Below are 57,671 nucleotides of genomic sequence, written 5' to 3'. Positions count from 1 at the left end.
TATCTTCCTGTCACTACCTGGATCTCGCGTAAAGCATCTACGACCTGATTTGATAAAGGCACGATACCAAGAAATTTTAGCAACCGGGTTCCTGACGTCATATTGATGCCTTTCCCACCATCTGTGGGAGATACATACAAAATTGGCTCCGCCATTAGAAATACCCTAATTTAACTGCAACCTGACCATTGGCGTGGAATGTTTGCTGCCTGCACCGTCCTGCCCTGCGCTACACCGCTCGGTAAATTAACAAGTAGCCGATCGCCAATTTTCACATCAGCAACACGGTCAAGCGTGATATTGCGGCCCGATACCGAGCTAATGCGCCCACCCATCTTCCGTCCGGACAGCATACCGTCAGCAATGGCACGCGGGCAACATGAAGAATATTGTCTTGCTCACTTTGACTCTGCCAATGTTTGATACACCCAGAGAACGCTAAAGCGGGAAAGGCAATCGGCGTGGCTCTGAATGATATGTCATGCAAGGTATTACGTGAGCAGATAGGCCGACACTCGAGATATGTGTTTGTCCACACCTCGGCATGGCACCGGGCAGATGGAACAAAAACTGCTGAGGTCAGGAAAATGCGTGTTGATGATAATACAGCATGGAGAACTGGATTGAAGCGATCAGGGATAACAGACTTTCGTTTCCATGATTTGCGGCATACCTGGGCAAGCTGGTTAGTTCAAGCAGGAGTCCCACTATCAGCACTTCAGGAAATGGGCGGATGGGAAAGCATAGAAATGGTACGTCGATATGCCCACTTGTCGCCAAACCATTTAACTGAGCATGCGCGTAAAATTGATGAGGTAATGGGGTTTAATGTCACTAATCTGGCACTTTTGAAAAAGGTAGCTGATAATTAAGGGGGAATTCGAGGGTAACTCATTGATTTTAATGGTACGCCCTACAGGATTCGAACCTGTGACCTACGGCTTAGAAGGCCGTTGCTCTATCCAACTGAGCTAAGGGCGCATTTGATATTTACCGCAGCATAGAACGCTGCTGGCAGTCAGTTGCGGGTTGGATTATACGGGCAGTCGCCTTTGAGTCAATGGCTTTTCGCCTTACGGTTTATCAACTGGCTATTTAATCGTTAATTAATCGTTATTATACGCCTGACAGCACGCCCCGCTTCTGACAAAATAGGCAGATTCCCGCTTTTTTAATTGATGGACCCTTCCACTGATGTCAGCGAAAATTATAGATGGTAAAACGATTGCGCAGCAGGTACGAAACGAAGTAGCTGCGTTGGTACAGAAACGTTTAGCTGCGGGTAAACGTGCCCCTGGCCTTGCTGTTGTGCTAGTAGGTGAAAATCCAGCCTCACAAATTTATGTCGCCAGTAAACGTAAAGCCTGTGAAGAAGTGGGTTTCGTTTCCCGCTCTTATGACCTGCCGATGACCACCACGGAAGCCGAGCTGTTAGCATTGATTGATTCACTGAATGACGATAGTGAAATAGATGGGATTCTAGTACAACTGCCACTGCCCGCGGGTATTGATAATGTCAAAGTCCTGGAACGTATTCACCCGGATAAAGACGTGGATGGCTTCCATCCCTACAATGTTGGCCGCTTGTGTCAGCGGGCGCCTAAACTCCGCCCTTGTACTCCACGCGGCATCGTGACACTGCTAGAGCGTTATGATATCCCGACTTATGGTCTGAATGCTGTCGTGGTAGGGGCATCCAATATTGTCGGCCGCCCGATGAGCCTTGAGCTATTACTGGCGGGTTGCACCACTACCGTCACTCATCGGTTTACCAAAAATTTGCGCCAACATGTCGAAAATGCAGATTTATTAGTCGTTGCTGTCGGTAAACCCGGTTTTATTCCCGGTGAGTGGATAAAACCCGGTGCTATCGTGATTGATGTCGGCATTAACCGCTTGGAAAGTGGTAAAGTAGTCGGTGATGTAGAATTTGATGCCGCCGTTGAGCGTGCGGGTTGGATTACACCGGTTCCCGGTGGCGTCGGGCCGATGACCGTTGCAACACTGATACAAAATACCTTGCAAGCCTGCGAGGAATATCATGACATCAACGAAAATAGAGTGAAAGGACAGTAATGGACATTTTTCATTTGGAAAAACACCCGCACGTCGAACTGTGTGACTTATTAAAGTTGCAAGGTTGGAACGATAGCGGTGCCTCAGCAAAAGCCGCCATCGCTGATGGGCTGGTAAAAGTCGACGGGAATGTGGAAACGCGCAAGCGCTGCAAGATCCTGGCTGACCAGATTGTTGAGTTTCAAGGTATGAAAGTACAGGTTAAAGCCTAATAACCTCAGCAACGGCGAGTTTTAGCTGGTTATTGCGAAAAACTGCCGTTGTAGCAGTTATAATATATGGGCAAAAAAATGCGGTTACTGGTCAACACCAGAACCGCAATTTTTTTAATCTTATACCCGTTATACTTCAAGCTGCATGTGCATTGGCTGCCTTCCTGCAACTCAAATTATTTAGGGTACCGTTAACCAGTTCCGTATTATTTACGACGCCAGGTTGTCCCTTGCGGGCCATCTTCCAACACAATCCCCAGCCCATTCAATTGATCACGGGCAGAATCTGCCAGCGCCCAATCTTTACTACTGCGGGCATCGTTGCGCTGTTTAATAAGAGCTTCGATTTTTGCCACTTCGTCGTCGTCGTCAGTCTGCGCCCCACTTTGCAAAAACAGTTCTGGATCTTGTTCCAATAATCCCAGCACATGCGCCAGTTTACGCAATTCAGCCGCTAACGCATTTGCCGCGGTCATATCTTCAGCTTTGAGGCGGTTTACTTCACGGGCGAGATCAAACAGCACCGAGTAGGCCTCTGGAGTATTGAAATCATCATCCATTGCCGCACGGAAACGCGCTTCAAACTCAGCACCACCAGCCGGCGCTGCATTCACGTCAGTCCCGCGCAGCGCGGTGTATAAGCGCTCTAAAGAAGCACGTGCTTGCTTGAGATTTTCTTCGCTGTAATTAAGCTGGCTACGATAATGGCCGGACATCAGGAAATAACGCACGGTTTCAGCATCGTAATAGGCCAGCACATCGCGGATAGTGAAAAAGTTATTCAGAGATTTCGACATTTTTTCTTTGTCGATCATCACCATACCGGAGTGCATCCAGTAATTCACATAAGGGCCATCATGCGCACAGGTGGATTGTGCAATTTCATTTTCGTGGTGCGGGAACATCAAATCAGAGCCGCCGCCGTGAATATCAAAATGCGCGCCTAACTGCTTGCCGTTCATTGCCGAACATTCAATATGCCAACCAGGGCGGCCCGGCCCCCAAGGTGATTCCCAGCTAGGTTCGCCGGGTTTGGACATTTTCCACAAGACAAAATCCATCGGATTGCGTTTAACATCAGCCACTTCAACTCGCGCGCCCGCTTGCAACTGGTCCAGATCTTGACGAGATAACAAACCATAATCCGGATCACTTTCAACAGAGAACATAACATCTCCATTTGAAGCCACATAAGCATGCTTGCGGGCAATCAAGCGCTCGGTCAGCTCAATAATTTCTGGGATGTGATGGGTAGCGCGCGGTTCTAAATCTGGGCGTTTGAGATTCAATGCATCAAAATCTTTGTGCATTTCAGCCAACATCCGCGTAGTCAGTTGCTCGCAGGTTTCATTGTTTTCAATGGCACGTTTAATAATTTTATCGTCAACGTCGGTGACATTGCGGACATACGTCAAAGAGTAACCTAAATAACGCAAATAACGCGACACAACGTCGAAAGCGACAAAAGTCCGCCCATGCCCAATGTGACACAGGTCATAGATGGTGATCCCGCATACATACATACCTATTTTACCGGCATGAATAGGCTTGAATTCCTCTTTTTGGCGACTCAGTGTATTAAAAATCTTTAGCATTGGGACATTCCGTGGTTTTTGTTTTTGCGAAACGCATGGTTTAAAAAGATATCATCAGATTATGCGGTAAATCAGCTCCCGATACAGCACTTTTTCGCACATCTTGGCGGCGTTTCGAGTGCTGACTCAATCTCGCAGATATGATATAAGAGCCATCTAAAGAGTTACGACTCATTTGTGAATACACTTATTACACTAGCAGGAACATTATTATGGTCACTTTTCATACTAATCACGGCGATATCGTCATCAACACCTTCGCAGATAAAGCGCCGGCTACTGTTGAAAACTTCCTGAACTACTGCCGTAAAGGTTTCTATGATAACACTATTTTCCACCGTGTTATTGATGGTTTCATGATTCAGGGCGGTGGTTTTGAGCCGGGCATGAACCAGAAAACAACTGATGCCCCTATCAAGAACGAAGCCAACAACGGTCTGAAAAATACCCGTGGCACTTTGGCAATGGCGCGTACCAACGATCCACACTCTGCCACTGCTCAGTTCTTTATTAACGTTGCAGACAATGACTTCCTAAACTTCCGTTCAGAGCGCCCAGATGGTTGGGGTTACTGCGTGTTTGCTGAAGTGACTGAAGGTCTGGACGTGGTTGATAAAATCAAAAACGTCGCGACTGGCCGCAGCGGTATGCATCAAGATGTGCCAAAAGAAGATGTGATCATTCAAAGCGTTACTGTTAGCGAGTAATAACGGCTTAATGAGCACGCTTTTTATTGCAGATTTGCATCTTAGCGTTCAGGAACCGGCAATCACTGCCGGTTTCCTGCATTTTATACAGCGTGATGCTATTCATGCTGATGCATTATATATCCTGGGCGATTTATTCGAATCCTGGATTGGCGACGATGACCCCGAGCCTCTGTATCGGCAAGTTGCTGCCGCGTTGAAATCACTCCAACAACAGGGCGTGCCCTGCTACTTTATCCACGGTAACCGCGATTTTCTGCTGGGTAAACGCTTTGCACTTGAAAGTGGCATGACCTTGCTGCCGGAAGAGAAAGTTGTTGAGTTGTATGGCCGTAAAATCGTTATTTTACATGGCGATACCCTGTGCACTGATGATGCCGACTATCAGCATTTTCGCCGCCGAGTACACAATCCCCTGATCCAGAAGCTCTTTCTGTGGCTACCGCTGCGTTTTCGCTTACGCATTGCGGCTTATATGCGCAATCAAAGCCAACAAAATAATAGCGGTAAATCGCAGCTGATTATGGATGTCAATCCACAGGCGGTGGTTGAAACTTTCGAGCGAAATAATGTCAGTTGGATGATTCATGGGCATACCCACCGCCCTGCGGTTCATACCGTCGAATTAGCGGCGGCAACGGCACACCGTGTGGTTTTAGGTGCCTGGCATGTTGAAGGTTCAATGGTTAAAGTCACGGCTGATAGTGTTGAATTGATTAAATTCCCGTTTTAACCTTCAGGTTTTACCTCATCAACTACGATCAAAAAACTAATAAAACCCACTAAAAGCCGCTACGCAACCGTTTTCCTCGCCTTTGGCTCATGATATGCTCTACGCCCTCTTCACCAGTCATGATTTAAAATAAGATCATTCTGGCCGACGCTTGCGCAATCACAGGAGCTTTACACTCATGGGAGCTAACCTCGATTCGGCTTACCCAGCCGGGGTTAAAATCGCTATCGTAATGGGGTCCAAGAGTGACTGGGCCACCATGCAGTTCGCCGCCGACGTGCTCACCACGCTCAATGTCCCCTTTCATGTCGAAGTTGTTTCTGCCCATCGCACCCCCGACAAACTGTTCAGTTTTGCTGAGCAAGCCGATGCTAATGGCTTACATGTCATTATTGCAGGCGCGGGCGGTGCTGCTCACCTGCCGGGTATGCTAGCGGCCAAAACATTGGTGCCGGTCTTAGGTGTGCCGGTACAAAGTGCGGCATTAAGCGGTGTCGATAGCTTGTATTCCATCGTGCAGATGCCACGTGGCATTCCGGTGGGAACACTGGCCATTGGTAAAGCCGGGGCGGCGAATGCAGCATTGCTGGCGGCTCAAATACTGGCGCTGCATGATGTTGAATTAGCAGCACGTTTAGCAGATTGGCGTAAAAATCAAACTGACGAAGTGTTGGACAATCCCGATCCGAGGGATGAAGCATGAAACCCGTTTGCGTATTAGGTAATGGTCAATTGGGGCGCATGCTGCGTCAAGCCGGTGAGCCGCTAGGCATTGCTGTTTATCCAGTAGGTTTAGATGCCGAGCCAGAAGCCGTGCCTTATCAGCACAGTGTGATTACTGCCGAGATTGAGCGCTGGCCGGAAACCGCGTTAACCCGCGAACTCGCCACCCACACCGCTTTCGTTAACCGCGATATTTTCCCTCGTCTGGCTGACCGTCTGACTCAAAAACAGTTGCTCGACAGCTTGAATTTGGCGACCGCACCATGGCAATTATTGGCCAGCAATAGTGAGTGGCCGCAGGTCTTTGCCACACTGGGTGAATTAGCCATCGTGAAACGTCGGGTCGGCGGTTATGACGGACGGGGTCAATGGCGTTTACGCGCCGGTGAACAAGAAAGTTTGCCCGCCGATGCTTACGGCGAATGTATTGTCGAGCAAGGTATTAACTTTTCCGGCGAAGTTTCATTGGTCGGTGCGCGCAGTCATCAAGGTCAATCAGTCTTTTATCCACTGACCCATAATCTTCATGAAGAAGGTATTTTGCGCATGAGCGTGGCATTACCACAGCCCAATAGCAAACTACAGCAGCAAGCAGAGAAAATGCTGTCCGCAATTATGGATGAGCTGAATTATGTTGGTGTAATGGCGATGGAGTGCTTTATCGTCGACGACAGTTTACTAATTAATGAGCTGGCACCGCGAGTACATAACAGTGGTCACTGGACACAAAATGGTGCTTCTATCAGCCAGTTCGAGCTGCACCTGCGCGCTATTTTGGACTTACCGCTGCCCAAACCGGTGGTGAATACTCCCTCCGCGATGGTCAATCTGATTGGCACGCCAGTGAATATAGAGTGGCTATCACTGCCCTTGGTGCATCTGCATTGGTATGAAAAAGAAGTGCGCGAAGGCCGTAAAGTGGGCCATTTGAATTTAAATGACCCCGATGGCGCGCAATTAAGTGCGGCCCTGGCGGCATTAGCACCTTTGCTACCTGCGGAATACCAAAACGCCCTGCGCTGGGCGCAAGCTAAGTTATAACTGAAGCGCGGGCAGTTTATGCCGCCCGCGTTATTTCACTAATCCGTGTAATGACGGAATAACGCCCGCCCCTGCAACAATCTGGCCCCTAACCAACCGCCACAGAGTGACAGCAACAGCGCCGCCGCCAATGGCAATAACCACCACATGATCCAGTTAGGTTGCCACGGGAAATCAAACACTAAGCGCTGTAATGCCCAAAGTGCCGCTTCTGCTCCGATAGCTGCCGCCATACCGGCTACTAGCCCCAGCAACGCAAATTCCCACCACAATGTACCTCGCAGTAAGCGTTTACTTGCGCCGAGTGTCCGGTAAACCACCAATTCCTGACGGCGCTGGCGCATGCCAACCTGTACCTGTGCTAATAGCAGCAAAGTGCCACAAATAATCACCAATACCACCATCACTTCCAGTGCGCGGCTGACCTGTTGCAGCACCTGCCCAACCTGTTTCAGCATCGCGCCAATATCCAGTAAACTGAGAGTCGGGAACTGGCGATTCAATTGCGTCAGAACCTCGCCGTCACCGTGATAGCGGAAGCTGGTCAGCCAGGTTTGGGGTTGCCCATCCAGTACAGCCGGTGGGAAAATAAAGTAAAAATTAGGGCGCAGGCTTTCCCAATCCACCTGACGAATACTGCTCACAGTCGCACCAAATGACTGCGTATCGCCACTGAATGTCAGTTTATCGCCGATTTTAATTCCCACTCGATCAGCAATGCCTTTCTCAATCGACACTTCATCCGCCTTAGGCGGCCACTGCCCGGCGGTCAAAATATTGTGCTCGGGCAAATCCTGCTGCCAGGTCAGATTCAGCTCGCGATTAACGGCCTCCCCGCCAGGCGCATCTTCCGCAACCCGTTCGGTCGCCAATTGTTGATTAATTTCAGTCAGCCGTGCGCGAATAATCGGATAAAAAGTCGACGGCGTTATCTGATGCTGCGTGAGGAATTCCGTGACTTGCGGTACCTGCTGCGGCGTAATATTCAGTAGGAAATAATTCGGGCTATCCGGCGGCAATTGCTGTTGCCAGCGGTCCAATAAATCACCGCGTAATACCAATAATAAAGCCAACAACATAAATGACAGTGAGAATGCCGCCAGCTGCGTTAGCGTCATCCACGGTTGGCGCAACAAGCGGTTAATCGCCAGCCGTAATGACAAGCGAGTCACCGTCAGGCGGCGCAACAGCAATAACCCCCCCCAGCCGATAATGCCCAGCAATAACGCCAGCACCACCATGCCGCCGAGAATGGCCCACAGCAGCGAATTCCCGCCCATCAGTAAGGCCAGCAAGCCGACCACCACCGCTATCATCACCGGAATAAAGTAGCGCAGCGGCCAAACATTGGCTGAAACATCGCGGCGCAATACTCGCAGCGGTTGAGTTGCCAACAGTTGCCGATAAGGGCGAATACCCACCAGCAATGAAATCAATATCAGCGATCCCATTGACCATATCCATGGCCAAGCACCTGCGGCCGGTAATGTAGCCGGCAATACTGGGGACAATAAACGGATTAACACTTTCTCGAACAATAAGCCAATGACACTGCCGCACAAACCCGCCAGCACCAACACCGAGACCCACTGGCCGATAATTAGCCGCCGTAGCGCACTGCGCCCGGCCCCTAATGTTTTCAATACCGCCACCAAATCATAGCGGCTGCGGCAATAATGCCCCATTGCCACGGCCACTGCGGCAATGGACAGTAATAACGTCAATAACGCCGATAACAGTAAGAATTGCTGGGCGCGTTGCAAGGATTTCCCCAGCGCACCGCCAGATTCTTGCAAACCATACCAGCGCTGTTCCGGCTTCAATTGTGGAGTCAGCCAGTCACTGAATTTAGCAATTGCCTCCGGTGGCCCGGCAAACATATAGAGATAATTCAATCGGCTACCCGGTTGTATTGCGCCGGTTTTCTCTACATCCGCCAAATTAATTAAAATCCGCGGCGCAGTTTGGAAGGGGTTAAAACCTGAATCCGGCTCCTGAAGCACTTCGCCAATAATCTTTAGCGAAGTATCACCGACATCCAGTGTATCGCCGACTTTAACCCCGAGCAGCGCCAGCAATCGCGGGGCCGCCAGCGCGGTTCCCGGTTCAAGTTTGACATCCGCCGGTAAGGTTTCTAGCTTGCCATACAGCGGATAAGCTAAGTCCGTGGCTTTCACATCCGCCAGTTGCGGGCGATCACCGGCAAACGTCATGGTCATGAATGAAAGCTGGCGACTGATAGACAGCCCCTGCTGTTTTGCTTCCAGCAACCAGCTCTCCGGCACCGGATGAGCCGTTTTTAACACGCGGTCGCCAGCCAAAAAATCACGGCTCTGTTGGCTAAGCCCTTGCTCCATCCGGTCACTAATACTGCCCAGCGCCAGCACACAAGCTACCGCCAGTGTTAATGCCAGCCAGACAATTAATAGTGAGGGTGAGCGCCACTCACGCCAAAACCAGCGCCAAATCATGCTTCCTCCCACAATTTACCGTCTTGGAGCCGCAGCCGCCGCTGGCAACGGCCAGCCAATTGCACATCATGAGTAACCAAAATTAATGTGGTGCCGTAGTCCCGGTTAAGGGAAAACAACAAATCGGCTATCTTGTCGCCCGTGTGCCGATCAAGATTACCCGTTGGTTCATCGGCAAATAACACTTTTGGCCGCCCGCTAAAAGCCCGCGCGAGCGCCACCCGCTGCTGCTCGCCGCCCGAAAGCTGGGCCGGCAGGTGGTGCAACCGCTTCTCCAGCCCGACCAATTTTAATAACTCAATGGCATGGGTTTTACTTTCGCGCTCGCTTTCCCCGCGCAATAGCGCCGGAAGCTGGACGTTTTCCAATGTATTGAGAGTCGGTACCAACATAAATGATTGAAAAACAAAACCAATATTTTTTGCCCGCAGTTGCGCACGCCCCTCTTCATCCATGGCAGTCAAAGACTGCCCGAGTAAACTGACTTCGCCGCTGCTGCCATCATCAAGCCCGGCTAAAATGCCCAGTAAAGTTGATTTACCTGAACCCGACTCACCAATCAGCGCAATTGTCTGCGCGGGTTTGACAACCAGCTCAACTCCGGTAAGGATGGAGAGCTGTTGCTCACCCTGACCGACGTGTTTATTAAGATGATGAACTTCAAGAACGTTTTCCGCTGGCATCTTCCCTTCCTATTACTGTTGGGATTATTCAGTTTGCGTGCCGCCGCAACCGATACACTTTTGATTCTCGGCGACAGTTTAAGCGCCGGTTACCGCCTACCGATTGCCGAAGCCTGGCCTTCGCGGTTGGATAAAACATGGCAAGCTACACCGTCATTACCGAAGGTGGTTAACGCCAGTATCAGTGGTGATACTGCTGCACAGGGGTTAGCCCGCCTACCTGCCCTACTGAAACAACATCAGCCCCGTTGGGTGCTGATTGAATTGGGTGCTAATGACGGCCTACGCGGTTTCCCACCACAAGATATTCAACGGGATTTAACACAAGTTATCAATCAGATAAAGGAGGCCAAGGCCCAGCCATTATTGATGCAAATCCGTATTCCGCCTAACTATGGCCGCCGTTATACTGATGCTTTCGCCGCTATGTACCCACAGCTGGCGCAGCAATTCGGCATTCCATTGGTGCCTTTCTTTATGGAACAAGTTGCCGTAAAGCCCGAGTGGATGCAGGATGATGGTTTACACCCTAACGCCGAGGCGCAACCTTTCATAGCAGATTGGATGGCGCAACAACTCAAACCGTTAGTAACCAATAAGAAGTTATAAGCTTTAGTTAACCACTTGTTTAGATAAATAGAACCATTCACTAGGTAAAGTTATGCAAAAAGCAGTATTAATTACCGGTTGTTCCAGCGGTATTGGCCTGATTGCGGCACAAGACTTGAAAAACCGAGGTTATCGCGTGCTGGCGGCCTGCCGTAAACCCGATGATGTCACCAGGATGACTCAGTTGGGTCTGGAAGGTATTGAACTGGATTTGGATGACAGCGCCAGTGTCGAACGCGCCGCCGCGCAGGTTATCGCGCTGACCGCTGGGCGTTTATATGCCTTGTTTAACAACGGCGGTTTTGGGTTATATGGCCCATTGCAGACGATTTCACGCCAGCAGTTGGAAAAACAATTTTCCACCAACCTGTTTGGTACCCACCAACTGACGCAACTTTTGCTGCCCGCCATGCTGCCTCACGGCGAAGGGCGCATTATTCAAACCAGCTCAGTGATGGGGTTGGTTTCAACTGCCGGGCGCGGTGCCTATGCCGCCAGTAAATATGCGCTGGAAGCTTGGTCAGATGCACTGCGCATGGAGCTGCATGACAGCGGAATTCATGTCAGTTTGATTGAGCCGGGGCCAATAAGCACCCATTTCACGCAAAATGTAAATCAGGCTCAGGTTGATAAGCCGGTGAATAATCCTGGTATTGCCAAGCGCTTTACACTGCCGCCAGAAGCTATTTTACCGAAATTGCGCCATGCATTGGAAAGCCCGCGCCCGCAATTGCGCTATCCGGTCACTTTAGTCGCCCATGCGCTGACGATATTGCGCCGCATCTTGCCGGGCCGCCTGTTAGACAAGGTCCTGCGTGGCAATTCCTAAGCTTGAGGTTGAAGCGACATAATCTGCCCCCATCTACTGTTAAAACGGATGAGAGAAATAATTCATGCTAGCACCTACTACGATTGATATTACTGAAGCGAACCTACATCAGGTTTTAGAACAATCCATGGCTGTGCCTGTGCTGTTCTATTTTTGGTCTGAACGCAGCCAGCACTGTCTGCAACTGACCCCAGTGCTGGATAAACTGGTCGCAGAATATGCGGGCCAATTCATTCTGGCGCGTGTTGATTGCGATGCACAACAGATGGTGGCGTCACAGTTTGGTTTGCGCTCCATTCCGGCTGTTTATCTCTTTAAGGACGGTCAGCCAGTTGATGGATTCCAAGGGCCACAGCCAGAGGAAGTTATCCGCGAACTACTGCAACGAGTGTTACCGAAACCTGAAGAGTTGAAAGCTGCCGAAGCTGCACAGTTGATGAGTGAGGGTAAAGTGCAGGAAGCATTGCCATTGCTGAAAGACGCCTGGCAGTTGATGCAACAAAGCAATAACCCGCAAACCAGTGACATTGCGCTGCAACTGGCGGAAGCACAAATTCAGTTAAACCGCAGTGAAGATGCTGAAAGCGTATTGGCAACCATCCCACTGCAAGACCGTGATAGCCGATATCAGGGGCTGATTGCACAAATTGAGTTACTTAAACAAGCCGCTGACACCCCCGAAATCCAGTTGTTACAACAACAAGTGGCTGAGCAGCCGGATAATGCTGAACTGGCGGTACAATTAGCCCTGCAACTGCATCAGGTCGGCCGTAACGAAGAAGCACTTGAGCTACTGCTAGGCCACTTGAAGAAAGACTTAGCTGCGGCAAATGGCACCGCGCGTAAGACATTAATGGATATTTTGGCCGCACTAGGTACTGGCGATGCGCTGGCCGCCAAATATCGCCGTCAACTTTACTCCTTACTCTACTGACCGGCACGTTTAGCGGCTATTCGCCGTGATAAGGTTGCCATTATTTGCTACGGCGCGGGGCCATCCCGCGCTGTTTTATTCTGCTCCGGCCCCACATTCTCTCATTTACACGCTTTTACCTGCCTTTCATTAGGCGTTTAGCGCCCTGTCACGTAATATTAAGAAACAAAAATCATTGCTGACAGGAAGTTAAATATGTTTACAGTTATCCCTGTACTTATCGTCGTCGCCCTGATTGTGGTCTTTTCCTCAATCAAAATCGTCCCGCAAGGTTTTCAATGGACTGTTGAGCGTTTTGGTCGTTATACCAAAACATTGATGCCAGGCCTGAATATCGTTGTGCCATTTATGGATCGTGTTGGTCGCAAAATCAATATGATGGAACAAGTTCTGGATATCCCATCCCAAGAAATTATTTCCCGTGATAATGCCAACGTGGCGATTGATGCCGTTTGCTTTATCCAAGTTATTGATCCCGTGAAAGCAGCTTATGAAGTCAGCAATTTGGAATCGGCCATTATCAATTTGACCATGACCAACTTCCGTACTGTTTTGGGTTCTATGGAGCTGGATGAAATGTTGTCCCAACGTGACAACATCAACGGCCGCCTGCTGCACATTGTTGATGAAGCAACCAACCCGTGGGGCATCAAAGTGACCCGAATTGAAGTCCGCGACGTGCGCCCACCAGCTGAACTGATTTCTGCGATGAATGCTCAGATGAAAGCTGAACGTACCAAACGTGCGGATATTCTGGAAGCTGAAGGGGTTCGTCAGGCGGCTATTTTGCGTGCCGAAGGTGAGAAACAATCACAAATTCTGAAAGCTGAAGGTGAGCGTCAATCCGCATTCTTGCAAGCGGAAGCTCGTGAACGTGGCGCTGAAGCTGAAGCCCAAGCGACCAGAATGGTTTCTGAAGCTATTGCTGCTGGTGATATTCAAGCCATTAACTATTTTGTGGCACAGAAATATACCGATGCCCTGCAACACATTGGTTCGGCCAATAACAGTAAAGTCATTATGATGCCGCTAGAAGCCAGTAGCTTAATGGGCGCTATCGGTGGTATTGCAGAACTGATTGGTGAGAGTAAAAACAGCCGAGGTAAATAACCATGCTGGAAGCAATTGCAGCAAATCCAAGTTGGTTTTGGCTATCACTCGGTGGGCTACTACTGGCCGCTGAGATGCTGGGTGCCAGTGGTTATATGCTGTGGAGCGGCGTTGCTGCCGTGGTTGTCGGTGCTCTGGTCTGGCTATTTCCCTTTAGCTGGGAGATGCAAGGCGTGTTGTTCGCCGTTCTGACGGTGGTTTCTGCATTTCTATGGTGGTATTGGCTGAGTAAACGCACCAAACCACAGCCTGCTATGCTGAACCAGCGCAGCCATCAATTGTTGGGAACGCGGGCAACACTGACGGAACCGACAGTTGACGGTTTTGGCCGTATGAGGGTCGGCGACAGCAGTTGGCGCATTTATAGCGCGAATGAGCTAGCTGCTGGTACCGAAGTTGAAGTGATATTAGTGGAAGGCAACACCTTGCACGTTAGAGCTATTAATCACTAATATATTGATATAAAGGCGTATTTATCTGAATGCGTCTTTAAACATATACTAAATCAATGCCTCATCACCCAACTTCTTGCTTTTGGCCTCTTGCTTCTCACTTGCATGACAACACCCCGTCAGGTTATTGATAATCGGGCATTCTGCGCCGTCATCCCCTGGGCATTCGTCCGCTAAAGCCAATAAACGCAATCGCATCTGTTTAAGATCATGAATATGGTGTTCAATTTCTGCGACTTTTTGTAAGGTCGCGGCTTTTACATCCGCACTGTGGCGAGCGGGATTATGAAACAATGCCAGTAACTCGCGGCATTCATCTAGGGTAAAACCCACCTGCCGCGCCTGGCGCAACAAAGTTAACTCTTCAATATGTTTGGCGCTGTAGCTGCGATAGCCATTGTCCGTGCGGATAGGCGGTGTCACCAGTTTCTTCTCTTCGTAAAAACGGATGGCTTTGCTGGTTAAGCCGGTTTTTTTTGCCACATCACTAATATTCATTCGCCCCCCTTGACCTTACCCTTGCTGGAAGGTTTAACCTCTATAATTAGTGAAAGGACGGATGTCAGTCAAGCGGAATAAAATCTGTGCATATTAAGGTTTATCATTGCCCTGAATAAAGGCTATGACTGAGAATACCGACTAAACTTATCCCTACAAAATTTATGGATAGGGTGCTACTCGATAAGGAGTCAACTATGTTGCAAACCACGGTGCTGGCCTTACACGGCCTTTCCTGTATGAATTGTGCCAAACGTGTAAAAACGGCATTAGAAAGCCGGGAAGATATTCATCATGCGGAAGTAAATGTTCACTATGCCAAGGTGACGGGCGAAGCCGAAATCACAACCTTGATTGATACCGTCAAGCAAGCCGGCTATCAGGCCGAAGAAGCGCACCGCCCTGATATTGAGTTACAACTTTCCGGTCTGAGTTGCGGACATTGTACCGAATCTACCCGTAAAGCACTGGAAGCCGTTCCCGGCGTTATTGCGGCGGACGTGGCACTTGAGAGCGCCAAAGTGTATGGCAAAGTCGATGCACAAACTCTGATTGATGCCGTAGAGCAAGCGGGCTATCACGCCACATTAACAGGCGCGCACTCCCCAAAAACTGAGCCGCTGACTCACTCAGCCCCATCTTCGCCGGAATATCTGGCAGCGGCCTCTTCCTCTATTCCGGTAGCAACAAATAATGTTAAAAAAAGCGAAACCAACCAAGCAGCAGAGCCAACCACCCGTGATAGTGACAGTGTTCAGTTATTGCTGACCGGCATGAGCTGCGCCAGTTGCGTATCCAAAGTACAGAATGCACTGGAAAATGTTGATGGTGTCGAGGTTGCGCGCGTCAATTTAGCGGAGCGCAGTGCATTAGTGACCGGCCACCCAAGCAATGAGGCATTGATCGCGGCAGTCAAGAATGCCGGTTATGGTGCTGAAATTATTGAAGATGAAGGCGAGCGACGCGAACGTCAGCAACAAATGTCGCACGCCAGTATGAAGCGCTTCCAGTGGCAAGCGGCCCTCGGCCTGTTATTGGGTATCCCATTAATGGGATGGGGATTATTTGGCGGCAGCATGACGCTCACCCCCGAAACTCAAACGCCCTGGTTGATTATCGGGATAATCACCTTACTGGTAATGATATTTGCTGGTGGGCATTTTTATCGTAATGCTTGGGTCAGTCTGAAGAATGGCAGCGCGACCATGGATACTTTGGTCGCACTGGGGACTGGCGCGGCCTGGATTTACTCCATCACAGTGAATATCTGGCCGGATGTGTTCCCGATGGAAGCTCGCCATCTCTATTACGAAGCCAGTGCCATGATTATCGGGTTAATTAATCTTGGTCATGCTATGGAACAACGCGCCAGACAGCGCTCCTCTAATGCATTGGAGCGCTTGTTGGATTTAGCGCCGCCGACGGCGCGGGTAGTGACGGACGACGGCGAGAAACTCATCCCGCTGGCGGAGGTGCAACTGGGCATGACTTTGCGCCTCACCACGGGTGACCGTGTGCCGGTTGATGGGGAAATTGTGCAGGGCGAAGTATGGATGGACGAAGCCATGTTGACTGGCGAGCCTATCCCACAACAAAAGTCAGCCGGTGATGTCGTTCATGCCGGGACACAAGTGCAGGATGGGTCGGTGTTGTTCCGCGCCAATGCTATCGGCAGCCAGACAACATTAGCGCGAATCATCAAGCTGGTGCGTCAGGCCCAAAGCAGTAAACCAGAAATTGGTAAGCTGGCCGATAGAATCTCCGCAGTCTTTGTGCCGACCGTGGTCGCGATTGCCGTTATTGCCGGGCTAATTTGGTATTTCTTCGGCCCACAACCGCAGTTGGTTTATACCCTGGTGGTCGCCACCACGGTGCTGATTATTGCTTGCCCTTGTGCGCTTGGGCTGGCAACGCCGATGTCGATTATCTCCGGTGTGGGGCGGGCAGCTGAATTCGGAGTATTAGTGCGAGATGCCGATGCCTTGCAGCAGGCCAGTAACCTCGACACATTGGTGTTCGACAAAACCGGCACCCTGACCGAAGGGCACCCGCAAGTGGTGGCAATTCATACCTTTAATGGGGTCAGTGAGCAGCAAGCGCTGGAGTGGGCAGCCGCGCTGGAAACCGGCTCTAATCACCCGCTGGCGCGCGCTATTTTACAACGAGCGGAGGGGCTGACACTGGCGACGGTCAACCAATTCCGCACCCTGCGCGGTTTGGGGGTCAGTGGCGAGGTCGACGGCATTCCACTGTTACTGGGCAATAATCGCCTGTTGGAAGAGCAACAGATTGATACCCGCGAGTTGCAATCATTAATGCAGCAAGAAGCTGAAAGTGGTGCGACGCCAGTGATTCTGACGGCGCAAGGGAAACCGGCAGCACTGCTGTCCATCCGCGACCCACTGCGCAGTGACAGTATCAGCGCGCTGCAACGTTTGCATCAGAGGGGATACAACTTGGTGATGTTAACCGGCGATAATCCTATAACTGCGAATGCTATTGCCAAAGAAGCCGGGATTGGAAGGGTAATCGCCGGTGTCTTGCCGGATGGTAAAGCCGAAGCAATCAAACAACTGCAAGCCGCGGGGTATAAAGTGGCGATGATTGGCGACGGCATCAATGATGCGCCCGCACTGGCACAAGCCGATGTCGGGATTGCCATGGGCGGAGGCAGTGATATTGCGATTGAAACGGCGGCTATTACCCTGATGCGCCATAGCCTACACGGGGTTGCAGACGCGGTTGAGCTTTCCAAAGCAACATTGCGCAATATGAAGCAAAACCTGTTGGGAGCCTTTTTCTACAATGCACTGGGTATTCCGATTGCGGCGGGTATTTTATTCCCTTTCACCGGCACATTACTCAGCCCGGTCGTCGCGGGAGCAGCAATGGCACTGTCATCCATTACCGTGGTCAGCAACGCCAACCGCTTATTGCGCTTTAAACCTAAACAGTAACCGCCCTGTGTGCTCAAAGTCATTGGAGATGCAGGTACGCGGTAAGCCAGCTTGGCCCATGGACGGGCCGAGTGACGAAGGAAGCCAACGCACATGCAACTTGAAGCTAGACGGATATAACCTAATGGTGCACAACACTTTCTTGTGCGCCATTTAGCGTTTAGGATACAGAAAACGCTAAAAAGGGAATCAACCGGCATGGGCCCATTATTTCATCGCATCGCAAAATTTTTAGGAATTGCCACAGCAACGACCTATTCCTATCCCGCGTTGGATGTCACCTTACCCGGTGAGCGCCACCTTCATTTGGTCGGCAGCATCCATATGGGAACCGAAGGTATGTTTCCCCTCCCCCACGAATTGCTGAATAAATTGAATCAAGCGGATGCACTTATTGTGGAAGCTGATATCACTGAAGCGGCCTCACCATTTAGTAACGAAAATCTGGCCGAGCCGCTAATTGACAGATTATCTGAAGAACACTATCAACAGTTGCTACAGCGCTGCGAAGAACTGAACAATGACCCACTGTCCATGGCCTTTTTGCCCGCGTGGCAAGTCGCCTTGATGCTTCAGGCGCGCCAGGCGCAACGTCTAGGATTACGCGGTGAATACGGTATCGACTATCAATTACTGAAAGCGGCCGCAGCACAGAAGAAAACCGTCATTGAGCTGGAGGGCGCACAAATGCAGCTTGATTTGCTGGAGACATTACCCGATAACGGCATGTCTTTACTGCTCGATACCTTGGCCCATTGGCACACTAATGCCCGCCTGTTGCAAACCATGATGAGCTGGTGGCTGGAGCATCACCCGATAAATGACCTGTCCACATTGGCCCCGACCTTTAGCCAAGGTCTGTATGACGTGCTGATGATTCAACGCAACAAACGCTGGCAGCAGCAGCTTGAACAGCTACCTGCCGGGCGCTATGTGGTGGCGGTTGGCGCATTGCATTTATATGGCGAGGGTAATCTTCCCGAACTATTGAAACCTAACTTACAGTAAAAAACACAAAAAAATGGCCAATATTGCTATCGGCCAGTCAAAGAGGAACTTTCATTATTTTAGTTATTCAGCTCTCATATTCCTTGCGGATAATATAAGCAGCAAGTACAGGGTAACAACCAGACGATTAGATTAGCAACAGACATTCGCCCTGTATCATTCCAAAATGGATCATTATGCTGATTTTGCTAGATTAATTTTTAAACCTACAACAATGATTGCGTGTAGGATATTCCACTTGAATAAATTTTCATTTTAATTGGACGTTTATTATGACACCTGCAGTCGTTTTGTTGGAAAAACAAAAAGTTCCTTTCACATTGCACCCTTACCATCATGATGCAGCAGACACTAACTTCGGTGATGAAGCGGTTAAAAAACTGGGACTTAATGCGGACCAAGTTTATAAAACTCTACTGGTTGCGTTAAATGGCGATGCCAAAAATCTGGCAGTGGCAGTCACGCCTGTCGCTACCCAGCTTGACCTAAAAAAAGTCGCGCGCGCATTGGGGGCCAAAAAAGCTGAGATGGCCGACCCACAATTGGCACAGCGCAGCACCGGCTATTTAGTCGGCGGTATCAGCCCACTGGGGCAGAAAAAGCGCTTACCCACGGTGATTGATAGCCCAGCTCAAGAATATGCCACTATATTTGTTTCCGGCGGCAAACGCGGTTTAGATATTGAATTAGCTGCAACAGATTTATGCCGTTTACTGCAAGGCACATTCGCGGATATCGCCAAGCGAGATTGATACTAAAAGTTGTGACCAGAAGCCTCCAATCTCTGTCTGAAGGCTTCTGTATTTACAGGTTACTTATAAACAATTTCACCTTTCGGCTGATACTGATTAGCATCTAGCGGAGAGTGCTTTTCAATATACTGCTTCAGAACTTCTGCATCGATAAAGCCGGTATTCACATAGCCCGGTAAGGTATCAATCTTCGGATAGCCATCACCGCCTAACGCGTTGAAATTCAAGGTCGCCAGACGATAAGTTTTATTCGGGTCTAACGGCTTGCCCTGTATTTTCACGTCGCTGACACCCTTGCCATCAGCCACTAAGCTAACATTGGCAAATTGCGCATAAGCTCCTGAATCTACTTTTTTATTGGCCACGACCGCCAGATATTTCTCGACTTCGCTGCCTTTCATATCGGCATAAACCAAGGTATTACCGAATGGCTGAACTTTGAGAACATCTTTATAAGTGATATCGCCGGCATCGATAGAGTCACGAACCCCACCGCCACTCATTACTGCAAAGTCAGCACCCGCACGTTCCATTTGTGCCGCCAATAACATACGTGCCAGATTAGTTTGCTCGAAACGGACTTTACTGCGATCCCCCTCCAGCTTGCCATTCACACTGCCGACTTTAACATCCAGTTGCGCCTTACCTTGCTCTTCAAATGGCGTCAGCAGCTTCAGCATTGCTGGGTCTTGGGCAATTTCTTGGGTATAAAACACGCGCTCACTGGTGCCATCAGCTTTCTCAACTTTTTTCTTTAAATTGATCGGAATTAACTGATAGCTCACTAACTTCAACTCGCCATTACGGAATTTGAAGTCTGCCCGACCCACATATTTACCCCATTCATGCGCCTGCACGATCCAAGTGCCATTCTGCCGATCAGGAGCACAAGGGGTGCCTGGCACATAATCAGCCTGCTTATGGTTTTCACTGGCCATACAGACCGGATCTTGCGAATGCCCGCCCACAATCATATCCAGGTAACCCGCCGGTAGGCTGCGCGCCATCTCGACATCACCCGGGGCATTAGATCCATGCTGGCCATCATCGTAATGCCCCATATGAGTCGCCGCGATAATAATGTCAGGCTTTTCTGTTTTTCTCAGTTGCTCGACAACTTGCTTGGCTTCTGCTGCGGGTGCATGGAATTCGATATCAGTGAAATACTCGGGATTCCCGATCTTAGCGGTGTCATCGGTGGTTAAACCAATCACCGCAATTTTCACACCTTGCTTATCAAACAGTGCATAAGGTTTGAATAATCGCTGCTGAGTGCTTTTCTGATAAATATTGGCGGATAATAATGGGAAAGTCGCCCATTTCTCCTGCTGACGCAACACACTCAGAGGGTTATCAAACTCATGGTTACCAATGGCCATAGCATCATAACCGACCAAATTCATACCACGGAAATCCGGTTCGGCATCTTGCAAATCAGATTCCGGTACGCCGGTATTAATATCGCCGCCAGAAAGCAGCAATAGGCTTCCTCCCTCTGCGGCGACTTGTTTGCGGATATCATCAACTAAGGTTTTCTGTGCAGCCAACCCATACTCACCGTGATCATTTTGCCAGAAGTGCCCATGGTGGTCGTTGGTGTGCAATATGGTGATATCGTAAGTTTTATCTTTTTCCCAGGCAGCTGCCCATCCCGGTGTAAACGCCAGCGACACAGCCAAAGCACATGCTGTGGTCGATAATGAAAAACGCATGGCAAATCTCCATGTTGTCGTTAAAACCGGCCCATTCAGTGCCAGTTTAATCAGTGAAAATGGGGTGACGCATATCAATATCATGAAAAATCAAGGTGATACTTTGATAAAGCCAGCATTGTAATGTAATAATGCATGCTGAATTTCAGGATATTGGAATATATATCAAGTTTTATCTGCTGTAGTAAAAATCATTCGATCTGAATAATATGTATTAATTACCAAGATACTATTAACAGTGAAAATTATTAGGCGAATACTCACTATGACCGATCGTTCTGAGACTGGCCCCCAGCCCTCCATCAATACCCAGACCATCGATAAGACCAAGGTAAAACGCACGTCTTTCTCTATTTTGGGTGCTATCAGCGTATCTCACTTGCTCAACGATATGATCCAATCGCTGATTCTGGCAATTTATCCTCTATTACAAGCCGAATTTTCACTGAGTTTTGCACAAATTGGATTAATTACCCTCACCTACCAATTGACTGCCTCACTATTACAGCCGCTTATTGGCCTCTATACCGATAAGCATCCAAAACCCTATTCACTGCCAATTGGTATGGGTTTTACTCTGTCGGGCATCTTGCTGCTTGCAGTCGCTACCACCTTCCCCGTGGTTTTATTGGCGGCGGCATTGGTCGGTACCGGTTCTTCGGTCTTCCATCCAGAATCCTCGCGGGTAGCCCGCATGGCCTCTGGTGGTCGTCATGGTATGGCTCAGTCCATTTTTCAAGTGGGGGGCAACTTCGGTAGTGCCCTTGGCCCGTTATTAGCCGCAATCCTTATTGCACCTTATGGCAAAGGCAATGTGGGCTGGTTTTCCCTCGCTGCATTGCTGGCAATTGTGGTGCTATTACAGGTCAGTAAATGGTATCAGCAACAACAAAGAGCCACACATGGCAAAATACTAAAAGCCTCATCAGTAGAAATGCTGCCTAAAAAGACTGTTATTAGGGCGTTAGCAATCCTGATGGTGTTGATATTCTCTAAATACTTCTACTTGACAAGTATTAGCAGCTATTACACCTTTTATCTGATGCATAGGTTTGGTGTTTCGATACAAAATGCCCAAATACATTTATTTGTATTCTTATTCGCAGTTGCCGCTGGCACCATCATTGGCGGGCCTCTTGGTGATCGGATAGGTCGTAAATATGTTATTTGGGGGTCAATACTGGGTGTAGCACCGTTTACCCTTGTTTTACCCCACGCATCTTTGTACTGGACAGGGGTTTTAACCGTGATCATTGGGGTTATCCTCGCCTCGGCCTTCTCGCCAATACTGGTATATGCGCAGGAGCTTATTCCAGGAAAAGTCGGGATGGTATCCGGTCTATTCTTCGGTTTTGCTTTCGGTATGGGGGGTTTAGGTGCGGCTGTACTAGGGTATGTTGCTGATTTGAGCAGTATTGAACTGGTTTATCAAATCTGTGCATTCTTACCATTACTGGGGATAATAACGGTCTTCCTGCCTAATATAGAAGATAAGTAATAGTAATAACCTTATAATCCCGATTGAAATATGTGTTTCAGTCGGGATGATTCCCTGTGTAATAGAGATAGAAATAGCAAATCCACCATAAACAACCACTTCAAACAATTTCCATGCCAAAGCAGACTTTTATCGATAAAAAATGAATTTTTATCGCGCATTGATCGCATAAATGCAATAAACTGATGTTATTGCTGTGAAATGCTTGCCGCCCTGCCGAACTAGAAGGAGTCTGGATGCACCACTCAACACCCTTAATTACCACGATCGTCGGAGGCCTTGTTCTCGCCTTCCTCTTGGGCACCTTGGCTCACCGCCTGCGCATCTCACCACTGGTGGGGTATCTTGCAGCAGGGGTGCTAGCCGGGCCATTCACGCCAGGTTTTGTTGCTGATACCTCATTAGCACCAGAATTGGCTGAAATTGGTGTTATTTTGTTGATGTTTGGTGTTGGACTTCACTTCTCGCTTAAAGACCTCCTCGCAGTAAAAGCTATCGCCATACCCGGTGCCGTTGCACAAATTGCTGTCGCCACCTTACTCGGGATGGGATTATCTCATTTATTAGGCTGGGATTTGATGACTGGGTTTGTCTTCGGTCTTTGCCTATCAACAGCGAGTACAGTGGTATTACTGCGGGCATTAGAAGAACGGCAACTCATTGATAGCCAACGAGGGCAAATTGCCATTGGCTGGTTAATTGTTGAAGATTTGGCGATGGTGCTCACATTGGTGCTATTACCGGCCTTTGCTGGCGTGATGGGGAACGAAACCACCAGTCTGAGCCAATTATTCACGGAATTGGCGATTACCATCGGTAAGGTAATTGCATTCATTACTCTGATGATTGTTGTTGGCCGCCGCCTGGTCCCTTGGATACTGGCTAAAACCGCCAGTACCGGCTCCCGTGAGCTATTTACCCTGGCGGTGCTGGTATTAGCACTCGGGATTGCATACGGTGCTGTAGGGCTGTTCGATGTATCCTTTGCTCTCGGTGCATTCTTCGCCGGAATGGTATTGAATGAATCTGAGCTCAGCCATCGTGCCGCGCAAGATACTCTGCCATTACGTGATGCATTCGCCGTCCTGTTTTTCGTTTCGGTCGGGATGTTGTTCGACCCCATGATTTTGCTACATGAGCCTTTAGCCGTGCTGGCCTCACTGGCTATCATCATCTTCGGCAAATCAGCTATCGCATTCATATTAGTGCGGATGTTTGGCCACTCAAAACGCACCGCACTCACTATTTCGGTCAGCTTGGCACAAATCGGTGAATTCGCCTTTATTCTGGCAGGGCTTGGGATTTCTCTCGGTTTAATGTCAGAACACGGCCGCAATCTGGTCCTGGCAGGGGCGATTCTGTCCATCATGCTTAATCCGTTACTTTTCACACTGTTAGATCGCTATTTAGCCAAGAACGAGACCATGGAAGATCTGATTCTGGAAGAAGCCGTAGAAGAAGAAAAGCAGATCCCTGTCGATTTATGCAATCATGCATTATTAGTGGGTTATGGTCGGGTTGGCAGCTTATTAGGTGCCAAACTGCATGCGGAAGGTATTCCATTAGTAGTTATCGAGAACTCTCGGCCAAGAGTGGAAGCACTGCGTGAACAAGGTATTAATGCGGTATTAGGCAATGCTGCCAGCGCAGATATTATGTCGCTGGCTCGTTTAGATTGCGCACGTTGGTTATTACTGACAATTCCGAATGGCTACGAAGCCGGGGAGATTGTCGCTTCAGCCAGAATTAAACGACCAGATCTTGAGATTATTGCGCGCGCACATTATGACGATGAAGTCGTTTATATCTCGGATCGTGGTGCGAATCAGGTTGTTATGGGCGAACGTGAAATTGCCAACAGTATGCTTAATATGCTGAAGATCGAAACGCTGACGGAAGAAGATAAGCGCCCACTTTGCCCGATTTAAAAGTATTACTGTGTTAGCACATCAACTATAAATAGGGCCAGCATATGCTGGCCCTATTTATAGTTGATGTGCTCTATCCAATAGATTTCAAGGTGCAGGAAGGCGGCGAGTAAGAGACAAATTGGTTGTAAACCATTTTGAACAGCGCTTGCGCTGGCCCTTAGGGTGAGCCTCTAATGAGGCTCATAATCCCGATGAGCTTACACCGCTAAGTTATTCGGGTGACAAATCTGCCGGGAGCAGATTTGAACGCTGCTCTCAGCGGCCTCGTAGAGGCGAGGCCTATGGATGGGCCAAGTAACGAGAGCAGCCAACACACCTGCAATTTGAAAGATGACGGATATCTTATCTTTCCCAGTACGACTCTTCCAAACTGTCTTCTCGCTCAGGCAAACCACGAGTTAAACGTGGTGAATGTTGATTCAACACCTGATAACTGACCCGATTGGCATATTTACATACTTGTGCCAATGAAGAGTAACTAAGGCAACTACGAACATGTTTACTTGAGTTAGGAACATTATTACGATGAAAGCCATTAGCAGCTATATCATGCAGCACGGCGGATAATGCGCCATCCCCTGCCCCATTAGTATTCATTATTTTCTCTGGCCCCCCCATATAAGGGGCAATATGAGAATAAATACGCAATGGATTTTCGCAATGCTCTTTGCGCATAACTCGGCTAAATTCATACAGATTAAATTCCGCAATAGCGCCAGGCAATAATGGATGCTGAGTTTGGCGCTTATTAGCCTCTTCTGTATATCCCGCCATATAAAGCCCATTAGGGCCTGCGGTACACAGCACTAAATCAACCCAGCTCAACGCCATATCTGAAGCCATTAATGGGTCATTCAGGCCAGTCAGCTCATAAGCTTCATCTTCATTCATTGCAACGATAGAAACATGCTCTTTAAGAAAGTCACGCCACCACTGCGGATTATCTGCAATGACATATTTGGTTCCAAGTGTCATCACCACAGGAACATTATATTTCTTCGCATAATTGATTGCCTGCATGGTCGCCTCAGGCATTGGCTCACCCGGTTTGCAACGCACCAGATAAGCTGTAAGAACCAATGCTGAAGCGCCAGCGATAATATCTTCAGGAATACTTTCCGGCCGCAGTTGATTCATTTGGCCTGGGCTGATCGCAAATGTCCGCTCACCATTATCTGTAATTAAAGTGAAACAGCGGCCAATGGCACCATCAACAGCCTGTAGATAGTTTAAATCCGTACGGCTCGAGGTATTGCATAAGTAACGATAGGCATAACTGCCGATTTTGATATTGCTACACATCGTCCCTAGCAAAATAGAACGGTCATCGGCCAGCACAGAATAATTATGCAATGTATTACCAATGGTACCACCGGCAAACTCATGAGTTATCAACCCATTAGTCGTTAATTCCTGATAAAGCTGCTCAGCGACATCATCCTCGATAACCAAAGAATGCCCTTGGCTAAGACCATAACGCGTAATAAAGTCCTCATCGACCTTCGCTTCAATATCAACCAGCGTCTGATCAATGCCGACGATATAAGATGTACTCACCTCATTTTCTGTTTGCGCCGGTTGCAGTAAAGGATCTCGGGCATTAACAGGAAAATAGTGTTTAGATTTGCGTTTACCAGGAAATTTCATTGTTGTTTGTTACAAATTGAGGAATGAAGAGATAAAGAATTTTAGCACAAATACCCAATACTCAGCGAACATAGCCATTAGGATTAGATTGCTGCCAGTTCCAAGCGTCTTTTAACATATCTGTTAAAGTTCTTTTGGCTTTCCATTCTAATTCTTTCAAGGCAAGTTCTGCACTCGCCCAACATTCTGCAATATCTCCAGAACGACGAGCAACAATTTCATAAGGAATTTTTTTACCTGATATACGTTCAAATTCCGCGATCATCTGTAACACTGAATACCCAACACCCGAACCAAGATTATAAACCTTAAATCCTGGAGTTAGCTTATTAAGCGCACAAATATGCCCTTCAGCGAGATCCATGACATGAATATAATCTCGTACACCGGAACCATCTGCCGTGGGATAATCATTACCATAAACAGCTAATTTAGGGAGTTTACCAATCGCAACCTGAGTAATAAAAGGCAACAAGTTATTAGGTTTACCATTTGGATCCTCACCTATTAGGCCTGAAATATGGGCACCAACAGGATTAAAGTACCGCAGCGTTCTTATAGAAAAATCAGGATGAGCCAAAGAGAAGTCTTTCAATATTTGCTCAACCATGACCTTTGATGAGCCATAAGGGTTGGTGGTACCTCCAACACGAGCATCTTCAGTCAGAGGAACAAATTCAGGATCACCATACACAGTAGCAGAAGAGCTAAATATTAATTTTTTGACACCAGCAATCACCATTTCTTCAAGTAAGACAATCGAACCGGTAACATTATTTTGGTAATATTCAATTGGCTTAACGACAGACTCACTGACTGATTTCAAACCCGCAAAATGAATAACTGCATCAATTTTATGCTCAGAAAATATCTGTTTAAGACAATCGCTATCTAATACATCACCTTGATAAAACGTCGCCATACGGCCTGTGATTTGAGATACACGCAACAATGACTCAGCAGAAGCGTTAGATAAATTATCTAATACAACAACATCCTTGCCATTTTCTAAGAGTGTTAACAGGGTGTGTGAACCAATATACCCTGCACCACCAGTCACTAAAATAGTCATAGCTTACCTATTGAATTTAAGGAATCGAAATAGACTTCATCGCCCAAGAATAATTTCCCTACATTTATCTTTAACATTGTTTATATCAAATTTATTTTTCTGTTTTTGCGCGGCTTTATAGAATGAAGTATAATTTGAAAATACTCTATTAAGAGCAGAATCTAATTCTTCCGTTGTATTTCCAATTAAAATACCATTCTGGTCAACAACTTCACTACAACCGCCTACATTACTCAAAATAACGGGTAAACTGGCACTAGTCGCTTCAATTGCTGCCATTGGTAAACCTTCGCTTTCTGATGTTAATACAAATACATCATACTCATTAAATTTATCGAACCCTTTAATCTCACCATAGAAATGAATATTGTCATAACTACCATATTCATTTTTAAGATCTTGGTAATATTCACCATCACCAACAATATCGAGATCAAATTTAGGATTAGCAGCAACAACTTTTAAGATCAAGTCAGGGCGTTTTGGATAAGCTAACCGGCAAACATAAATAATTTTATTTTCACACGGGCGGTCTGGGCGCTCAGCTAAGGGTGTTATAGCATTAAGCTGTGTCACTATCTTCTCAGGCTTAATACCAATAATTTTAATTGCTTTATCTGCATCACTTTGGGACACACACCATATAACATCAGTAATATGGGACAATAGTTTTTCAATATAGCAAAATATAAACTTCAGTACATTACCATTGTAAATACATGACCATCCATGAGAAACATATACACCGCGGAAACGTAGGAATAAGCGGGCTAATCGACTATAAAACCCCGCGTTGGCGGAGCTGGATACAACAATATCAACTTTATTTTCTTTAAGTGCTTTATATAAACTGTAAATAGCCTTAATGCTGGCCATTTTTCTGATCTCTGGAATAATAACGATTTTATCACAGACAATCGTTTCGGTTAACCAACCAGGCTCAGAGGTTATCAAAATAATATTACAATCATCTTTAAGTAGCTTAACTTGCTCTAAAACCCAACCTTGGGCACCACCAATGATTGATTTAGTAATTACGAATGCAACAGTCTTCATATAATTTCCGTAAAAAATAAAATGAAAATATGATTAGAGAGCGTTCTCAAAACCATCAATGAGCAATAGTATTTTTTGCATTTTCATTGTGATTTTTTTGCCAAACGATATCACAGATACCGTCTGTTGGTTGAAATCCGGCGGGCGCTTCTACTAATAAAGAACGAATACATTCATAATCAAAGTCATTACAAGCAGTTTCAATTTTGTTTAGTAAAGTATTCAAATTATCCCATTCAAGCATGACTTCAGTTGCGGTCATAATTCTAGGATGATGGGTATTCTGTACAGATTCACCAATTAATAACTCTTCATATAACTTTTCACCTGGCCGCAAACCCAAAATCTCTATCGCGATATCACCATCGGGGTTTTCTTCGCTCTTAATTGAAAGACCTGAAAGATTAATCATCCTTTTGGCCAAATCAATGATCTTAACAGGATCGCCCATATCTAATACGAAGACATCGCCACCCTGCCCCATAGCACCGGCTTGAATAACAAGTTGAGCAGCTTCAGGAATAGTCATAAAGTAACGAATAATATCTTTATGCGTGAGAGTTACTGGGCCTCCCTCTGCGATTTGTTTCTTAAAGAGAGGGACAACAGAACCGGAAGACCCCAAAACATTACCAAAACGAACCATGCAAAACTTTGTATTATTTTGTTCTTTCGATAATGCTTGCAACACAAGCTCAGCCATTCTCTTGGTTGCTCCCATGGTATTGGTTGGCCTTACGGCTTTATCTGTAGAAATTAAAACAAATTTCTCCACACCTGATTTTATTGCCGCTTTTGCACAATAAAGCGTACCAAATATATTGTTCTTCACCCCCTCAATCACGTTATTTTCAACAAGGGGTACATGCTTATAGGCTGCAGCATGATAAACAGTATTAACCTGAAAACTAGACATTATCTGAACTAGCCTGGTTTCACTTTGTACCGAGCCAAGTAATGCAACAAACTCTGTATCAATTTTATTATTTTTACATATTGCAGCTATTTCATTCTCAATGGAATAAAGTGAAAACTCAGATATATCGAAAAGAATTAATAACTTTGGTTTTTCCACAATAATTTGGCGACATAGCTCAGAGCCGATTGAACCGCCCGCCCCTGTCACCATCACAACTTTCCCTGTAATATTTTTAGCTAATAATTTCTTATCTGGCTCTACAGGATCTCTTCCAAGTAATTCCTCGATTGAGACTTTCTTTAAGCTACTAATTTGTGCCCTACCTTCAACTAAGTCGGACATACCTGGAATAGATAAAACTTCACAAGAAAGATTCTCAAGTTTAGCGACAACAGCTCTACGCTGACTTTGGCTAACACTTGGCATCGCCAGTAACACTTTTTTAATGCCATAGCGTTCGATTAAATATTCAAGTTTCTCTGAAGGGTAAACTGTAACGCCATGTATAACAGCTTTATTTAACTTTGGATTATCATCAATAAATGCAATTGGAAAATATTCGCTAGCTTGCATAAGTGCAGGTAATAATTGTCGACCAGAAGCGCCCGCACCATATATAACCACCGGGGTTTTCCCTCTAACACCATAGTTTAATAGCATTCTAAAGAACAATCGAGAACCACAAATAAACACTAATGAAAAAACAAAGAACATAACAGCGACTGTTCTTGGTAAATATATTCCCAGGAAGTAGGAACCCAGCACCAGCAATCCAGAGGATAATACAACACCAATCATTACAGTAGTGACAATCTTAGCACTAACATAGCGTAATACTGTCCGATACAAACCCAGACGAATATAAACTAAAAGGGTCGGAGGTATAATGACAGCCAAAGCAACCCATTGTTCAATACTGGTAAAAGGACTATCTACATCCAGCCGTACCCAGAACGCGCCCCAGTATGCTAAAACAATTAGAATTGTGTCTAACCATAGCATAATGATTCGTTTAATAGGTCTTGGTAGAGACAACAGAAACACGAGAAACATGATACCAACCCCAAGATGGAAAACGCCATTTTACGTGACGCGAATTAAATTCATTAATTTACTATAAATTTAAATAGGTTAATTATTATCAATTCCGGCATTAACTTTATAGTCAATATATAAAAGAGGGACATAGGCAATAACGAGAGCGATTATTGGATTAACAATATCAAGCCCTACAAATAATGCTATAGGGAATAGCCAAATAATATTTATAGCAATAGCAGATAAAGTCACAGGCAAATGACGTTTAAATCTTCTGGATAAAATTTGATAACCATGACTTCGATGGGCCTCATAAACTTTAAAACCACCCAGAACCCTACGCGCCAGAGTCCATGTCGCATCAACAATAAATAAACCCAATAAAATCAGCCAACAGAAGAAGAATTTTGTTTCTATCCAGCCCGCACTAATTGCTAAAGAGCCGATAATCAGCCCCAGAAACCCACTCCCTGCATCACCCATGAATATTTTAGCTGGTGGGAAATTCCACACTAGAAATCCTAAAACAGTACTTGCGAGTAACCAAAGAACCAGATAACTGTCTAATTCGATATGATCGCCACTGATAAAATAAATCGCAATCGCGCCAATGCTGGTTGTAATCGCCTGTGCGCTGGCTAAACCATCTATGCCATCCATAAAATTATAGAGATTTAACATCCACACTAAAAATAGCAAGCCAAATAAGCTTCCTAAGATTCCGAGATTGATAACAACCCCAGAAATAGTTAATACCGGAAAACCACCTAAGCAAAATAATAAAAATGCTGCTGCAGAAAAATGAGCTAAAAGACGCCAACGGGCAGCAATATGCCCATGATCATCCCAGAAACCAACCAATGCGATTATTCCACCAGATACCACTAACCCAATAACAGTTAAAGGCGGTAGATAGCCTTGAAAGTAGAATAAGGCTATCCCACAGAGGAAACTAAAAACTATAGCTACACCGCCCCCCCGTGGGGTTGGGACGACATGTGAGCTACGTGAATTAGGTTTATCTATAATATTATTCTTAATAGAATATTGACGTAATAAATACGTTAACCCTACTGAAATCAGAAAGAATACTAATAGTGATAATATTAAAATTGGCATTTTAACCCCAAGTTTATTTCATAGCTATGATAACTATAAAAACATCAAATTTTATAATAAGCACAAGTTAAGATGGAATATAATTAATAATATTGAGTATAAATAGACATCCAGCGCTCGATTATTTTCTCGATAGAATTCGTCTGTTTAATTCTCTCTCTCACCTTATTACCTAGTATTTCTTTTTGTTCATCCGATAAATTTATCATTTTATTTATTTCTTGGGATAAACGAGCAGGATCTTTTACTGGGACAACAGAGCCACAATCGCCTAGCGCTTCAGTTATACCGCCAGCATCTGTAGCTACAATCAATTTCTTACATGCCATGGCTTCAGTAATGACTAGTGGAAAACCTTCCCATTCGGATGACAGGATAAAAATATCAGCCGCGCACATTAATTGTCGTATATCATTTCGTTGTCCAAGGAATGTCACATAGTTTTCAATTCCAAACTCTTTAGACATACTTTTGAGCTGACCTTCAAGATGACCTGTTCCGACAATAAATAGTCGAGGAAAACTTTGAAATTTATTGTTTTTAATAAGTAAAGAATAGGCAGTCAGCAAATTAGGATAATCTTTTGCTTCTGTTAATCTTCCTACACTGAGAAGCATAGGCGTATCATCAAAAATACCTAACTCTGATCTCTTTTTTTTTCTATCGTCCATTGAAAAATCGAACTGAGAGGTATCAATACCATTTGAAACAACAATCATTCTGGCCGCAGTTGAAGCTCCTTTTTGAATAAAGGAATCAACTGCATCTTGGCTCACATTGGTTGAAAGAGAAGCAAGTTTATCTGTATATTTATACGCTAACATCCGTAGAGAACTGCCTTCATTAGTATTATGTGCTGTACATATTAAAACAGGTATCTTCGTGAAGGTTCGCAGAAGTCTGGCAAATAAATTGGCATGAAACATATGACTATGAACAATGTCTGGTTTGAATTTTTTTATTATTTTTCTAACTTTAAATAATCCTTTAAATAAACTAAATGGTGTTTTTTCTAATTTTAGTTCATTCAACTGAACACCATCAGTCGGTTTAACCAATGTATCGCCAGTTAGGGAAATAATCATAACATTATGACCAGCCTCATGCATCTTATTGGCGATCAAGACAGTTTGTTTTTCGGCCCCCCCCATCCCAAGCCCGGTAATAATATACAATAAATTCACTGTTCCCCTCTTATTATTTCTATTGCTATAAAGTAAAGATTAAATTAATAATATTTACGTTAAGTTTAACTATTGGCTTTATATTTTATCTATCTTAATTAGATGTGTAAGCTATAAAGTAAATATCAAATACAATCTCATTTTATTAAAATATTCTGTATCAGATTCTTCCATTTATTGCCTATAGTGACATCTATTTTATATTTCTCTGCATTTTCTAGTGACTTTAATGACATAGCTTCCCTTAAGTCTTCATCATTCATTAGAAAAAGCAATTTTTCAATAAATGCATTGCTATCAGCAAAGGGTACAAGGTAGCCATCTTCATTATCCATGATCAACTCTGAAGGGCCAGTATCACAATCATATGCGATGATAGGCAATCCACTGGCCTTTGCTTCAAGCAACACCATGGGAAAACCTTCAAATCGAGATGTCATTGCATAAAGGCTAGACTGATTATATAAATCGCTCACATGGGGGGTAGAGGGAAGTAATTCTACATTTTTTAGACTTAATTTTTTGATCTTATCCAATAATAATATTTTATCTTCACCATCACCAGCAATAATAAGCACCCAGCTATTGTTAGCCTCTTCAATCTTTGCCCAAATATCTAATAAAAGATCAAAACCTTTTTGATAAGTAAGTCGACCTAAAGCTAAAACCTTTTTTGCGTGTTTTTTAGTTAATTTACTTTGTGGTTCAAAAGGTAATGGATTGGGTATTGCTATTATCTTTTCAGGGTATTTGTTTTCTTCCAGCCAATACTCACGATCTTTTTCTGTTAGAGTGACGACTGCATCAGCATATTTAGCAGCTACTCTTCTGGCAAGTTTTCGTGATTTTATTGTTAAGTTACTTTTATAATTAAAGTGCTCCCACGATATATGCTTTATCTTGGTACCTAATAAAGCAGTAGAGCTAAATAGTGCTAACATCGTATCAACATCAATCAGGACATCAATTGATTCATCTATTAGGATACGACGTAATCTAAAAACAACAGAAAAGTAGGCAAGCGAAAAGCGTCTTTTTTCATCAAAGAGTGAGACTAATTTTATACTCTCATCGACAGGAAATTTAGGTGGTGCATTACCACTTAAACTGATAATAATAACCTGATAGCCATGTTTAACAAGATAGTTAGCAAGCGCTATACTGACTCTTTCAGTCCCACCTGTATGGCTTATATCACCACCAAAGAAAGCAATTTTTTTCATAAAATCCCTTATTGTTTTTTAATTTTATGAATAATTAAACCCGGTAAAATAACAATTCTCACTAAAATAGAGGTTTTATTATGATCAATATATTTATCATCCATCATAGCTAAAGCTTGGTTAATCCGCAGGATGGATTTTATAAAATCTAATGGGCGATATAACCATAACTTTAGCGGCACATTTTCTAATAGCGCTTTACGAGAAATATAATGGCCTACAGCATGTTTTTTTATAGATGACTTACTTAACCGATTAATTGATTCGGAATTAAAAAAAATACGAACAGGTATTGAGCTATAGTAAAAATAATACTCTTTGGCTACAGTACTATAAAACCAAATTTCAGGAATGAAGTTTATACCTGATGCCACTGGATAAAGATATTTTTTTAGTAATTCAGTTTTAAAAAAATCAATTCTTTCACCACGAATTCCTGAACGAAACTCATCAAACCATGAGCTCTTTTTATCTTCGTTAGATAAATAATAGTTATTAGGTTTTAACGTTTCTGAACTCACTGAAGTTGCTCTAATTCCGATAATTTCTTTATCGTCAAAAACAGAATTCATTGAAAGTAACTTATTGATAGAACCGGCAATGAATGCATCATCAGAATCTAAGCCGATAAAATACTCTCCACTCGCATTCTCAACAGCTTCATTCCATGCTGCTTGTTTCCCACTATTATTTTGATATATATATTTTATATTTAATTTATTTTCTATTTTAAATGAGTCTACGACCTCTGCTGTATTATCCGTAGAACCATCATCAATTATTAACCATTCAATATCATCTCTATCTTGTTCTAGAATAGAAAGATAGCAGCGTTTTAATACATGTGCTCTATTGAATGTGGGTGTAAACACAGTGACTGATATCATTTTACTTCCTCACTTCTTTCTCAACTGATGATACCAGTCTATAAAATAATTTATATTTAACTATATAATATAAAATAGGTTTTAACTTCCTCGAATGGAGCATAGGTTTCAATGAAACGATAGTATAAGATTTATTGTAACTGTCTAATGCCCTAGCTTTATTAAAATGATAAGTCCTGGCGCATTTTGAAACATGAGAAAGAAAAACGCTTGCTAAGACTACAGCCCAATATCTACTTTTATGTTTTGAGTATTGGTGTCTAAATCTTACAAGTCCGAATTCACTGTCATCGAGGTCTGATACATTCAAATTCTTAGTAATGCTACTCGATATCTGTCTATATTTAACAATTAGATCTTTGCATTCAAATATTGTTTTACATTTATCAATCAGTATAGGTAATAATAATTGATCTTCAAATCGCCGGCCAATATCAAAAGCCATACCATTAAAAATACGTCTTTTAAAAATACAGCGCCAGACATAAAACATCTCACTTTCAACTATTTTTAATTTAACGGCGTCAATATCATCGATAGTGAATTTATTTTCTTTTATTAACTCAAATATATTTTCTTTATTATCGATGATTTCAGAATAATTAAAAATAATGCCATCGGGTAAATTATCTAAAATAATTTTCTTAATAGTTAGATAAATACCATCAAACCACAGATCATCGGAATCTAAGAAAGTGATATATTCCCCTGTGGAAACAGAAATTCCCGTATTCCTAACGACAGAGATACCTGTATTTTCTTGTGTTATATAAACAAAATCATATTTCTTACTGTATCTTTTTATTATATCGGCAGATTGATCCGTTGAACCATCATTAATAATTATGACTTCTAATGTATTATCCCATTGGGTAAATACAGAGTTTAGACATGAATCAAGATATTGTTCTGCATTAAACACCGGTATAATCAATGAGAGTAGTTTTTTATTATCCATTTTTATTTCTCGAAAGAATTTCAAACAATAGGTTCTTTCTCTTAAGAATGACAATCAAGCATATAAATGATAAAGTCTCAATAGCAATAATTGAAAACACTCCGCCCCATGCGCCATACTTTGATGCCAGATATGCGCAGAGAGGAATATGAATTATTGCCGAAATCATGGGTAAAATGGTGTAGGATTTCTTATGCCCATGAGGTAACAAAATATAATTACCCAGTACAGTTGACTGTATGACTAATAAATAGACGGGAGAGAATAAGATCAGTAAGGTAGATACTTCTGAGTATTCATGCCCAAACATAATTCTAGTAATTAGTTTAGAAAAGATAATAACAAATAGAGTGATGACTATGCATAATGCACCTTGCCAATAAAAAATCTTTCTAATTAAAGCATAGGCTTCTTCTTTTTTATTGACTAATAATGAATTTATTCTCGGATAAAATGCATTTCCTAAGACCAGAAAAACACCAAGGATAGCACCTTTTACTCTATCTGCTGCCGTGAATATACTAACTTCATAGACATTACTGAATATGCCAATGATAATTGTAGTACTCATAGTATAAAGGCTGATCGAAAGTGTCGCACAAAATATTGGAAATGAGTCTTTTAGCGTATGTGCAATTTTTAGACTGGAAAAATTAACTTTCCTGACTAATTTTTTTCGATATATATATACTATCGCTATAATACCAGCTAGTAAATTCATCGATGATTGAATCATTACGGCATACTTAACATCCGCATCACTATGTACAAATATAAAGAACAGCGGCAACATTGATAACTTTGCAACTATCATTAAATTTGTCACAACAGACAGCTTTTCTATTCCCTGGAAAAACCACACTGGCATCAGTGTCGTCCCAATCAACATAAGTCCTGTATAAATTAACTCTCGTTGGATCACTGCATGCGGATTTGTAGCAAGAAGTAAAACCACAATAACAATTGAAACTAAACATAATAGTGATTTTGAAAATAGTGTTTCAAAGAAAACCTTAGAGATATAGCTTGAATCATCTTGGCGTTCAGCTATTTTTTTTGATGCTGATAAATTAAATCCAAAATCAATTAAAATAACAAAATACTGAGCTAATGAAAGTGTAAGACTATAGACCCCAAATCCCTCTACCCCTAATACACGAGTCAGATAAGGTAATGTTAAAAGAGGAATAATATAATTACTCCCTTGCAGCAAAAGTAAAGAAAAAATATTTCTTCGTAAGACTGACATTTAAATTTCCAGCTATTGGATTAAATTATTTCTTCATGATTCTTGAGTATATTAATTAGCTCATATCCTCATAACATAAAATCTATTTTGGGCAGAAATTTGTAAATAGTTAGTCTAAAATCAGGACACGCTACCGCCCTTGGCTTACAGCTACCAATGCACTATTCTCAAACTCATTATGCCGTTAAACTTAAAAAACAATAATAACAAACGGTTACATAATATGCTGACATGCCTTTTTTATAAATACTTAATTCTTATACATCTAAACAGGCATTACAAGCAAAAGGGTTGGGGGAAAACAGGTGATGATGTGCTAATCAATGCATAAAAAATCATGAATGCCAAGGTAGTTAACCCATCTCTTGTTTTACCAACTGCTCTAACAGATCAATATGCTTTTCATCATCGTTCAGCGCGGGAATATATTCAAACTTCTCACCACCAGCATGTAAGAAAATTTCTCGGTTCTGCTCTTTAATCTCTTCCAGAGTTTCCAGACAGTCTGCAGAAAAACCGGGGCAAATGAGCTGAATATGCTTAATACCTTGGGAAGGTAGGCTTTTTAATGTCTCGTCAGTATAAGGCGTGAGCCAAGGCTCGCGGCCAAATCGAGACTGATAAGTCATCATAATTTGCTCCGCAGGTAATTCTAGCTCAGCCCGTAATGCACGGCTGGTATCTTCACAACGTTGCGGATAGTCATCCCCTAATTGTGCATAGCGTTTAGGAATCCCATGAAAAGACAGCACTAACCTGTCTGGTTTACCATGTTGAACAAAAGCGTGCTCAACACTTTGTTTCAAAGCGGAGATATAAGCGGGATGCTCGGCATAATCCCGGATAAAAGAAACCGATGGTAAACGGCGATAGCCTTTCAAAATTCGCGCCACTGCATCCCATACTGCCGCACTTGTCGAACAAGAATATTGTGGATAAAGCGGTAATACCACCAGCTTAGTGACACCTTGCGCGAGTAATTTATCAATGGCATCCGGTAGATTTGGCGAACCATAGCTCATACCTAATTCAACAGGGACATCAGGCATACGCGCCGCTAATGCTTTTTGCTGCCGACGGCTATAGACCAATAAAGGCGAGCCTTCATCCATCCAGACAGATTGATATAATTTGGCCACACGCGGTGATCGAATGGGCAAGATAATACCGCGCAACAATGGCCACCAAAGTAATCGCGATGTATCTACCACCCGGCGGTCACTCAGGAACTCGGCCAGATAACGTTTGACCGCTTGTGGTGTAGGGGCATCCGGTGTTCCCAGATTAACCATCAGTACGCCAAGCTTACTTTCCATCATGCAGGAGTCCTTTTGTGTTTTACGCCGTTTATTCGAACAGAAAAATATCTGACAACGTTATTTGGAGCCGGTCATGTAAAATAATAAAGGCGACCCTAGGCCGCCTTAGCTATCTTACCATTCAGAATTAACCGAGAATAGTCGCCAGTTCTGCACTGACTTCTGCTACTTTGCGGGTTCCGTCCAGTTTAAAATATTGCGTATTACCTGCATCAGCTTCTTTACGATAGTAAGACACCAATGGTGCAGTTTGCTGATGATATTCGATCAAACGTTTACGAACAGTGGCTTCTTGATCATCTTTACGGATGGTCAGTTCTTCGCCGGTTACATCATCTTTATCTTCAACTTTAGGCGGGTTGAATTTAATGTGGTAAACACGACCTGAAGCAGCATGTACCCGACGCCCGACAATGCGATCAACAATCAGATCGTCCGGAACGTCAAATTCCAGCACATAATCAACCTTGATACCGGCTTCTTTCATGGCATCAGCTTGAGGAATAGTACGTGGGAACCCATCTAGCAGGAAACCGTCACGGCAATCGTCCTGTGTAATGCGCTCTTTAACCAATGCAATGACCAGCTCATCAGTGACCAGCTTGCCGGCATCCATAATTTCTTTCGCTTTCAGACCTAACTCAGAACCTGCTTTTACAGCGGCGCGCAACATATCACCAGTAGAGATTTGCGGAATACCGTATTTCTCCATGATGAATTGAGCCTGAGTACCCTTACCAGCGCCCGGAGCGCCCAGCAGAATGATACGCATTGCGTAAATCCCCTTGCTATGTAGTTTTTCTATGTGTTTTTACTTAAATAAATCGAAAATGCGGAAAACAAGCAACCTTACCATTTTCAGGGGGGTTGGCTCAAGGCGCGCGAGCCGAAGCCGTGGGATTGGATCAGGAAAAGCCTAGCGAAATATAACTATAATAGTTTGAAATTAAATAAAAAAAACGCCCCGAGCACATTATCTGCTCGAGGCGTTCTAATACTAAATTAAGCAGTTAGTAGCTGGTTCATACGGCGAATGAACTGGTTAGGATCCTCTAAGGTCCCTCGTTCAGCCAAGAGCGCTTGATCCAGTAATAACTCAACCCATTCAGCAAATTGAGTGTCATCCGCAACATCAGCGGCGCGTTTGACTAAACCGTGCTCTGGGTTCAATTCAAAGATGTATTTCACTTCCGGTGCTTGTTGGCCAGCAGCTGCGAACAATTTCGCCATCTGCGTGCTCATTTCATCCGCATCCGTGGTGACAATCGCCGGTGTATCCGTTAGGCGGTGTGTTAGGCGGACATCTTTAACTCGCTCACCCAGCAGGGTTTTCACACGCTCAACAAAAGGCTCCAGCGCTTTATCTGCTTCTTGCTGCTCTGGGCGCTCTTCATCAGCCAGTTTGTTCAGTGAATCATCCGCTTTACTGACTGACTGGAAGACTTTACCATCGAACTCAGTCAGGTAACTCATCATCCACTCGTCAATGCGATCGGATAACAGTAAGACTTCAATACCTTTTTTACGGAACAGTTCCAGATGTGGGCTGCTCTTAGCCGCAGCATAGCTATCAGCCGTGATGTAATAAATCTTCTCCTGCCCTTCGGCCATACGGCTGACATAATCTTCTAATGACACAGTCTGCGCGGAGCTGTCTGTATGGGTTGAAGCAAAGCGCAGCAACTTGGCAATAATCTCTTTGTTGCTACTATCTTCAGCTGGCCCCTCTTTTAGTGCCATACCGAACTGTTGCCAGAACTGCTGATATTTCTCAGCATCATCTTTAGCCAGTTTTTCCAACATTTGCAGCACACGTTTGGTCAGCGCGCTGCGCAGGTTCTGAGTCACGCGGTTGTCTTGCAAGATCTCACGCGAAACGTTCAGCGGCAGGTCATTGGAATCAATCAGGCCACGGACAAACCGCAGATAATTTGGCATAAACTGCTCTGCGTCATCCATGATAAACACGCGCTGGACGTACAGTTTCAAGCCGTGTTTGTGGTCACGATTCCACATATCCCAAGGCGCTTGCGCCGGGATGTACAGCAGGCTGGTGTACTCTTGCTTACCTTCTACGCGGTTATGACTCCAAATCAGTGGGTCAGTGAAGTCATGGGCAATATGCTTGTAGAATGCGTTGTATTCGTCGTCAGTTATTTCCGCTTTACCGCGCGTCCACAATGCCTGGGCTTTGTTAATTTTCTCCCAGGTTACCGTGCCATCTTCTTCATTTTTACTTTGGATTTCGACTGGCAGTGCAATATGGTCTGAATATTTGCTGATAACAGAGCGCAAACGCCAGTCATCAAGATATTCATCTTCACCTTCGCGCAGGTGCAATGTGATTTCTGTACCGCGATCTTCTTTGGTGATATCCGCGATGGTGTAATCGCCCTCACCTGCTGATTCCCAGAACACGCCAGCATCTACTGGTGCGCCAGCTGCGCGGGTACGAACAGTCACTTTATCTGCCACGATGAAAGCAGAATAGAAGCCCACACCAAACTGGCCGATTAATTGACTATCTTTAGCTTGATCTGAACCAATAGATTCAAGGAATGCTTTAGTCCCTGACTTCGCGATAGTACCAAGATTATCAATGACTTCTTCACGGCTCATGCCAATGCCGTTATCACTTAGGGTCAAAGTACGCTTTTCTTTATCAAAAGATAAACGCACACGCAACTCACCATCACCTTCAAATAACTCTGGCTGAGATAGCGCGCGGAAACGGAGTTTATCTGCCGCATCAGAGGCGTTGGAGATAAGCTCGCGCAAGAAAATTTCTTTATTGGAATAAAGCGAGTGAATCATCAAATGGAGAAGCTGTTTAACTTCTGACTGAAATCCACGGGTTTCTTGACCTTTCATACTCATTAATTACCTCAATCCAAATTACCGACAGATTTACCCTATAGATCTCAAAAATACAGGACGGCGACAAACCCGTAAGCCCGATGAGCTGATTCCAGTCAGTCATTCGGGTGAACGAGTGCAGCCAACACACCTGCAATTTGAAAGACGATGGGTATAGATAAAACCGAACAATGAGGATCAGATGGGGTCAATCGCGGGGGCTTTCAAGTCTACATACTGAAAAAACAGAGAATCGGGGGCGATTTACTGAACATCACGAATGAGATTATTCATATGATAATCAATAACAAAACAATCGCCCACCAGATTTAAGGGGATCGTGACTCAATGAAATTAAAACTTAATCGGATTTCGCCCGGCTAACGAGTGGGATAAGGTGGTGCCATCAACCATTTCCAACTCGCCCCCCACCGGCACGCCATGCGCAATACGGCTGGCTAATACCCCATATTGGCCGCACATTTGGCCGATATAGTTGGCGGTAGCATCCCCTTCAACTGTCGGGTTAGTCGCCAAAATGACTTCGGTGATAGTTTCAGTTTCAAGCCGTTTTTCCAGCAAATCTAACCCAATATCACCGGGGCCAATACCATCCATGGGGGATAAATGCCCCATCAGCACAAAATAACGCCCACCAAACTGGCCGGTTTGCTCGATAGCATGGATATCTGCCGGGCTTTCGACCACACAGATTTGGCCATTTTGCTGCCGTCGTGGGTTAGAACATATCGTGCAATGGTCTTGCTCGGTAAATGTACGGCAATCAGCACAGTGGCCGATTTCGGACATTGCCCGAGTCAAAGACTGCGCCAGACGCATTCCGCCACTACGGTCACGTTGTAGCAATTGGAATGCCATCCGCTGCGCTGATTTCGGGCCTACACCCGGCAAGCAGCGCAACGCCTCCATTAATGACTCAAGGAGTGGACTGGTTTGCATCAGAACGGCATCTTAAAGCCTGGTGGTAATTGCATACCACTGGATACAGAAGCCATTTTCTCTTTTTGCGTTTCATCGATACGGCGAGCAGCGTCGTTCAATGCAGCAGCAATCAAATCTTCCAGCATTTCTTTATCTTCTTCAACCAACAAGCTTGGGTCGATTTCAACCCGGCGGCAGTTATGCGCCCCATTGATGGTTACTTTTACCAAGCCCGCGCCAGATTCACCGGTCACTTCCAATTTGGCGACTTCTTCCTGCATCTGCTGCATTTTTTCCTGCATCTGCTGGGCTTGCTTCATTAAATTGCCAATACCGCCTTTACCAAACATAGTCATCTCTCATAGCAAGGGGCCGCGTCAGTGCACCATGCACTTATCGCAGCGGTTAAACCGGTCGGATACTGTCTTCATCCAGTTCGGCGTCGAAGAAACGACGCAGTGTCTGAATATTATTATCCGCAATAATTGACTGGCGTGCTTGTGCCAGCTTTTCTTCATATATGGCCTGCCGCCATTCCAACGGAGTACGCTGCGCCAGATTATCATCTTCGATAACGCTAAGTGTGACAGCATTCCCGTGTAATTCGCTCAATGCCTCTGCCAGTGCCTTTTGCGCCGAAGGCGAGTTCAAATGGCGCTGGGCAGAACGCAAGTGAAGGCAAATATTACCCGGTTCTATTTCTTCTTTAAATGCATTCAGCGCAAGTTGCTGCACTAATTTAGGCATTTGTAGCTTACCTATCTCTGCTGCCCATGGATCTCGCGCCATCGCCTCTTGAGCCAATTTAGCAGAAAGTTCGGGCGTTTTTTCATGCTCCAACGCAGAGCGCAATGCTTTTGGTGTAGCAACAGGCTCAGCCGATACCTCCGGTTGATTCTGCGCCGTCCAACGATAAGCTTCTTTCTTCGCTGGCTTTTTTTCTTCCGTAGATTTAGCCGCCAGGCGCTGCTGGCTACGCTCAGTCACCGAAGCTAAGCGCTCCAATGCTGAGTTTGCCGGCCGCGCTTTTCCTGGCGCCGCCGGCTCATTCTTTTTTGGTGTGGTCGTCCCCGATTGCCGCAATAACTGCGTGCGCGCTTGAAGTAATTGCGCCGTGGAATCTGGGAGCACGGTATTGACCGGTACAACGGCACCTAATGGCGGAGCCTCATGCTGCGGCACCTGTTGAGCATAGTTCGGCGCTTCTATAGGGCGCGGCTGCGTATTATCGGCCTGGGCCGCAGGAGCACTGACTGGCACCATTTGCCGCTCGGTAATCTGCGGCTCGGCAATTATCGCTTTAGGGTGAAACGCCAATGCGCGCAATAGGGTCATTTCAACCCCCATGCGGCGATCCGGGGCATATGCCAACTCTTTTCGCCCCACCAGCAATGTCTGGTAGTACAGCTGAATATCAGTCGGCGGCAGTGTTCGCGCCAACTCGCGTAGTCGAGGTTCAATGGTGGCGTAGTGATTATCCAGCATGGATGGCAATAACTGCACCATCGCAATGCGGTGCAGTAAACTCAAGGTTTCGACTAATAGGTTTTCCCAGTCAACACCCCGTGACGCCGCTTGCTCCAACTGAGCCATCACTCGCGCGCCATCCGCAGTCACCAGCGCTTCAATAATGGCCAATGGCTGTTCATCATCCAATGTTCCCAGCATTTGGCTGACGGTAGCGGTCGTGACATGACCATCTCCCATCGCAATAGCTTGATCGGCCAAACTGAGTGCATCTCGCATACTGCCATCAGCGGCTCGTGCTAGTAATTGCAATGCGCGAGCATCACTACTGATTTGCTCGGCTAACAGTATTTTTTCGAGCTGGACACGAATCACCTCAACATCAATGACCTTAAGGTGAAACTGCAAACAACGAGACAGTATGGTGACGGGCAGCTTCTGTGGATCTGTCGTCGCCAGCAGGAATTTCACATGGGCTGGCGGCTCTTCGAGAGTCTTCAGTAATGCATTGAAACTGTGCCGTGACAGCATATGAACTTCGTCGATCAAATAGACCTTGAAGCGGCCACGGGCTGGCGCATATTGAACATTATCCAGCAGTTCTCGGGTATCTTCGACTTTAGTCCGAGAGGCTGCATCAATTTCGATCAAGTCAACAAAACGGCCTTGCTCGATTTCCTGGCAGTTCGCACAGGTGCCACAAGGGGTAGCAGTAATACCCGTTTCGCAATTAAGCCCTTTGGCCAACAGCCGGGCTATAGAAGTCTTACCTACCCCGCGGGTGCCAGAGAACAAATAGGCGTGATGAATTCGCCCTAATGAAAGGCCATTAGCCAACGCCGTCAGGACATGTTCCTGACCAACGACGTCTGCAAACGTTTTGGGGCGCCACTTACGGGCAAGGACCTGATAGCTCATTAATACCGGAGAAGTTGAATAATATAGAGGGTCATGCTAACACAGCCTCACTATTGACAGCGAGGCTGATATTTTCAGTACAATCAATGGCCGTCGAATTCAACCAGACTGTAGCAAGTAATGCCTTGGTCATTCAGGCGATTTTCACCACCCAGATCGTGTAAATTAATCACAAACGCAGCATCAGTCACTTCACCACCCAGTCGACGAATGAGCTTAGCCGTCGCTTCAATCGTCCCGCCAGTAGCCAGTAAATCATCAATAACCAGGACTTTGTCGCCCGGTTGAATGCTGTCAGTATGAATTTCAAGCTTGTCAGTACCGTATTCTAACTCATAGCTTTCGCTGATGGTTGCACGTGGTAATTTGCCGGGCTTACGAACTGGCACAAAACCAACCCCAAGAGACAAAGCTACTGGCGCACCAAACAAAAAACCACGGGCTTCAGTACCCACGACTTTAGTCACGCCCTTATCCAGAAAGCGTTCAGTCAGCAGCTCAATGCTGGCGGCGTAGGCTAATGGATCTTCCAGCAAGCTGGTCACATCACGGAACAGTATTCCCGTTTTTGGATAATCGGGGATAGTTTTGATACTGTTTTTAATATATTCAAGCTGTTGTGCTGTATTAGGTGCAGTAGCGGTCATAATTTGTGCCTGGTAAAACTGCTGTACATACTAAAGCGCGGTCAATCGATGTTAAAATGGCATCAATTGAGTAACTCATTTTATCTACTCGCCGCACGTCGACAGAGTAAATGCCTGCCCCCTTAACGCTAAGGGCGCAGCGAGGGAAGATCCCGCGCACGAAAACGCTCAAATCTATGCAAACTGGCATAAAAATGCAACTGATGTGAACGACTCAGTGCCTTTTTTGTTGCGATAGGTCAATAACTGGCATCCGCAACATAAATATCAATAATAGCGTTAATATCACCAACAATAAGCTTCTGACCCACCAAATGTTCACCAGCCAAAGTGAAACGGCAAAAGTAAGGATGGTGACCAATATTGCTTTCCATTTAACGCCGGGAGGCAAAGCTCGATGTTGTTGCCAGGTGCGTATATAACCACCAAACCATGAACGATGGAGCAGCCAATGATGAAAACGGGGAGAGGAACGCGCAAAACACCATGCAGCCAGTAGCAAAAACGGCGTAGTGGGTAAAAGAGGAAGCACGATACCTAAGGTGGCCAAAACCACGGCGAGCCAACCTAAAGTTATCAACAACCAACGAGACATAAACGCCCTTTATTATACATTCATTAATGTGCCTTTATCATTAACGCATGCTCTCATTAGCATCAATAGGTATTCTTAGCATTATTCGTTCAAAATACCGTTTTAACCATCACCTTGCTTGTAACCACTGGCATTCAAAGGCAAGCTGGCGGAAAGATCTTCGGGAGAAGCGCCATGAGTACAGAAAAGCTATTGCAGGTGCTTGAAAGCCAAATAGAGGCATTGTCGGCACAAGTTGGCCCACAAGCCAATACTCCGTCTCAGCAAGCGCGTTTTGACCTGAATTTATTTGGTAATCATGGTAACCGTTTTCGCGATTATTTACTGGAAGTGCATAAAAACATGGCCCAGCTGAAACAGGTCGTTGCAGACAATCGCACGCAGCAGGTCGCTTTCTTGGCTGAGAAATTGGTTGCACAAATCTCAGCCTTACAAAGAGAGTTAGCGACACAGAAGCTAAGAAAATCCAATCCTGAGCCCAAGTATAATAAGCTAGATCCTTACCATAAGCTGGCTGAACATCAAGATTATGAGCGGCGAATACTGTCCATGATTCAGGACAGAGAGAACCAACTGGGTAAGCAAAATTTATTAACTGAGCAGCAAAAAATACAGAAAGAACTTGCCGCACTAGAGGGACGTTTAATGCGTTGCCGGCAGGCGCTGATAAAAATAGAGCGCAGTATTGAGAAGAAAGAGAACGGTTTTTGAATATTTATCACATTTTTTGAATCATTAGGGTTTCGATAGCGAATACTTTTCTATAATGTTTTATATCTACCGACTATCAAGTTGCAGGTGTGCTGACTGGACTCAATCTCCCAAGTCCCTTGCTTATATGAGCTTATCGGGTTCTTTCACTTGCCGCCGTTGTACTGCTTAAAATCTATTAGGTAGATGGATTGAAATCAAGTCAGGTGAATACCGGCAGCAAGGTATCCTCACCCGACTTTTCTAACTCACTGAAAATCAAATATTGGCCAGATTATGTCAGTTGAAAAAGCATCACCAGAACTGCAACTGGCAGTAGATCTTATCTACTTGCTGGAATGCAATGAGATAGCGCCGGAAACGGCATTGGCAGCATTGGCTATCGTGCAACTTGATTATCAGCGCAAGCTGCATAATAAAGTGCCTGATTAACCAGCTTGTTTTGATGTGCAGCCAAGGCGATACGAGCACATATCGCCTTGCTGTGAATCATTGCAAGGTGAGTTATTGAGTTTATCAATCTCACCCCGTGAGATAACCTTAAGCAAGTGGCTTATTGATATCCGGCAAATCAGGTTTGGTATCCCCCATCGCAGACTTTTCAGATGGTACGGAAGGTAAACCTTGGGCATCAAACGGTCGACTTACTTCCTGAATTTCAGTGCCGTCGGGCTTGTGTAAATACACATCTAACTGATTGAATGCAATATTAATATTATTCTCACGACATAACTTATCAATCGTGCTATTCAATTCATCCACTGTATAACTACGGTCCCGTAATTCACGTACATACACACGCAACTCATGATCAAGAGTGCTAGCACCAAAATTAAGGAAGAACACATGAGGTTCAGGGTCCGTCATGACCCGAGGATTTTCATGGGCTGCTTTTAGCAATATTTCTTTTACTTTTGCTAAATCAGAGCCGTACGCAACCCCGACTTTAATAATAATTCGGGTAACGGTATCGGATAGAGACCAGTTGATCAGCCGCTCGGTTACAAAGGCCTTATTCGGAATAATGACTTCTTTACGGTCAAAATCAGTGATCGTCGTGGCACGGATGCGTATTTTGTTAACATTACCCGAGAAAGTACCGATAGTAATGGTATCGCCGATACGCACAGGCCGTTCGAACAAAATGATCAAACCCGATACAAAGTTGGCAAAAATCTCTTGTAAGCCGAACCCCAAACCAACCGATAGAGCCGCAACCAACCACTGTAGTTTATCCCACGAAACCCCAAGTGAGCTAAGCGCCGTTATCCCACCAATGGCGGTGATCAGATAAGTCAAAATGGTGGTAATGGCGTAAGAAGTCCCCTGACGCAGTTGTAACCGCGATAAAATCACCACTTCAAGCAAACCTGGCAGGTTGCGCGTCAGAATATAAGCCACCACCAATGCCATCAAAGCCACTAACATATTCCCCAAGGTGACAGACTGCACGACACTCGCCCCCGCCACGGTGGTGGTGTAATGCCACAAAGAGATACTGTCCAGATAGGAGATAACTGTTATCAAATCAGCCCAGATTGCATAGAAACAGGTGGCAAAAATCAGGAACAAGACCATAGTCGTCAAACGTAATGATTGCTGGTTAATTTGTTCTAATGCCAATGGGGGTTCTTCTACCGGCTCCCCTCCCTCTGCGCCCTCTTTCACCAGATTTTGTCGCCGGGCGATGGCACGCCGGTAAGCCAAACGCCGCGCTGCAACCCCTAATCCACGAATGGCTGTCAGATAAACGATATTCCACAAAAATAATAAATAGAGACTATCAATCCAGCGGCCAGCCAGTTGCAGTGTGGTGTAGAAATATCCGGCAATCATTAGCCCAATCAATATGATCGGTGTTCCCGCTATTGCCGTCACTATCACTAGTCGTACCGCATGGGAATCTTTCTCACGCCAGCTATCACGGCAGAATGGATAGACGAACAAGGCCAATAGTGCCAATGCAATGACAATAACAACTTGCCCGAGAACATCATCTACCAATCGAAGTGGGCTTTTTTCTCCCAGAGCAGACCAGAAGATAACGGGCAGCAATGCAACGCCCAAACGCACCATTTGACGCCGATAATGCGCACATCGGTCAGCCGCTATCATAAAGTGCCGCTCAGTGATACCACCTGGTGAGAGCATACGATATGTCAGGTCAAACACCAGCCAGAACAGGGCCAAGCGTTGGGAGAAGATCCAGAATAAATCGCTGAGATTGAAGTCTGAACGTAAACACCAATAGCCTACCCCCAAAATAACCAAAGCACCGGGCAGCACTTTCAGCAAAGTGAGTAAAATGGCTTTAGGTGTGTGCATTTGGCTATCATGCTTTAATTGCCCGACGTCAGAGGCCAATCTATCTAAATATTTATTAATCATGTTGTAGCGTGAGCGGATTACACCCACCACAATCAGCATGGGTATCAGGAATACCAACGACTTAGTTAAACCGGCTAATACGTCATCCCATGATAGGGTAAAGTTAAAACTGCTCAGTTCAGTTTTTAATGCACTCGGCAATGCTTTCAGCCAAGACCAATCCATGGGTTTATTGCTGCTGACCCAAAATATTTGCTGTGTCAGCGTGTGTTGCAGTGACTCATTGACACTCAATAATTGCTGCTGATTAATTTGCAGATTAATCGCCAGTGTCAGTTGGTTACCCAGTTGTTTATTTAACTGGTCCAGTAGTTCACGTCGGATATCGACTATCTGCCCCAACGCGTCTTCTACATCAGGGCTGACTTTCTCTTTACTGTCAGTCATTAGGGCTTGAATATAGTCATCCCCTTGAAATAGCTGGTCACGCTGCTGATTAATTTCAAATTGTTCGAGGCGCAAATCGGCAATACGCGGCCCCATATTGGTAATCAAACCGGACGTCGGCAAATTGAGCTGCTGCTGGTAGAGAATACGAGAAAGCAGCAAACTGCCGCGTAAAACGGTAATTTGTTCCTTTAAATTGCGTTCAGATTGCAGAGCACGATCCAGCCAGTTTTTAACTCTGATATTCTGTTGTACCAGTGTGTTGCCTTCTTTAGTGGCATTAATCAACTGCTGGCTCAACTCTTTATTAATCGCCAATTCACGGCTGACTAATGGGTCATTTTGAATATCAGTAGCATCATCGGGGACTTGCGCTTCTTTGGCTGTTTTCTCTGAAATAATTAACCGTTTTCCGCTTACTACCTCTTGCAGTATTTGGACATTACGCTCCAGTTGGTTAATGTGCGCAGTCGTGTAATCTCGTTGTTTTTGCAGCAAATCTTGTAACGTCGTATTAGCTTCCAGATTTTTACGCTGCAAATCTAGCTGCGCGTTTAGCATGACTTGCTCAGTCAATAGCGCTTGTTGTTGGGTCGGCCGCAAAACTTCTTGCTTCGGAGCCAATCCATTGAGTTGATTGCGAATCTGCATTAAACGCATCGATGCGTTATACATCGCACTTTGCACGCGTTCTGGCTGAGTTTGCAGGGAAATTAGCTGGCTGTTATAAGCTGAGAGGTCTTCTTGGGCAGATTGTAAATCATCCAGTGTTTCATTTAGACGTGATTCCAACTGGCGCAATGAATAGTTTGCCAGGGACTCTAGAGTCAGAGTATCCGCTGAATTATTTTTAAGCGCATCCAGTCCGTCAGTCGCTTGCCGTAGTTTCGCCGGGGCCTGTGCTAATTGTTGTCTAAGTTGACTGGCTTCCTGCTTGGTACGCTCAATAGTATCAAGGTATTCCAGCGTTTTTGTCAGATCCTGTTGCGATAACTTTTCAGCTGGCGACAGTATTTTTTGCTTTGATAATGCATCCAGTTGGCTCAGCACTTCATTGCGCGTCGGCACATCTATATTCATTCCAGCAGCGAAAAGTGACGGCGAAAATAGCAATGCAATTATAAGCAAGATAATCATTGTCCGCAGACGTAGTAAAAACGCGCCTGTTGGCAAAGAAACCGACAAAGAAAATGGTAAAAAATATGGATTGTGAAATCTGCTGCTCATATTTGAACTTCATTTCAACAGAGAGGCTGAAATCCTATCACGTTCAGTCTCGAGTCATAATAAGAAAAGTCTTTCAGAGCGTGAATAGCTGTAATAATGCGGGCAGTTACGCACTTACGACGGAATCAAATGTAACAGCCCGAAATAATGGTTTATTAGAGCATTCAATAGGCATTTTTCTTTTACTGCTCAAAACGTCAGAACTTTCTCGGCCGCCAGTGTCCATTGAGCCAGTTCAACCAAAGTCCCAATCTCTACACCATCAACCAAGACTAATTCACTAATACCACGGGCATCCGCACAGGTTTTACATAGTTTAACCGGGACATTTTGTGCCGTAAGGATTTCCAACATCTGTTGTAAGTTATAACCCTCTCGGGGCTGCTGCCCATTAAGACCGGCAATAACGGCATCAGACATTAAAAATAGGCGCAAATCGAGGTTTGTCTGCTGTTCTTTCAATGCAATAGATAAACGCAGCGCGTTAAATAGCGACTCCTGGCCATATGCAGCACCATTGGCAATAACAACCAGTGAACTCGTTTTATCGCTCATATAAACATCTCCAGTTAGTCCTATATCTTTTTTAGCAATGAAACCCCATGGCTTAACATCTCCAGATAAGCATCAATTAATACCGGTGCCTCTTGTTTTATATCAAAACTTTCTGGCATAAAAAGCCAGTTTTCCATCAAACCTGTAATATAGGCTCTCATGATAATCGCAGCACGGCGGGTATCAAGATTGACGGGCAGCTGATTAGCATCAATACAGCCTTGCAAAACCGACTCAATTCGCTCATAACTAGCTAAATCAAGGACTTTACGTGCATCGTGGAAAGAGGTCATCTCTCCGACAAATTCGCATTTATGGAACACAATTTCCATCAATGCGCGTCGCCGACAATCCTCTCGCGTAGAAACAAGCACATAAATGAGTATTTCACGCAGAATACGGAGTGGATTATCAGGATATTTTGCCTGATACTCTAATTCGAGCAGATCAACTTTAGACTCTGATAACTCCCAGACTTCGTTAAACAGGTCTACCTTATTCTTGAAGTGCCAGTAAATTGCGCCTCGGGTGACACCTGCGGCGACAGCAATATCAGTAAGTGAAGTACCGGAAACACCGTGCGCAGAAAATTCCCGCACTGCGGCATCTAGAATGTGTTGCCGGGTCTCTTCGGCTTGCTGTTTGGTTTTTCGTGCCATAGCGTTGTTTTTTCGAGGGGGTGCGATTTACATACATTCACGAATGTATGTACCATAGCACGCACATATAATTTACGCAGCAATGGGTTTTAAAGCTTGTGATCCATTGAATGAAATTAAAAATCGGACACTTGAGGTTTATCTATGAGCAAAAACAGAGGGGTAATGCCTCTGGCTGCAATTCTGGTACTTTCAGGCAGCTTAGTACTTATAGGATGTAATGATAAAGATGCGGTGCAAGCCCATGCTCAACAGGCACCTGAAGTCGGCATTGTGACATTGAAAGCAGCGCCACTGAATATCACAACTGAATTGCCTGGCCGTACGTCCGCATTCCGTGTTGCAGAAGTTCGCCCGCAAGTTAGCGGTATTATTCTTAAACGTAACTATGTTGAAGGCAGTGATGTCACCGCCGGAACATCACTTTATCAAATTGATCCAGCAACTTATCAGGCCGCTTATGACAGCGCAAAAGGTGACTTGGCTAAAGCACAAGCTGCCGCTGAAATCGCTCGTCTGACCGTTAATCGTTACAAACCATTGCTCGGCACCAACTACATCAGTAAGCAAGAGTATGACCAAGCGGTGTCTAACTCTATGCAAGCCAATGCTTCCGTTCTGGCAGCAAAAGCAGCGGTAGAAAGTGCCCGTATTAACCTGGCTTATACTCATGTGACCTCGCCAATCAGTGGTCGTACCGGTAAATCTTCAGTGACTGAAGGTGCATTGGTGACCAGTGGCCAGGCAACCGCGTTGACAACAGTCCAACAACTTGACCCGATGTACGTTGATGTTACTCAGTCAAGTGATGAGTTCCTGCGTCTGAAAAAAGAGCTGGCTGATGGCACGCTCAAACAAGAAAACGGTAAAGCTAAAGTTCGCTTGTTACTGGAAAACGGCGCTGAATATGCAGAAACCGGTACGTTGGAATTCTCTGGTGTGACTGTGGATGAAACCACCGGTTCTATCACTATCCGCGCTATCTTCCCTAACCCGAATGAAACGCTGTTACCAGGGATGTTTGTCCGTGCCCGTCTGGATGAAGGTGTCCGCCCTGATGCACTATTAGTGCCTCAACAAGGTGTAACACGTAACCCTCGCGGCGAAGCAACGGCGATGGTCGTTGGAGCTGATGACAAAGTTGAATTGCGTACACTGGTTGCTAATCAAGCCATTGGTAATAAATGGTTGGTGACTGACGGATTGAAAGCAGGCGATCGTCTTATTGTTTCCGGCTTGCAAAAAATCAGACCGGGTGTGCAGGTAAGAGTGCAGGAAGTTACTGACCCGGCGCAAAAAGCAGCCCCGGCTGATACAGAGAAGAAGTCTTAAAAGGAGCCGGTAATTCATGGCTAAGTTCTTTATAGATCGCCCTATTTTCGCTTGGGTTATCGCTATCATAATCATGTTAGCCGGTACCCTTGCGATAATGAAATTACCTGTTGCGCAATATCCGACCATTGCGCCGCCGGCAATTACAATCTCCGCCAACTATCCTGGCGCCGATGCGACGACTGTGCAGAATACAGTTACGCAGGTTATCGAACAGAACATGAACGGTATCGATAACCTGTTGTACATGTCTTCCAGCAGTGACTCCTCCGGTAACGTTCAGTTGACGTTGACCTTTAACTCCGGCACTGATCCCGATATCGCGCAGGTTCAGGTCCAGAACAAACTGCAATTAGCCATGCCATTACTGCCGCAAGAAGTGCAGCAGCAAGGTGTGAGCGTTGAAAAGTCCAGTAGTAGCTTCCTGATGGTTGCCGGCTTTATTTCAGAAGACGGCACCATGCTGCAAGAAGATATTGCTGACTATGTCGGTTCTAACGTTAAAGACCCGATCAGCCGTACCACGGGGGTAGGTGATGTTCAGTTATTCGGTTCCCAATACGCGATGCGTATCTGGATGGACCCGCATAAACTGAATAACTACGGTTTGACGCCGGTTGATGTTATCAACGCGATCAAAGTACAGAATAACCAGGTTGCCGCAGGGCAATTAGGTGGTACGCCACCAGTGCCGGGTCAAGAACTGAACTCCTCTATTATTGCTCAGACCCGTCTGACCAATGCGGAAGAATTCAGCCAGATCATGCTGAAAGTCAATACTGATGGCTCACAGGTTCGCCTGAAAGATGTGGCTATCGTTCAATTGGGTGCTGAAAGCTATAACATTATTGCTCGTTATAATGGTAAGCCAGCGGCAGGTATCGGTATTAAGCTGGCGACAGGGGCTAACGCCCTGAACACCTCTGCTGCGGTAAAAGCTGAACTGGCAAAATTACAGCCGTTCTTCCCCGCAGGGCTGAAAGTGGTTTACCCGTACGACACCACACCGTTCGTTAAAATCTCCATTAACGAAGTGGTTAAGACGCTGGTCGAAGCTATCATCCTGGTGTTCTTGGTGATGTATCTGTTCTTGCAAAACTTCCGCGCAACGTTGATTCCAACCATTGCGGTACCGGTCGTATTGCTGGGGACGTTCGCCATTCTTTCCGCCTTTGGCTATTCGATAAACACTCTTACGATGTTCGGGATGGTGTTGGCGATAGGGCTATTGGTGGATGATGCCATCGTCGTCGTCGAGAACGTCGAACGTGTGATGCAAGAGGAAGGGCTACCGCCGAAAGAAGCCACTAAGAAATCCATGGAGCAAATCCAGGGTGCATTGGTGGGGATCGCGTTGGTGCTTTCTGCCGTATTTGTTCCGATGGCCTTCTTCGGCGGCGCAACCGGGGCGATTTATCGTCAGTTCTCTATTACCATCGTTTCGGCCATGGTGCTCTCGGTTCTGGTAGCATTAATTCTGACCCCAGCACTGTGCGCCACCATGTTGAAACCTATCGCTAAAGGCGAACATGGCCCGAAAACCGGCTTCTTTGGTTGGTTTAACCGCATGTTTGAGAGCAGTACCCACCACTATACCGACAGTGTTGCCAATATCCTGCGCAGCACCGGCCGTTATTTGGTTATCTATCTGGCTATTGTGATTGGTATGGGCGTGTTGTTCCTGCGCTTACCCTCTTCATTCTTACCGGAAGAAGATCAGGGCGTGTTCCTGACCATGGTACAAATGCCTGCGGGTGCGACCCAAGAACGAACTCAGAAAGTGCTGAATCAGGTTACTGACTATTATCTCGACAAAGAAAAAGACGTGGTTAACTCTGTATTTACGGTTAACGGCTTCGGTTTCAGCGGTCAAGGTCAGAATACCGGTCTAGCATTCGTGAGTTTGAAAAATTGGGATGAACGCCCTGGCGAGCAAAACAAAGTTCCGGCCATTGTGAGTCGTGCTTCTGCTGCTTTCTCGCAAATTAAAGACGGTTTGGTCTTCGCCTTTAACTTGCCGGCGATTGTGGAATTGGGTACCGCTACCGGCTTCGACTTCCAGTTAATTGACCAAGGTAACGTGGGGCATCAGAAGTTAACGGAAGCCCGTAACCAACTGCTTGGTATGGCGGCACAACACCCGGATATGCTGGTGGGTATGCGGCCAAACGGGCTGGAAGATACGCCTCAGTTCAAAGTCGAAGTAGATCAGGAAAAAGCACAAGCGCTGGGCGTGGCAATTTCTGATATCAATACTACCTTGGGTACCGCCATGGGCGGCAGCTATGTAAACGACTTTATCGACCGCGGTCGTGTGAAGAAAGTTTATGTGCAGGCGGATGCGCCATTCCGTATGTTACCGAGTGATATTGATAAGTGGTATGTCCGTAATAATGCAGGTCAGATGGTGTCATTTGCCACCTTCTCCACTGCCAAATGGGAATACGGCTCACCACGACTGGAACGTTATAACGGCTTACCATCCATGGAAATTCTGGGTCAGGCCGCTCCGGGTAAAAGTACCGGTGAAGCTATGGACCTGATGCAAGAATTGGCCGCTAAATTACCAAGCGGCGTGGGTTATGACTGGACGGGCATGTCCTATCAGGAACGTTTGTCAGGTAACCAAGCGCCAGCGCTGTATGCCATCTCACTGATTGTGGTCTTCTTGTGTCTGGCGGCGTTGTATGAAAGCTGGTCAATTCCATTCTCTGTGATGTTGGTGGTACCACTGGGTGTGGTCGGTGCGTTAATTGCCGCCTCTCTGCGTGGGCTGGAAAATGACGTTTACTTCCAGGTGGGCTTATTGACCACCATTGGGCTATCGGCCAAGAACGCCATCTTGATTGTTGAGTTCGCTAAGGACTTGATGGATAAAGAAGGCAAAGGTTTGGTGGAATCAACCTTAGAAGCAGTGCGTATGCGTCTGCGTCCAATCTTGATGACCTCACTGGCCTTTATTCTTGGGGTTATGCCGCTGGTTATCAGTAGCGGTGCAGGTTCTGGTGCACAGAATGCGGTCGGTACCGGTGTAATGGGCGGTATGATAACCGCGACAGTACTGGCTATCTTCTTTGTTCCGGTATTCTTCGTGGTGGTTCGCCGCCGCTTTAGCCGGAAAAGTGAAGATGTAGAACATGCACATGCGGTTGACCATAAGGTGAAATAAACCTTATTCGCAATAAATAATGTCGTACTAAAAAGGCCGCCCAGTCTAAACTCAGCGGCCTTTTTCTTTGTCATTGGTCTGATCCTCACATTGGGCCAGTAGAAAACAGGGTATAAATACCCCCTTAAAGCAGCCAATTCCGTCAGAGTGTTTATATTGTGATCAATATATCAAATAGTAAGTTGAGCATTTGCCGCCAGACAATTAATTACTATGATATAAATATTCATAAAAATGAAGATAATGAAACAATGGAAACAATGGAAACAAGATTGAAAATTTTATATGACGCGCAGGTTATTGATTCTGCGGTCTACTGTGGCATGCTCAATGTTCTCACTCGTTTGGAACAACACTGGCAATTATCAATTCGTCATCCCCAAGGAGAAATGCTGATTACTCACATGGCCAATGCGCTGATGCGAGCGAGTCAGGGACAGGTTATTCCGGCTATCGACGATGAAATATTAAAAGAGATCGAAACCACAGCAATTTTTGCCAATATCAGAGATATTAATAACGATCTACTCTCACTGTTTGTCTTTGAAGTACCCGATCACGAATTGGGATATTTATTAGCAAACTTATATGGCTTGCATCTGGCCCAACAGATTGAGAGCTAATAATTTAGACATAGATTAAATATTCAAAAAAATGAACAATTAAAATATCATTTTACTCTCAATAATTCGAATTACATGAAAGCGGTCAACGCACATGCAGCTTGAATTATGACGAGTATATTTAGGGATCAAATATGCTACTAAAAGCATTACAAAAACAAAACCCAGCGCTCATAGAAGCGGCGATTTCATTTTGGAAACAAGGAGTTATAAAACCTGACAGTTATGTTATTGATGTTGATCAGGTCAAACAAAATGCGCATTTACTGCTGGAAACAGCAACACGCCATGGCATCACTCTTTATCTGATGAGCAAACAATTTGGCCGAAATCCCCTGCTGTGTAAGCTCCTGCTGGAATGTGGCTATCAAGGTATCGTCGCGGTGGATTTCAAAGAGGCGCGCCAACTCTATCAACATAATTTGCCAGTGGCCCACATCGGCCATTTAGTCCAAATCCCCAGCGGGATGGTAGATGAAGTGGTGTCTCATCAACCCGAAGTCATTACCGTTTACAGTGTCGCCAAAGCACGAGAAATTGCTGCTGCCGCAGTCCGTCAGAATAAAGAGCAAGCGCTGTTATTAAAAGTTTGCCATCACGATGACCTGATTTACCCAGGGCAAGAGGCAGGGTTCTCACTGGATGAATTACCCAATGTTATCAAAGAAATAAAGACAATTTCTGGTATCCGTTTGGTGGGTGTTACCCATTTCCCTTGCATGCTTTTTGATAGTGAAAAAGGCAAGACATTGCCCAGCCCGAATCTTAATACCCTGATTGAAGCAAAAAGTATTCTTGAGCAGCACGGCATCCAGGTAGAACAGGTCAACGGCCCTTCAGCAACTAGCATTGAAAGCTTGCCGCAACTGGCTAAATGGGGTGTCACACACGCCGAACCGGGCCACTCATTGACCGGAACTATGCCCTCTAACCAACAGGGTAACCAGCCCGAACATATTGCCATGCTGTATCTGACAGAGATTTCCCATTGCC

The 57,671-nt window shown here is 45.4% G+C and carries 50 protein-coding genes, 1 tRNA gene, 2 pseudogenes and 1 other annotated feature (2 of these 54 running past the window's edge); of the genes and pseudogenes, 24 read left to right on the top strand and 29 right to left on the bottom strand.

Annotation, left to right across the window (positions count from 1 at the left end; genetic code table 11):
• Positions 1–65 (bottom strand): annotated as a pseudogene (locus tag OVO64_RS07885) (tyrosine-type recombinase/integrase); its annotated part reaches 334 nt to the left of the window's first position; the annotation flags it as partial.
• A 105-nt stretch (positions 66–170) separates the two neighbouring features.
• Positions 171–335: a hypothetical protein gene (locus tag OVO64_RS07880; RefSeq protein ID WP_267248714.1), complete on the bottom strand. Its 165-nt coding sequence runs from the start codon at positions 333–335 to the stop codon at positions 171–173.
• 87 nt (positions 336–422) lie between these two features.
• Between OVO64_RS07880 and OVO64_RS07870 the strand changes: the two are divergent.
• Positions 423–872 (top strand): annotated as a pseudogene (locus OVO64_RS07870) (site-specific integrase); the annotation flags it as partial.
• 32 nt (positions 873–904) lie between these two features.
• Here OVO64_RS07870 and OVO64_RS07865 read toward each other — a convergent pair.
• A tRNA-Arg gene (locus tag OVO64_RS07865) sits at positions 905–981 on the bottom strand.
• A gap of 213 nt (positions 982–1,194) precedes the next feature.
• On the opposite strand from OVO64_RS07865, the gene folD reads away from it, so the two are divergent.
• Together folD and ybcJ are read left to right on the top strand one after the other, a co-directional pair.
• Complete coding sequence (folD, locus tag OVO64_RS07860; RefSeq protein WP_038631653.1) at positions 1,195–2,076, top strand: bifunctional methylenetetrahydrofolate dehydrogenase/methenyltetrahydrofolate cyclohydrolase FolD; 882 nt, start codon at positions 1,195–1,197, stop codon at positions 2,074–2,076.
• The gene (ybcJ, locus tag OVO64_RS07855) at positions 2,076–2,288 is read left to right on the top strand and encodes a ribosome-associated protein YbcJ (RefSeq protein WP_038631651.1); all 213 of its coding nucleotides are present in this window, start codon (positions 2,076–2,078) and stop codon (positions 2,286–2,288) included. The genes folD and ybcJ overlap by 1 nt, the downstream gene beginning before the upstream one ends.
• 206 nt (positions 2,289–2,494) lie before the next feature.
• Here the strand turns inward: ybcJ and cysS are convergent, their stop codons facing one another.
• Entirely contained in the window at positions 2,495–3,883 is a 1,389-nt protein-coding gene (gene cysS / locus OVO64_RS07850; RefSeq protein ID WP_050291366.1) for a cysteine--tRNA ligase, read from the bottom strand.
• A gap of 212 nt (positions 3,884–4,095) precedes the next feature.
• Here cysS and ppiB point away from each other — a divergent pair, with 212 nt between their 5' ends.
• The 4 genes from ppiB to purK all read left to right on the top strand — a co-directional run bounded on the left by ppiB (position 4,096) and on the right by purK (position 7,087).
• Positions 4,096–4,590 carry a peptidylprolyl isomerase B gene (gene ppiB / locus OVO64_RS07845; RefSeq protein WP_038631646.1) on the top strand — a complete coding sequence of 165 codons (495 nt, stop codon included), beginning with the start codon at positions 4,096–4,098 and terminating at the stop codon, positions 4,588–4,590.
• A 10-nt stretch (positions 4,591–4,600) separates the two neighbouring features.
• Entirely contained in the window at positions 4,601–5,323 is a 723-nt protein-coding gene (locus OVO64_RS07840; RefSeq protein WP_038631644.1) for a UDP-2,3-diacylglucosamine diphosphatase, read from the top strand.
• A gap of 178 nt (positions 5,324–5,501) precedes the next feature.
• The gene (gene purE / locus OVO64_RS07835) at positions 5,502–6,026 is read left to right on the top strand and encodes a 5-(carboxyamino)imidazole ribonucleotide mutase (RefSeq protein WP_004390638.1); all 525 of its coding nucleotides are present in this window, start codon (positions 5,502–5,504) and stop codon (positions 6,024–6,026) included.
• Entirely contained in the window at positions 6,023–7,087 is a 1,065-nt protein-coding gene (gene purK, locus OVO64_RS07830; RefSeq protein ID WP_038631640.1) for a 5-(carboxyamino)imidazole ribonucleotide synthase, read from the top strand. Before purE ends, purK begins: the two co-directional genes overlap by 4 nt.
• A 38-nt stretch (positions 7,088–7,125) precedes the next feature.
• On the opposite strand, the gene ybbP is transcribed toward purK, so the two are convergent.
• Both ybbP and ybbA read right to left on the bottom strand, forming a co-directional pair.
• Positions 7,126–9,558 (bottom strand): putative ABC transporter permease subunit YbbP, encoded by a 2,433-nt coding sequence (ybbP, locus tag OVO64_RS07825; RefSeq protein ID WP_038631637.1) that lies wholly within the window; start codon positions 9,556–9,558, stop codon positions 7,126–7,128.
• Entirely contained in the window at positions 9,555–10,241 is a 687-nt protein-coding gene (ybbA, locus tag OVO64_RS07820; protein ID WP_004390643.1) for a putative ABC transporter ATP-binding protein YbbA, read from the bottom strand. Before ybbA ends, ybbP begins: the two co-directional genes overlap by 4 nt.
• Here ybbA and tesA point away from each other — a divergent pair.
• The 5 genes from tesA to OVO64_RS07795 all read left to right on the top strand — a co-directional run bounded on the left by tesA (position 10,212) and on the right by OVO64_RS07795 (position 14,175).
• The gene (gene tesA / locus OVO64_RS07815) at positions 10,212–10,850 is read left to right on the top strand and encodes a multifunctional acyl-CoA thioesterase I/protease I/lysophospholipase L1 (protein WP_038631634.1); all 639 of its coding nucleotides are present in this window, start codon (positions 10,212–10,214) and stop codon (positions 10,848–10,850) included. The two genes, ybbA and tesA, sit on opposite strands and share 30 nt — an antisense overlap.
• A 52-nt stretch (positions 10,851–10,902) precedes the next feature.
• Complete coding sequence (locus OVO64_RS07810; protein ID WP_038631632.1) at positions 10,903–11,679, top strand: SDR family oxidoreductase; 777 nt, start codon at positions 10,903–10,905, stop codon at positions 11,677–11,679.
• 64 nt (positions 11,680–11,743) lie between these two features.
• Positions 11,744–12,613: a thioredoxin family protein gene (locus tag OVO64_RS07805; protein WP_145509491.1), complete on the top strand. Its 870-nt coding sequence runs from the start codon at positions 11,744–11,746 to the stop codon at positions 12,611–12,613.
• Positions 12,614–12,808: 195 nt separating this feature from the next.
• Positions 12,809–13,723: an SPFH domain-containing protein gene (locus OVO64_RS07800; protein WP_004704953.1), complete on the top strand. Its 915-nt coding sequence runs from the start codon at positions 12,809–12,811 to the stop codon at positions 13,721–13,723.
• Between the two features lie 2 nt (positions 13,724–13,725).
• Positions 13,726–14,175, top strand: a complete 450-nt coding sequence (locus OVO64_RS07795) for an NfeD family protein (RefSeq protein ID WP_267248700.1) — start codon at positions 13,726–13,728, stop codon at positions 14,173–14,175.
• Positions 14,176–14,223: 48 nt separating this feature from the next.
• On the opposite strand, the gene cueR is transcribed toward OVO64_RS07795, so the two are convergent.
• Complete coding sequence (gene cueR, locus OVO64_RS07790; protein ID WP_267248699.1) at positions 14,224–14,673, bottom strand: Cu(I)-responsive transcriptional regulator; 450 nt, start codon at positions 14,671–14,673, stop codon at positions 14,224–14,226.
• Positions 14,674–14,870: 197 nt separating this feature from the next.
• Here cueR and copA point away from each other — a divergent pair, with 197 nt between their 5' ends.
• The 3 genes from copA to ybaK all read left to right on the top strand — a co-directional run bounded on the left by copA (position 14,871) and on the right by ybaK (position 19,390).
• The gene (copA, locus tag OVO64_RS07785; RefSeq protein ID WP_038631618.1) at positions 14,871–17,630 is read left to right on the top strand and encodes a copper-exporting P-type ATPase CopA; all 2,760 of its coding nucleotides are present in this window, start codon (positions 14,871–14,873) and stop codon (positions 17,628–17,630) included.
• A 198-nt stretch (positions 17,631–17,828) separates the two neighbouring features.
• On the top strand, positions 17,829–18,638 hold the full coding sequence (locus OVO64_RS07780) for a TraB/GumN family protein (RefSeq protein WP_042562457.1): 810 nt from the start codon (positions 17,829–17,831) through the stop codon (positions 18,636–18,638).
• A 272-nt stretch (positions 18,639–18,910) separates the two neighbouring features.
• Positions 18,911–19,390 (top strand): Cys-tRNA(Pro)/Cys-tRNA(Cys) deacylase YbaK, encoded by a 480-nt coding sequence (gene ybaK, locus OVO64_RS07775; protein ID WP_042562458.1) that lies wholly within the window; start codon positions 18,911–18,913, stop codon positions 19,388–19,390.
• A 59-nt stretch (positions 19,391–19,449) separates the two neighbouring features.
• Here ybaK and ushA read toward each other — a convergent pair whose 3' ends face one another.
• Positions 19,450–21,102: a bifunctional UDP-sugar hydrolase/5'-nucleotidase UshA gene (ushA, locus tag OVO64_RS07770; RefSeq protein ID WP_145509490.1), complete on the bottom strand. Its 1,653-nt coding sequence runs from the start codon at positions 21,100–21,102 to the stop codon at positions 19,450–19,452.
• Here ushA and OVO64_RS07765 point away from each other — a divergent pair.
• The 3 genes from OVO64_RS07765 to ybaL all read left to right on the top strand — a co-directional run bounded on the left by OVO64_RS07765 (position 21,101) and on the right by ybaL (position 24,528).
• Complete coding sequence (locus OVO64_RS07765) at positions 21,101–21,226, top strand: hypothetical protein (protein WP_267248698.1); 126 nt, start codon at positions 21,101–21,103, stop codon at positions 21,224–21,226. The two genes, ushA and OVO64_RS07765, sit on opposite strands and share 2 nt — an antisense overlap.
• A 141-nt stretch (positions 21,227–21,367) precedes the next feature.
• Positions 21,368–22,600: an MFS transporter gene (locus tag OVO64_RS07760; RefSeq protein ID WP_267248697.1), complete on the top strand. Its 1,233-nt coding sequence runs from the start codon at positions 21,368–21,370 to the stop codon at positions 22,598–22,600.
• A gap of 236 nt (positions 22,601–22,836) precedes the next feature.
• Positions 22,837–24,528: a YbaL family putative K(+) efflux transporter gene (ybaL, locus tag OVO64_RS07755; RefSeq protein WP_038631607.1), complete on the top strand. Its 1,692-nt coding sequence runs from the start codon at positions 22,837–22,839 to the stop codon at positions 24,526–24,528.
• Between the two features lie 345 nt (positions 24,529–24,873).
• Here ybaL and OVO64_RS07750 read toward each other — a convergent pair whose 3' ends face one another.
• The 18 genes from OVO64_RS07750 to OVO64_RS07665 form a co-directional block, all read right to left on the bottom strand.
• Positions 24,874–26,178, bottom strand: a complete 1,305-nt coding sequence (locus OVO64_RS07750; RefSeq protein WP_038631605.1) for an inosine/guanosine kinase — start codon at positions 26,176–26,178, stop codon at positions 24,874–24,876.
• Positions 26,179–26,239: 61 nt separating this feature from the next.
• Entirely contained in the window at positions 26,240–27,250 is a 1,011-nt protein-coding gene (gene galE, locus OVO64_RS07745; RefSeq protein ID WP_038631603.1) for a UDP-glucose 4-epimerase GalE, read from the bottom strand.
• Positions 27,251–27,286: 36 nt separating this feature from the next.
• Positions 27,287–28,306 carry a glycosyltransferase gene (locus OVO64_RS07740; RefSeq protein WP_038631601.1) on the bottom strand — a complete coding sequence of 340 codons (1,020 nt, stop codon included), beginning with the start codon at positions 28,304–28,306 and terminating at the stop codon, positions 27,287–27,289.
• A 55-nt stretch (positions 28,307–28,361) separates the two neighbouring features.
• The gene (locus tag OVO64_RS07735) at positions 28,362–30,227 is read right to left on the bottom strand and encodes a polysaccharide biosynthesis protein (RefSeq protein WP_301280515.1); all 1,866 of its coding nucleotides are present in this window, start codon (positions 30,225–30,227) and stop codon (positions 28,362–28,364) included.
• A gap of 129 nt (positions 30,228–30,356) precedes the next feature.
• Positions 30,357–31,382 (bottom strand): MraY family glycosyltransferase, encoded by a 1,026-nt coding sequence (locus OVO64_RS07730; protein WP_050291370.1) that lies wholly within the window; start codon positions 31,380–31,382, stop codon positions 30,357–30,359.
• Between the two features lie 83 nt (positions 31,383–31,465).
• The gene (locus tag OVO64_RS07725; protein ID WP_038631597.1) at positions 31,466–32,566 is read right to left on the bottom strand and encodes a glycosyltransferase; all 1,101 of its coding nucleotides are present in this window, start codon (positions 32,564–32,566) and stop codon (positions 31,466–31,468) included.
• A 137-nt stretch (positions 32,567–32,703) separates the two neighbouring features.
• Positions 32,704–33,789: a glycosyltransferase family 4 protein gene (locus OVO64_RS07720; RefSeq protein ID WP_038631595.1), complete on the bottom strand. Its 1,086-nt coding sequence runs from the start codon at positions 33,787–33,789 to the stop codon at positions 32,704–32,706.
• 8 nt (positions 33,790–33,797) lie between these two features.
• On the bottom strand, positions 33,798–34,676 hold the full coding sequence (locus tag OVO64_RS07715) for a glycosyltransferase family A protein (RefSeq protein ID WP_038631593.1): 879 nt from the start codon (positions 34,674–34,676) through the stop codon (positions 33,798–33,800).
• A 1-nt stretch (position 34,677) separates the two neighbouring features.
• Positions 34,678–35,634: a glycosyltransferase gene (locus OVO64_RS07710; protein WP_038631591.1), complete on the bottom strand. Its 957-nt coding sequence runs from the start codon at positions 35,632–35,634 to the stop codon at positions 34,678–34,680.
• The gene (locus tag OVO64_RS07705; protein WP_038631589.1) at positions 35,627–36,883 is read right to left on the bottom strand and encodes a flippase; all 1,257 of its coding nucleotides are present in this window, start codon (positions 36,881–36,883) and stop codon (positions 35,627–35,629) included. Before OVO64_RS07705 ends, OVO64_RS07710 begins: the two co-directional genes overlap by 8 nt.
• A gap of 353 nt (positions 36,884–37,236) precedes the next feature.
• Positions 37,237–38,202 carry a ferrochelatase gene (hemH, locus tag OVO64_RS07700; RefSeq protein WP_038631587.1) on the bottom strand — a complete coding sequence of 322 codons (966 nt, stop codon included), beginning with the start codon at positions 38,200–38,202 and terminating at the stop codon, positions 37,237–37,239.
• A gap of 127 nt (positions 38,203–38,329) precedes the next feature.
• The gene (adk, locus tag OVO64_RS07695; RefSeq protein ID WP_038631585.1) at positions 38,330–38,974 is read right to left on the bottom strand and encodes an adenylate kinase; all 645 of its coding nucleotides are present in this window, start codon (positions 38,972–38,974) and stop codon (positions 38,330–38,332) included.
• Between the two features lie 230 nt (positions 38,975–39,204).
• On the bottom strand, positions 39,205–41,073 hold the full coding sequence (gene htpG / locus OVO64_RS07690) for a molecular chaperone HtpG (RefSeq protein ID WP_267248713.1): 1,869 nt from the start codon (positions 41,071–41,073) through the stop codon (positions 39,205–39,207).
• 339 nt (positions 41,074–41,412) lie between these two features.
• A complete protein-coding gene (gene recR, locus OVO64_RS07685) occupies positions 41,413–42,018 on the bottom strand; it encodes a recombination mediator RecR (RefSeq protein WP_004390671.1) in 606 nt (201 codons plus the stop codon).
• The gene (locus OVO64_RS07680) at positions 42,018–42,350 is read right to left on the bottom strand and encodes a YbaB/EbfC family nucleoid-associated protein (RefSeq protein WP_019081276.1); all 333 of its coding nucleotides are present in this window, start codon (positions 42,348–42,350) and stop codon (positions 42,018–42,020) included. The genes recR and OVO64_RS07680 overlap by 1 nt, the downstream gene beginning before the upstream one ends.
• Before the next feature lie 55 nt (positions 42,351–42,405).
• Entirely contained in the window at positions 42,406–44,385 is a 1,980-nt protein-coding gene (gene dnaX / locus OVO64_RS07675) for a DNA polymerase III subunit gamma/tau (RefSeq protein WP_038631579.1), read from the bottom strand.
• Positions 43,012–43,075, bottom strand: a sequence feature (DnaX frameshifting element). It overlaps the preceding gene by 64 nt.
• Positions 44,386–44,468: 83 nt before the next feature.
• Positions 44,469–45,032: an adenine phosphoribosyltransferase gene (gene apt, locus OVO64_RS07670; RefSeq protein ID WP_145586517.1), complete on the bottom strand. Its 564-nt coding sequence runs from the start codon at positions 45,030–45,032 to the stop codon at positions 44,469–44,471.
• Positions 45,033–45,246: 214 nt separating this feature from the next.
• Complete coding sequence (locus OVO64_RS07665) at positions 45,247–45,627, bottom strand: DUF454 family protein (protein ID WP_267248696.1); 381 nt, start codon at positions 45,625–45,627, stop codon at positions 45,247–45,249.
• A gap of 174 nt (positions 45,628–45,801) precedes the next feature.
• Between OVO64_RS07665 and priC the strand changes: the two genes are divergently transcribed.
• Together priC and rsmS are read left to right on the top strand one after the other, a co-directional pair.
• Entirely contained in the window at positions 45,802–46,338 is a 537-nt protein-coding gene (gene priC, locus OVO64_RS07660) for a primosomal replication protein PriC (protein ID WP_004392623.1), read from the top strand.
• Between the two features lie 276 nt (positions 46,339–46,614).
• Positions 46,615–46,770 (top strand): pleiotropic regulatory protein RsmS, encoded by a 156-nt coding sequence (gene rsmS, locus OVO64_RS07655; protein WP_038631570.1) that lies wholly within the window; start codon positions 46,615–46,617, stop codon positions 46,768–46,770.
• A gap of 108 nt (positions 46,771–46,878) precedes the next feature.
• On the opposite strand, the gene mscK is transcribed toward rsmS, so the two are convergent.
• The 3 genes from mscK to acrR all read right to left on the bottom strand — a co-directional run bounded on the left by mscK (position 46,879) and on the right by acrR (position 51,554).
• A complete protein-coding gene (gene mscK, locus OVO64_RS07650) occupies positions 46,879–50,340 on the bottom strand; it encodes a mechanosensitive channel MscK (protein ID WP_038631568.1) in 3,462 nt (1,153 codons plus the stop codon).
• Positions 50,341–50,529: 189 nt separating this feature from the next.
• A complete protein-coding gene (locus OVO64_RS07645) occupies positions 50,530–50,895 on the bottom strand; it encodes a DsrE/DsrF/TusD sulfur relay family protein (protein WP_038631566.1) in 366 nt (121 codons plus the stop codon).
• A gap of 20 nt (positions 50,896–50,915) precedes the next feature.
• Complete coding sequence (gene acrR / locus OVO64_RS07640; protein ID WP_267248695.1) at positions 50,916–51,554, bottom strand: multidrug efflux transporter transcriptional repressor AcrR; 639 nt, start codon at positions 51,552–51,554, stop codon at positions 50,916–50,918.
• 144 nt (positions 51,555–51,698) lie between these two features.
• Here acrR and acrA point away from each other — a divergent pair, with 144 nt between their 5' ends.
• The 4 genes from acrA to OVO64_RS07620 all read left to right on the top strand — a co-directional run.
• Positions 51,699–52,886: an efflux RND transporter adaptor subunit AcrA gene (gene acrA / locus OVO64_RS07635; protein WP_038631561.1), complete on the top strand. Its 1,188-nt coding sequence runs from the start codon at positions 51,699–51,701 to the stop codon at positions 52,884–52,886.
• 16 nt (positions 52,887–52,902) lie between these two features.
• Positions 52,903–56,055 (top strand): efflux RND transporter permease AcrB, encoded by a 3,153-nt coding sequence (acrB, locus tag OVO64_RS07630; RefSeq protein WP_038631559.1) that lies wholly within the window; start codon positions 52,903–52,905, stop codon positions 56,053–56,055.
• A 260-nt stretch (positions 56,056–56,315) separates the two neighbouring features.
• A complete protein-coding gene (locus OVO64_RS07625) occupies positions 56,316–56,678 on the top strand; it encodes a PRD domain-containing protein (protein ID WP_050291418.1) in 363 nt (120 codons plus the stop codon).
• Between the two features lie 134 nt (positions 56,679–56,812).
• Positions 56,813–57,671 carry the 5' portion of a YhfX family PLP-dependent enzyme gene (locus tag OVO64_RS07620; RefSeq protein ID WP_050291372.1) on the top strand. The gene runs 320 nt beyond the window's last position, so only the first 859 of its 1,179 coding nucleotides appear in the window; the start codon lies at positions 56,813–56,815; its stop codon lies off the right edge, out of view.

Source organism: Yersinia sp. Marseille-Q5920, from assembly GCF_946902935.1.
GTDB classification, from domain to species: domain Bacteria; phylum Pseudomonadota; class Gammaproteobacteria; order Enterobacterales; family Enterobacteriaceae; genus Yersinia; species Yersinia rochesterensis.
Note: the sequence above shows the minus strand (reverse complement) of the source record. Positions and strands in the feature narration are given on the sequence as shown.

What these genes read in the sequence shown, in the direction of transcription:
- OVO64_RS07880 (WP_267248714.1), bottom strand. Translation starts at nt 335, where the DNA reads ATGGGTGGGCGCATTAGCTCGGTATCGGGCCGCAATATCACGCTTGAC.
- folD (WP_038631653.1), top strand. Translation starts at nt 1,195, where the DNA reads ATGTCAGCGAAAATTATAGATGGTAAAACGATTGCGCAGCAGGTACGA.
- ybcJ (WP_038631651.1), top strand. Translation starts at nt 2,076, where the DNA reads ATGGACATTTTTCATTTGGAAAAACACCCGCACGTCGAACTGTGTGAC.
- cysS (WP_050291366.1), bottom strand. Translation starts at nt 3,883, where the DNA reads ATGCTAAAGATTTTTAATACACTGAGTCGCCAAAAAGAGGAATTCAAG.
- ppiB (WP_038631646.1), top strand. Translation starts at nt 4,096, where the DNA reads ATGGTCACTTTTCATACTAATCACGGCGATATCGTCATCAACACCTTC.
- OVO64_RS07840 (WP_038631644.1), top strand. Translation starts at nt 4,601, where the DNA reads ATGAGCACGCTTTTTATTGCAGATTTGCATCTTAGCGTTCAGGAACCG.
- purE (WP_004390638.1), top strand. Translation starts at nt 5,502, where the DNA reads ATGGGAGCTAACCTCGATTCGGCTTACCCAGCCGGGGTTAAAATCGCT.
- purK (WP_038631640.1), top strand. Translation starts at nt 6,023, where the DNA reads ATGAAACCCGTTTGCGTATTAGGTAATGGTCAATTGGGGCGCATGCTG.
- ybbP (WP_038631637.1), bottom strand. Translation starts at nt 9,558, where the DNA reads ATGATTTGGCGCTGGTTTTGGCGTGAGTGGCGCTCACCCTCACTATTA.
- tesA (WP_038631634.1), top strand. Translation starts at nt 10,212, where the DNA reads ATGAACTTCAAGAACGTTTTCCGCTGGCATCTTCCCTTCCTATTACTG.
- ybbA (WP_004390643.1), bottom strand. Translation starts at nt 10,241, where the DNA reads ATGCCAGCGGAAAACGTTCTTGAAGTTCATCATCTTAATAAACACGTC.
- OVO64_RS07810 (WP_038631632.1), top strand. Translation starts at nt 10,903, where the DNA reads ATGCAAAAAGCAGTATTAATTACCGGTTGTTCCAGCGGTATTGGCCTG.
- OVO64_RS07805 (WP_145509491.1), top strand. Translation starts at nt 11,744, where the DNA reads ATGCTAGCACCTACTACGATTGATATTACTGAAGCGAACCTACATCAG.
- OVO64_RS07800 (WP_004704953.1), top strand. Translation starts at nt 12,809, where the DNA reads ATGTTTACAGTTATCCCTGTACTTATCGTCGTCGCCCTGATTGTGGTC.
- OVO64_RS07795 (WP_267248700.1), top strand. Translation starts at nt 13,726, where the DNA reads ATGCTGGAAGCAATTGCAGCAAATCCAAGTTGGTTTTGGCTATCACTC.
- cueR (WP_267248699.1), bottom strand. Translation starts at nt 14,673, where the DNA reads ATGAATATTAGTGATGTGGCAAAAAAAACCGGCTTAACCAGCAAAGCC.
- copA (WP_038631618.1), top strand. Translation starts at nt 14,871, where the DNA reads ATGTTGCAAACCACGGTGCTGGCCTTACACGGCCTTTCCTGTATGAAT.
- OVO64_RS07780 (WP_042562457.1), top strand. Translation starts at nt 17,829, where the DNA reads ATGGGCCCATTATTTCATCGCATCGCAAAATTTTTAGGAATTGCCACA.
- ybaK (WP_042562458.1), top strand. Translation starts at nt 18,911, where the DNA reads ATGACACCTGCAGTCGTTTTGTTGGAAAAACAAAAAGTTCCTTTCACA.
- OVO64_RS07765 (WP_267248698.1), top strand. Translation starts at nt 21,101, where the DNA reads ATGGCAAATCTCCATGTTGTCGTTAAAACCGGCCCATTCAGTGCCAGT.
- ushA (WP_145509490.1), bottom strand. Translation starts at nt 21,102, where the DNA reads ATGCGTTTTTCATTATCGACCACAGCATGTGCTTTGGCTGTGTCGCTG.
- OVO64_RS07760 (WP_267248697.1), top strand. Translation starts at nt 21,368, where the DNA reads ATGACCGATCGTTCTGAGACTGGCCCCCAGCCCTCCATCAATACCCAG.
- ybaL (WP_038631607.1), top strand. Translation starts at nt 22,837, where the DNA reads ATGCACCACTCAACACCCTTAATTACCACGATCGTCGGAGGCCTTGTT.
- OVO64_RS07750 (WP_038631605.1), bottom strand. Translation starts at nt 26,178, where the DNA reads ATGAAATTTCCTGGTAAACGCAAATCTAAACACTATTTTCCTGTTAAT.
- galE (WP_038631603.1), bottom strand. Translation starts at nt 27,250, where the DNA reads ATGACTATTTTAGTGACTGGTGGTGCAGGGTATATTGGTTCACACACC.
- OVO64_RS07740 (WP_038631601.1), bottom strand. Translation starts at nt 28,306, where the DNA reads ATGAAGACTGTTGCATTCGTAATTACTAAATCAATCATTGGTGGTGCC.
- OVO64_RS07735 (WP_301280515.1), bottom strand. Translation starts at nt 30,227, where the DNA reads ATGCTATGGTTAGACACAATTCTAATTGTTTTAGCATACTGGGGCGCG.
- OVO64_RS07730 (WP_050291370.1), bottom strand. Translation starts at nt 31,382, where the DNA reads ATGCCAATTTTAATATTATCACTATTAGTATTCTTTCTGATTTCAGTA.
- OVO64_RS07720 (WP_038631595.1), bottom strand. Translation starts at nt 33,789, where the DNA reads ATGAAAAAAATTGCTTTCTTTGGTGGTGATATAAGCCATACAGGTGGG.
- OVO64_RS07715 (WP_038631593.1), bottom strand. Translation starts at nt 34,676, where the DNA reads ATGATATCAGTCACTGTGTTTACACCCACATTCAATAGAGCACATGTA.
- OVO64_RS07710 (WP_038631591.1), bottom strand. Translation starts at nt 35,634, where the DNA reads ATGGATAATAAAAAACTACTCTCATTGATTATACCGGTGTTTAATGCA.
- OVO64_RS07705 (WP_038631589.1), bottom strand. Translation starts at nt 36,883, where the DNA reads ATGTCAGTCTTACGAAGAAATATTTTTTCTTTACTTTTGCTGCAAGGG.
- hemH (WP_038631587.1), bottom strand. Translation starts at nt 38,202, where the DNA reads ATGATGGAAAGTAAGCTTGGCGTACTGATGGTTAATCTGGGAACACCG.
- adk (WP_038631585.1), bottom strand. Translation starts at nt 38,974, where the DNA reads ATGCGTATCATTCTGCTGGGCGCTCCGGGCGCTGGTAAGGGTACTCAG.
- htpG (WP_267248713.1), bottom strand. Translation starts at nt 41,073, where the DNA reads ATGAAAGGTCAAGAAACCCGTGGATTTCAGTCAGAAGTTAAACAGCTT.
- recR (WP_004390671.1), bottom strand. Translation starts at nt 42,018, where the DNA reads ATGCAAACCAGTCCACTCCTTGAGTCATTAATGGAGGCGTTGCGCTGC.
- OVO64_RS07680 (WP_019081276.1), bottom strand. Translation starts at nt 42,350, where the DNA reads ATGTTTGGTAAAGGCGGTATTGGCAATTTAATGAAGCAAGCCCAGCAG.
- dnaX (WP_038631579.1), bottom strand. Translation starts at nt 44,385, where the DNA reads ATGAGCTATCAGGTCCTTGCCCGTAAGTGGCGCCCCAAAACGTTTGCA.
- apt (WP_145586517.1), bottom strand. Translation starts at nt 45,032, where the DNA reads ATGACCGCTACTGCACCTAATACAGCACAACAGCTTGAATATATTAAA.
- OVO64_RS07665 (WP_267248696.1), bottom strand. Translation starts at nt 45,627, where the DNA reads ATGTCTCGTTGGTTGTTGATAACTTTAGGTTGGCTCGCCGTGGTTTTG.
- priC (WP_004392623.1), top strand. Translation starts at nt 45,802, where the DNA reads ATGAGTACAGAAAAGCTATTGCAGGTGCTTGAAAGCCAAATAGAGGCA.
- rsmS (WP_038631570.1), top strand. Translation starts at nt 46,615, where the DNA reads ATGTCAGTTGAAAAAGCATCACCAGAACTGCAACTGGCAGTAGATCTT.
- mscK (WP_038631568.1), bottom strand. Translation starts at nt 50,340, where the DNA reads ATGAGCAGCAGATTTCACAATCCATATTTTTTACCATTTTCTTTGTCG.
- OVO64_RS07645 (WP_038631566.1), bottom strand. Translation starts at nt 50,895, where the DNA reads ATGAGCGATAAAACGAGTTCACTGGTTGTTATTGCCAATGGTGCTGCA.
- acrR (WP_267248695.1), bottom strand. Translation starts at nt 51,554, where the DNA reads ATGGCACGAAAAACCAAACAGCAAGCCGAAGAGACCCGGCAACACATT.
- acrA (WP_038631561.1), top strand. Translation starts at nt 51,699, where the DNA reads ATGAGCAAAAACAGAGGGGTAATGCCTCTGGCTGCAATTCTGGTACTT.
- acrB (WP_038631559.1), top strand. Translation starts at nt 52,903, where the DNA reads ATGGCTAAGTTCTTTATAGATCGCCCTATTTTCGCTTGGGTTATCGCT.
- OVO64_RS07625 (WP_050291418.1), top strand. Translation starts at nt 56,316, where the DNA reads ATGGAAACAAGATTGAAAATTTTATATGACGCGCAGGTTATTGATTCT.